Origin of the sequence: Janthinobacterium sp. (assembly GCF_031995485.1) — a bacterium.
In the GTDB taxonomy this organism is placed as follows: domain Bacteria; phylum Pseudomonadota; class Gammaproteobacteria; order Burkholderiales; family Burkholderiaceae_D; genus Janthinobacterium.
In genome coordinates this window covers 131,725-183,167 of the sequence record NZ_DAMAGB010000006.1, presented here as the reverse complement: position 1 = coordinate 183,167, position 51,443 = coordinate 131,725, and the positions used below count along the sequence as shown (strand labels likewise).

The following is a 51,443-nucleotide window of genomic DNA, read 5'->3' as shown; positions in this document are numbered from 1 at the left end:
TGCTGATCGAAACCATTTTGGCCGCGTTCGAGATGGACGAAATCCTGTACGAACTGAAAGAGCACAGCTCGGGCCTGAACGCGGGCCGTTGGGATTACATCTTCTCGTGCATCAAGAAGTTCAAGCTCGACAAGGACTTCTGCCTGGCCGACCGCGCCAAGGTCACCATGACGGCGCCATTCATGCGCGCCTACGCCTTGCTGCTGCTGAAAACCTGCCACAAGCGCGGCGCGCCGGCGATCGGCGGCATGGCGGCTTTGATCCCGATCAAGAACGATCCGGAAAAGAACGATGTCGCCATGGGTGGCGTGCGCAATGACAAGGCGCGCGACGCCACCGACGGCTACGACGGTGGTTGGGTCGCCCATCCGGGCCTGGTCGAGCTGGCCATGGGCGAATTCACCAAGGTGCTTGGCGACAAGCCGAACCAGATCGGCAAGCAGCGCCCCGACATCGATGTCAAGGCAGCCGACCTGCTGAACTTCCAGCCGGAAGCGCCGATCACGGAAGCGGGCTTGCGCTACAACATCAACGTCGGCATCCACTACCTGGGCAGCTGGCTGGCCGGCAACGGCTGCGTGCCGATCCACAACCTGATGGAAGACGCGGCCACGGCCGAGATCAGCCGCTCGCAAGTGTGGCAATGGATCCGCTCCAGCAAGGGCGTGCTGGAAGACGGCCGCAAGGTCACGGCCGGGATGGTGCGCGCCATGATTCCGGAAGAGCTGGCCAAGGTGCAGCGCGATGCGCCCGGCGGCGATGGGCCGACCTATGTGCGCGCCGGCCAAATCTTCGAGGAGATGTCGACGTCGGAATCGTTCGCCGAATTCCTGACCTTGCCTCTGTACGAAGAAATCTGATTTTCATCAGTCGCAGCGTAAAAAAATCCCGGCATGCCGGGATTTTTTTCGTTATGGGGTAACTTAAAAATTGTTTTTCCACATGCGCAGTGCCGCAAACGCTTCCACCGGCGAGGCATCGGAACTGAGCTTGCCGGCCACTTTCAGGCTGGCGAGGATGGCCGGCTCGCGGTAGCGCAAAAACGGGTTGGTGGCTTTTTCCAGGGCTATCGTCGATGGCACGGTCGGCAAACCCTGCTGGCGCTTTTCCGTGTCGTGCGCCACCCGTTCCCGCAGCGCTTCGTTGCCCGGCTCGACCGCGCTGGCAAAGCGCAGATTGGACAGGGTATACTCGTGTGCGCAGTAGACCAGCGTGGCGTCGGGCAGGGCGGCCAGCTTGCCCAGCGACTCGGCCATCTGACCCGGCGTGCCTTCGAACAGGCGGCCACAGCCGCCAGCAAACAGGGTATCGCCGGAAAACAGCCATGGCGCGCCGTTGATGTCGCCGCCATCGCGCACATAGGCGATATGGCCCTTGGTGTGGCCCGGCACGTCGATCACGGACAGCGCCAGGCCCAGGGCGGCAACCTCGGCGACATCGTTTTCGCCCAAAGGTTCGGTAACGGCCGTGATGGCGTCGTTGCGGGGGCCGAAGACGGGAATGGCGAAATGCTGTAACAATTGAGCCACGCCACCGGTGTGGTCGGTGTGGTGATGCGTCAGTAGAATGGCGGACAGGGTCAGCCCATGCGCGCGCAAGGCCGCCAGAATGACATCGGCGTCGCCCGGGTCGACCACGGCAGCGTTGGCGCCATCATGGATCAGCCACAGGTAATTGTCGTTAAAGGCGGGCACGGCAAGTACCGATAAAGCGTGTTCAGGGGAGTTGGTCATGTGTAAGAGAGAAAACTGAATGGACAGTGCGGCATCCGAAAAATCCATTATAGCGCTTGACGGCTGGCTGCAGACACCAGCCGGTCTGTACGTGCGTCAATGGGAGCAGCAATGCCTGGACAGCCTGACGGTCGACATCTTCGGTTTTAACGCCGTCCAGCTCGGCTTGCCGCAGTTCGACGCGCTGGCCGCCAGCCGCATGCCGAACAAGTGGCAGGTCGATGCACGCTTGCCGGCCAGACAGCCGCAGGGCAGCGCGCTCAAGCTGGTATCCGCATTTGACGAGCTGCCGTTCGACTCGCACAGCCTGGATCTGGTGGTATTGCCGCATGTGCTCGAATTTGCCGCCGAGCCGCACCAGGTGCTGCGCGAAGTCGAACGCGTGCTGATCCCGGAAGGCCAGCTGATCATCTGCGGCTTCAATCCGGCCAGCCTGTGGGGTGCGCGCCAGGGCCTGGCCCGCATCACGGGCCGCCATTATCTGCCGCGTGCAGGGGAGCTGATCTCGATGCCGCGCATGAAAGACTGGCTCAAACTGATGAATATGGGCGTGAGCCGCAGCCATTTTGGCTGCTACGCGCCCGCCTGCAAGACCGACAAATGGCTGCGCCGCCACGCCTACATGGACAAGGCGGGGGCGCGCTGGTGGCCATATCTGGGCGCAGTGTATATAGTGCAGGCCATCAAGCGCGTCAAAGGGATGCGCCTGATCGGTCCGGCGTGGACCAAAAAACCGGCGACGGCGCCCGCAGGCGCACCGGTCACCAATAAAAGGCGGGAACAGCACGATGGACAAGGTTGAAACGAAGGTCGAGATTTATGCCGATGGCGCATGCAAGGGCAATCCTGGCACGGGCGGCTGGGGCGCGCTGATGGTGGCCGATGGCGCAAAGAAGGAAATTTACGGCGGCGAACGCAATACCACCAATAACCGCATGGAACTCCAGGCCGTGATCGAAGCCTTGACCGCGCTCAAGCGTCCATGCCAGGTAGTGCTGTACACCGACAGCCAGTATGTGCAAAAGGGCATCAGCGAATGGATTCACGGCTGGAAGGCGCGCGGCTGGAAGACGGCCGCCAAGGCGCCTGTCAAAAACGTCGACCTGTGGCAGGCGCTCGACGCGGCGCAGGCCGTGCATCAAGTCGAGTGGCGCTGGGTGCGCGGCCACAACGGCCATCCCGGCAATGAGCGGGCTGATCAGCTTGCAAATCTGGGTGTGGAAACCGTGCGCGCATAAGCCGACAGCATGGCCTGCCAGCCGGCCGGCCCTGACCGAAGGACGCAGGTTTGCTATACTGCGTCCTTCGCTTTTTTGCTTCTATGTGAGTGCCCCATGCGTCAAATTGTTCTCGACACTGAAACCACCGGCCTGAATCCGCGCACGGGCGACCGCATCCTGGAAATCGGTGCGGTCGAGTTGAACAACCGCATGCTGACCGGGAATAATTTTCACCACTACATCAATCCCGAGCGCGATTCGGAAGAGGGCGCGCTGGCGGTCCACGGCCTGACGACCGAGTTCCTCAGCGACAAGCCGAAGTTCGCGGAAATTGCCGACGAGTTCCGTGCGTATATCGCCGGCGCCGAACTGATCATCCATAACGCCCCGTTCGATATCGGCTTCCTGAACGCCGAATTCAAGCGACTGAACCTGCCGCCCGTACACGAACAGGTGCATGGCGTGATCGACACCCTGGTCCAAGCCAAGGAAATGCACCCCGGCAAGCGCAACTCGCTCGACGCCCTGTGCGACCGCTACGGCGTGTCGAACGCGCACCGCAAGCTGCACGGCGCGCTGCTCGACTCCGAGTTGCTGGCCGACGTCTACCTGGCCATGACGCGCGGCCAGAACAGCCTCAGCATGGAAGAAGAGGTGGAAGTGGCGACCGATGGCGCCGTGCTGGAAATCGTGCCGTTGGCCGAAGTTATCTTCCAGCCCGCCAGCGCCGATGAAGTCGCGGCCCACGAAGCCACCATTGCCGGCCTGGACAAAGCCGTCAAAGGGCAGTGTATCTGGACCGCCGTCAGCGCCCCGGCCGCTGCCTGAGCGAAAAAACAGCGGCCGGCGCAAATTTCTCGCCCCGGCCCTTGCAGATCGCGCGCGACGTATGCGATAATTCGCCTCGCTTCGGGAGGTTAGCTCAGGGGTAGAGCACTGCATTCACACTGCAGGGGTCGCAAGTTCGAAACTTGCACTTCCCACCAAGAATATCAAGTGAAATCAATCACTTACACGAAAAGCCGATCTTTAAAAAGGTCGGCTTTTTTGTTGAGTGTAATTTTCCAGTGTAATTTATTTTGTGACGACAAGCAGCGATAGCTTATTTAACGCTTCACGTTGCGCGTCCACCTGCAGGTGCGCATAGCGCTGAGTCGTCTGTATATTCGCGTGACCTAGGATCTTGCTGATCGTGTAAAGATCAACTCCCAGCCCCAACATGATGCTTGCGCATGAATGCCGAAGATCGTGAAAATTCACATGCGGCATGCCCGCCTTCACGCGAGCGCGGCGCCAGGCCGATTGCACTCCATATAACGTCATCTCCAGCGGAAAGTATTTAAGCCACGGTCGAAGCGCCGGGATGATTGGTATGACCCGCATTCGCAGCGTTTTCGTATTGCTTGCCGGGAACGTTATTGTGTCGCGACCGATGTGTGAGCTTTCCATCTGGAATAGTTCGCCACGTCGGGCGCCAGTCAGAAGTGCCGCCCATATTGCTGCTTGAGCAATCGGTGTGCAAAATGAAGCAATTTTTTTCACCTGCTCGACTGTCAAAAAAACTTCGCGCTTGTTGTTCACGGCTACCGATTCGATCCGAAGGCCGTAGTTTTCCGGTATTAGCCTTTGGCGCCAAGCCAAGTGAAGGCCTTTTTTTGCACACGCCAGCGATCTATTGATTGTCGCTGGCGCGTAGGCGGGCACCAACTTTCCGGTTTTCTTGTGCGGTATTAGCTTACTCATGTCCTTAATGACGTGGTCGGCAAATTCTTGTGCCTGGCTAGCCTTGTAGCGCTCCGCCCACGCGCCCAGCCGCTTTGCATGGTGTTTTGCCGTATCTGCACTGCGAAGGCCCTGAGAGTGCTCAATAAACAATGCGAGAATGGCCGTCATCGGCAGATCGCCCGGAATGTGAACTTTCTTCTGCTTAGGCGTGCGCGCAACCGCCGCACGGAGTTCTGCTTCAATCAGCTTGGCATCACTCGCAGTTGAACCTTCCGGCAACTCTCTGTGAATTCTTTTGCCATCAACCATGATTCCGACGTGGAGTTTACCCTTGCTGTCTTTCCAGACTGACATACTTGATTTCCTTTTAACCAGCTCTTGCATTCTTCAAGGTCGTAGCGCTTAGAGCGCGCGCCGACCGGTGTATATGGCAGCCCGGCCTGCTCCAGCCGCCGGATCGTTGATTCGCTTACGCCAAGTGCGGCGCAGATCTGCTGTCTGTTCAATTCCCCGGCTGCGCTGGCGGGCTTCTTGCCTGCGGCCTTATCCAGCGCCGACACCAATTCGGCGATGTGGCGCATTTCGACTTCGCTCATGTTCATGTTGCGCCCCCGGCTGGCATGTCGGTGGCGTGGCCGCTGCCGCCGCATGCGGGGCAATCGAGCTTGCTGTAGTCCGGCTCGGCGCCGTCATTCATGAAGACCAGGCCACCCCGCGTCGCCGCGATCGACTGGTCAGTGACGCGCGCGGCCGCGATAGCCTGCCGTGTTTCGGGAGAGAGTGGGGCACCGCGGCGCGCGAGCTGGGCCTCAAGCTCCTTAGCGCGAACCTCGGCCTTTTCGGCGCGCTGGCGCCATGCGTGGACGCAAGTGCACTCGCCCATCCATTCGCCATCAGCACGGTGCACTTCGCCCGTGCCGTCGCAGGCGCTGCACAGCGAACCCATTTCGGCGCAGCTATCCACGTTCCCCGCAGCTACTGGCGCGCCTGCCGGCCCCCACGGTGCTGGCGATATCTTCCAGCCACCGCGCGCGACGTAATTGCCGCTGCGAGCCGCAATCCAAGACGACCACTGCAGCATGCTGTCGCGGCTGCCGATGGGCGCAGCGTTGATGTCGGCTGCATGTCCGGTGTACCAGTCTTCGAAATTGGCCCGGGCCTGTTGGATTGTTTCGACTTCCGCAGCCGCTGGCGGTACGATAGCGGCAGCATTGCAACTTTCCACAATGAAACCCGCCAGCGCTTCAGGCTCCGGGCAATTGCGCACGTCGAAGCCGCCACAGTTACCCGCCAAAAACACCAGCGAACCATCGGCACTCATAGGCGTAAATTTGTTGGCGGCGTTCACGACGCCCCTCTTGGAAGCGATAGCGGCGATTGTGCTCGTGCGCAATTCGTCGGCGGTGATCAGCACCATGTTGGGCTGATCGCTAGGAGAGTCGCGGTCGAGTTCCGCCACGTCGAGCACGATCTTGTTGGCGATCGCTGCCGCGTCCCTGGCATCGCCCTGCGCTGCTGGGGTGGCGAGTGTGGCGCTTGGGTATTTCTCGTCTTGGCTGTTGGATGCGATTTTTACAAAAAGATGGGCATTCCACGATCCCGATATCTGCTTAAAGCGATACCGGGCGCGCGTGCCGCCGATTACCTGCTCATTTACTTGATCCACATCGTCGTACACAATCAGGTACGGCACTTGATCGCAATCAGCCAGTGCTGCATCGCGCCCTTCATCCGGTGGGGCCTCACGCTGCACCGAGGCGGATGCAATTCCATGTAATTCGGGGGAATTAGATTGCACCGGAGCGGCTGCGAGGGCGGCGCGACCAGCCTTCCATGCCTTCAGCGCGACGTCGCACATCGAACTTGTCGAGCGAATGCCGAACGATTCTCGGATCAGCCCCTCGGCGCTTGCCCAATCTACAAACTGCGTCCACTCATCCGCCACCGCTCGGAGCGCAGCGGCGGCCGGCGTGTGTTGTTCGGTATTTATCATGTCGGTTGCTCCAATATGGTTATTGCGGATGGCGCGACCGGTTCGGCCTCGCCCTCGATGTACACGGTCATTTCGGCATCGCCCTTGTGCCAGCAGAAGCCGCTGATGAACCGGTTCGTGCCGTTGTAGCCGATCGGCCTAGCCAGCTGCTTTGCGCGGTGAATGCGCAAGTCGTGCTGGTCGGCCAGCTCGCGCGGCGATTCGGTCGGCGCCGGCGCGCGGCCGCTCATGATGCTGCCAGCGCGCGAGATGCGAACCAGGCCACCGGTCCGTCCTCGGTGTCGTAGATGGCCAGCAGGAACCAGTCAGGGCCGGGCGAGGTCGGCGCCCAGTCGGCGACAGCGGCGATGTCGCCATCCATGACACGGTCATTGAGCTCGTCCGAAGCGTCATCTTCCATGTCGACGCGCTGCGCCGTGAGCTGCTGCTGCGCAAGCCACGAGCTATATTTGACGCCGTCACCCTCATCAAAGTCCGGCAATTCAGGGTGGCTCCAGAAACCATATTCATCGCGTGCCACCGGCGCCGGTTCAATTATCTTTTTCATATTCGCCTTTCAGGTTGTCGCGGCCAGGACGCCCGCCAGGGTCGCCGCCACGTAAATCAAGATTAGGGCCGCCGCCACGCGTGCGGCGGATCGGTTTCGGGTTCCGTTGCTCATCGCGTAGCCCGGACGTTGCCAGTGCGGACCCACCGAGCGATGCCTAACTCGCATGCACTGGTCAGCGCCAGGCCGTTTGCCATCCCGCTATGGGTGGCCGGGCCGTTGCAACCGCAGTAGCAGGTGCGCCGGCGGCCGGGGCGCTTGGGCTTCTTCTCGCTGTAGCGGACGTGGTCGTCGGCAGAGCCGATCTTGCCCCAGCCGGCGGTGCCGCCACGCATTGCGGCTGAAAGCGCGCTTTTGCTCATGTCGCTCAAGTCGGTCATGAAGCCACCCGCACAGCACGGCCACCGCGCCACCGCCAGCCTGGTGCAATCTGGCTGTAGCGCCACATGCTCATGCGCTCGCCGGTGGTGATGCGCGGCCAGGGCTTGCCGCCGCATTCCCATTCCGGCCCCTCCCAGTAGTCGGCGGGCAAGCGGGCGTGGTCGTAGTGACTTATCCAGGCTCCGCGCGCATCTTGACCTTCGCACTCATCAAAACTCATGTAGTGATGTTCTGGGATGCCGCTGATGCGCTGCCACATTCCATATTCGGCAGGACGGTGCTGGCACAACCACTGGGCACGCTTCCACGAAAATGGCTCCTCGATAACGCCCGACTCGCTCGATGGTGTGTATTTCGTGGTGTCGCCATGGCTGCGGAGCAGCTGGACGGCGCGCTTTGCCTGCTTCTTGTAGATGCGCGGGTTCATGGTGCAACTCGCTTGAAGGTAATCGCCCAGCACCACTGGTTTGCATCCCAACTGCCAGCGCCGTTTATCTTCTCCCACAGGTCGTAGTAGGCGGTGTAAGCATCTGGCCGTGCGAATGCGCCGGGGTAGCCTTCCCAGCCGGGCGACCCACGCATGAAGGAGTCGGCGAACTTGCGTACGCCCTCCGCTATTGCGTCAGCCTCGCTGCAGTCGTTCAGCCGCTCGACGCGCACCGATACGATCTCCAGCAGGATGCGGCTGCCCGCGCGCGGCATGAAGATGGCCGGGCGCTTGTACCAGCCGGGCAGGGCGCCGCCACGGTCAGTAGCCGGCGGCAGGTCCGGGTTGTCAGCGGCAAACTGGTAGGTGCGGTCGCACTCGGTCGTCATGTCGATGAAGTGCCATTCGTCCCGGGTCTTCTTGACGCTGAACCGGGTTTCCCAGCGGCCGTAGGCGAAGAAGGTTTCGCGCACCCAGAGGTGGCTACCTGGTCGCCCGTACGGGAACTTGCGACCCGCGATCTCATCCGACGCGCCAAAGATTTCAGGGCCTGGCGCGTCGTAGCCGCCGTTGTCGATGATGATCGGGTTATAGTCGCCTACCGCCGGATTCCAATATGGGCCGGGGTCCAGCTTCACCACGCGCCGCGTCTGCGTCTTGTTGCCGTCGAGCAGCGCGCGCACCATCGGGGCACTGAACAAAATAGGGCGCTCTTTCATGCTGTCTCCTTAATGGAATTCGTTGATCTTCACGTCTGGCGCTTCGGTCTGGACTTCATGCAGCGCACTTTCAAGCCAGCCGCGCACGAACTCATCCCCTGCCGCAGTGCGGAGCAATTTGTACGAGATCAGCAAGAGGGCGCTCAGATACGAACTTCTCTCCTCTGGCTTGAGGTGCGGAAGGATTGCCACGGCCTTGAGCGCTTCTTGCACCATTGCGCTATCGGTACTGTTTTCTTGATTGCTCATGCTGCCGCTCCCGCCACGGTCGAGACCGTATAGATGCCCTGCGTGCCCTTGACCACGCCGGCGGTTTCCATTGCCTCGATCAGTCGGGCCGCTCGGTTGTAGCCGATGCGCAGATGGCGCTGCACCAGGGCGATGGACGCACGCTGGCCGGTGCGAACGATTTTCACGGCCTGCTCGTACAGCGGATCGCTCGCGCTGCCGTCGCCGGCCGGCACGGCGCCCAGCGCTTCGCCGTTCAGCTGCAGCACCGGGCGCTGCTGGCGCACTGATTCGTCGCTTGCCGCCGGCGCGCTTGGTTCCATGAACTCGACAGCGCCGGCCAGGAAAATCTGCCCGGATGACGAGCCGGTCGGCATCGTGTTCGCCAAGTAGATGGCGGCCTTGATGACGTCTTCGCCGGTTTCGGCCATGCGCTCACGAATGCGGATGATTACCGAGTAGATGGTTTCCTGATACGCCTCTTTCAAAAGGTCGCGGAACGAAGCGCGAACCTTGTAAAGATCAGCCGTCAGGCCAACGGCGCGCTCGATCTTCTGCTGGCCGTCCACAACCGGGCCCGGCGCCGGCGCAACCGCATCAGCCTCGCCGCCCAGGGCCTCGACCAGATCGGTCAGCATCCTCGCCAACTCGCCGGTCATCAGCGCCATATCGCTGTCGAAGCGCTCGTCGTCGTTCCGTGCGGCGCTTTCCTTGATGATCTCCAGCGGCTTGATCGACTTGATGGCCAGGCTCTCGTCCAGCACGAAGCTGATCTTGTCGTTCCAGGTCATGGCCAGGCGCGTGCACTGCTTGCCGGCGGCGATGTGGCGGCGGATATCGTCCGCTTCCAGGGTGTGGCGCTTGTATGCCACCTGGGCCTTGCTTTCGCCCGTGGCGCGCATGATCGCGTCCTGGTCGACCGTGAAGCCGGCCGGCGCCTCGTCGTGCTGCAACCAGCCCGTCATCATCGCTACGGGTGAGCGCATGACGCGCAGGCTTTCCAGCGGCAGCTTGTCGACGGATTTGAGCAGCTGCTTGACCACCTCGTCGGCCTTGCTTGGACTGGCCGCGTCCACTACCAGCCAGCCATTGATCGGGTCGATCCACACGGCCGTGGTGCTGAGAATGGCGAACGCCCGTGGCAGCAGTTCGTCGGTGACGCGCTCCTTCAATTCCTTCATGGCCTTCTTGCCGGGCGCGAAGCCTTGGGCTTCTTCCATTTCCAGCGCGCGGGCGGCGGCCACCTGGTTGATCACGGTCGATGGCAGCAACTTCTTCTCGGTTTTCAGCTGCAGCAGGAACTGGCCGCCGACGGCGTGCACGAGCGGTGTGCCGGCGGCGCGCGGCGGGGCCCAGCCTTGGTTGACCATATCCATGCTGGTGGCATCGGTGAATTTCTGCGGCGCCAGCGCATCGGCGAGGGCGTCGGCTGTCATAGCCCAGTTTTGCGGCAGGCGATATGCCTGGATATTCTTGAAAAACATGGCATTTCCTTATTCTGAGAACACGACGCCGCGCGCGGCACCGAAGGCATACAAAAATTCAATGAACTGCGCGGCTTCCTTCACGTAGAAGTCGCTGGTCTGCACTCCCAACTGCACGATGCGGCGCCCGTCGAAGCTGGGCGTCACGCGCCCGTCGTGGTGCAGCGGTGTGCCAGCCAGGCGCATTTCGTCGGCAAACTCGTCCACCAGCAGCCGCTTCATGTCGTCCGCATCCCATTTGCGCCCGATGTGCTCCACCTGCTTGGCGATCTCGCCGATCATCGCGTGGTACTTTTCTTCCTGGGCGCGCTTCTTCTTCGGCTCGGAAAACACCACCATCCAGCCGGGCGGCGCGGTCTTGGCAAATTCAACTGCCCGGCGCCGCGCTTCGTCGTGCACGAGGAAGTAAGTCTGTTTCGTCATGGCGGTGCTCCTGCGGCGCGGCGCGCCATCATGCTTTTTCCGCTTTCAAAGCCGTCACGCGCTCCAGGTCATAGCAGCCGCGAACGCCATCCAGCCAAATGACTGCGGTGTGGCCGCTGAGCACCTGTGCCTCGCTGGTCGTGACCGTCTCGCGGACCTCGCCGCTGTCCAGCTCGACGCTGACGGCCGCGCCGACAAGGTGTATGGCGTTGAACCTGTCGCACGCTGCCTGGAGCTTGGCAGTCGCCTGTGCCTGGCGTTCGGCGCGGCTCACGCTGCGTCCTCTACGTCGTCGCACAAGTCGCAAAAAACGCTGCGCTTGCCGTCAGCGCCCAACAGGATCGGGTCGCCGTTGTCCTTGAACGTCGTCCGGCTGTAGCGCTGGCCATGTGGCAGCGGCTCGCCGTAGCAGCGCGCGTTGATTTCCAGCGCGGCGGTGTGGTCGATCTCCAGGCGCCCCGCCGGCGCCAGGTCGGCCACATCGATCACGATGCCGCGACAATACGGCTCGCCGCCTTCCACGATTTCGAAGGTCGCGTGCGGCACGTCGGTGCGGAATGTCCAGCTGTAGTCTGGTTCGGCGCCGAACAACGCCTCTACCCATTTAGCCGCCGGCTCGGGTGCCAGCATGGCAATGCCCGCCGCCAACTCGTCGCGCCGCGCGCCGCGAAACACCATCAGATCGCCGCTTGCGCCGAAGATCACGAGCAAACCGGCTGCCTTCGCTTGCTGCTCTTCTTCCTTGAACATTTCGCTCATATATTCGCGGCCCGTCAGCAGGCCGGCCAGCAGTTCTTTGCTCAGCTTGACCGGCGGTGCTTCGGCCAGGCCGGCCGGTTTGACGGCCGGCTGCGGCGCGGTGTGGTTGAACGCAGCCTGATCGATCTTCGAATAGGGAAACTGGCTGGCGTACTTCTTGATGCGCTGGATGAAGAACGAGCCCTGCGAATCGGCGCCCAGGAATTCAGCGAACAGATCGGCGCTGAAATTCTGGTAGTGGTAAATGTCGCTCTGGCCGGTCGACTTCTTCGGGTGGAACTGGATGGCCAGCAGGTTCAGTTCTGGCGCATGGCCGATGGCTGCAAACTGGCTGGACTCGACCTGGTGCATAACGATTTTGGGAAGGGTGCTCATGGCGATCTCCTGGTGGGACAGTGGTTTAAATGGCGTGCTTGATTTGTACCGCGCTGATGTGGCGGCAAATGGCTGCGCACATGCTCTTGAAGTCGGCTTCGTGGTACAACTTGGCGGCCTTGTCGGTGGCCGCCGGCGCGAATCCGAGGGATTCCATGAATGAGGCGGTGACCGTGAAGCCGAGGCGGTCGCTGATCTGGCCCAGGCGCAGGGTAGGCGGCGTGTGCGCGCGCTCAAAGTTTGCAGCGCCCTCTTGCTCGAACAGGTCTTGCGCGGCTGGCGAGAGGTCGGAGCCGTCCGGTGAAGCCTTGGCGTCGGCCAATTCGTCGGCCGGCGCCATGGACGTCGGCTGGTCGGCGAGGTCGGCCAGGCGGCCTTGCTCGACAAGGGCGGCAGCGCGCGCAGCGGCAGTGTCGGCGGCCTGCTGGTCGAGTTGGCGTTTCGTGTCGGCAGCAACGCGGTCGCGTTCGGCCTGCGCAGCCGCTTCGACCAGGCGCGCCGCCTCTGCATCGGCCTTGGCCTTCGCGTCGGCCTGCATGTCCAGCAGTTCCTGACGTTGACGGGCAATTTCCGCCTGCTCCAGGCGATTGCGCTCAGCTTGCGCATCAGCCTGCTTTTTCAGTTCGGCGGCCTGAGCCTCGCGCTGACGCAGTGCTGCCGCTTCCTGCTCCGCGACCAGTGCAGCGCGGCGCTGGTCTTCAGCCTGGCGTTCGGCAGTAACTCGGTCGGCTTCTTCTTGGGCAATTCGCTTGGCCTCGGCTGCTGCTTCACGCAGTTGTGCCAATTCGGCGCGTTCGGCGGCGATGCGTGCGGCTTCGGCTTCGGTTTCGGTCGCGGCGACGTGCAGCGCCGCCAACTTGATCAGCACCTCGGCGCGAGCCACCTTGGCAGCGTCGAGCATGGCCCCGAACGCCTCGTCCGGCTCGTCGACCTCCAGTGCCGCCGACATCTTGGCAATCACCTCGGCAGACTGGCCGACGGCTTGCAGCGGCAGTTCGCGGATCGCCGCAATACGCAGGCGGATTTGCTCGGCGCGCGCAGCTTCTGCGGCCTTCAATTCCTCCTTGCGCTTCTTCTCGGCCTCGATGGCGCCATCGAACTTTGCTTCGTAGGGTGCGACTTCGACTTTCAATTCGGCGTATTTCGTGTCCAGCAGCTTGCCGATTATGAGGATCGGAGCCTTGCGTTCGACGCGCGCCTTCTCGCCCGCGATTCGCACGTCATCGCGGAATGCAGCGCGGTACTTGATGCAGATATCCATGCCGGCGGTCGTGCTGGCATCAGGGGTAATTGCGTCGGCTTCAGCCTTCAAAATTGCGAGCTTGTCGATGAAGGGCTTGAAGACCTCGGCGACGTACTTGGCCGGGTCCAGGGTGATCAACTGGCTTGCGGCTGGTGCGGGGGCGTCAGCCTGGATTGCGACAGCGCCGACTGCTTCGTTTTCTGCTGGGTGGTTGTTCATGCTGCTTCCTTGTGTTTAAAAAGAATTTCACGGTCGGAGACGCGGCAGGCAAACGCCGCCAAGTCCAGCACCATCGCGTCAATAAAGCTGTCGTCGCGCATCACGCGCTTGATGTACAGGTCGCTGCCTGCGTTGGCCAGGTCTGGCACGTACATGATGAAATCGCACCACTTGCGTGCCGTGATCCACATACCGCCCTGCATCTGGTGCATGTATTCCGTCAGATCGCCGGTCTCCAGGATCTCGACGATCTTGACGCTGTCGACTGGCGCCTTGATCTCGATCAGGCCGTCATCACCTACGAAGCCATCGGTCGAATAGCCGAACAAGCCATCGTCCGTCAGCACCAAGCCTGCTTCGGTGACCATGCACTCGGTGCGTGCCTCGTAAGCCATGCGAGCCAGGCGCTCCATCTCGTGGCCGCGATCAAGCACCCAGGCTTTGACGGGTGCGCCGTATGGTTTTCCGCTGATGCGTTCGATGGCCAGGTCTGCTGCATACTTGTCCGACGCGACGGAAGGGTCACCAGCCTTGCGCTTGCCAGAGGTGCGTGACAGGGTGGAGACTGCATCTACGAAGCAAGATGCTGTTACGACACCGGCGCGGGCCTGGTGCCATTCAGGCGTGCCTTGGGCGCAGGAGATGAACTTCATGCCGCGCCTCCGGCCTTTTCAGCGCGCGCCATCAGGCCGTCGTAGTGTGAGGCGAGCATGTTTTGCGTGGATTTCGACAGGCTGGCCCAGCTCGCGGCGAAAATCTCCGCGCCGTCGTCGGCAATGACCTCCATGTCGGCGAGAATTTCGGCGGCAGCTGTGGAAAGCGGTTGTGGCGCTGGCTTGTCTGCCTTCGTGGCAGGCTGGGCCGCAGTGAGTGCCGTGCCACGCGCCGTTACCGCCGCCTTGAATGCATTCGATGCAGCAGCATCCTTGGCTTCATTGATCGCTTTCACGCCCGCCTTCCACACCACGGCCAGATCGTCGGCGGTAGGGGCAGCATTGGCTTTCGCTACCCACTCAGTCGCCAGGGCGCTTACGGCCGGCTCGCCTGGCTCGTTCGTCCGTAGCTCTTCCGGCATATCCTCGATATCCTGGGTGAAGATGTCGCTCGCGGCGGTCACATTGAGTGTCATGGCGATCATGGCGCGCTTGCAGGCCATTTTCAGGACTGTATTCGACAAGTCGGCCGCTTCGGTGCGCACCTGCGTTGCCTTGCCGCCGTTCTTGTAGAACTTCAGGCGGCGCATTGTTTCCGGGACCAGGCTGAATTCTTCAGCGCAAACGGCAGCGCGCCACTTATATTTCTCTTCGGCCGACGAGCATTCGCCCACGCCTTCGCCCAGCATGATGTCGGACACTTGGTGCTGGCCGATGCAGGTAACCCGGAAGCGGGCCACCAAGTCGGTGCTGAGATCGAGGATGCGATACACCGGCGCGATGCGGAACGTCACGCACAGGACTTCGGCGCCCGGCTTGTACAGGGTCGGTTTCGGCGTGCCTGGGATGGTGCCGTAGTGGGTGTTGAGCTTCATGATCCCGCGCATCACCTCTTGGACCAAGTTGACGCGCTCGCGAATCTCGGCCAGCGAGTAGCGGTGCACTTCGGCGGCAACCAGGCCGGCGCTCTCGCGGCGCGGCATTTCGATTACTTCGTTCATGACGTTTTCCTTGTGAGTTTTGTAATTTTTGCCTTCAACAGCGCCAGGCGGACGGCGTGACCGATGGCGTGGCCTGCGCGCCAGTTGCGAAAGGCCTGGCCTACTGCACGCATTGCGCCTCCCGGTGGGCGCGGCCCGCGCGCTGCAGCTGCGCGGCCGAGGCGTCGAGGTCGATCATTGATTCGATCTGCGCCATGATCAGTTCCTTGCGCACTTCGTCCAGGCCAGCCAGCTCGCGGCGCACGCCGGCCAGGCGCATCTTGTTCATGTGGTGCTGGTGCTGCGCCTGGTAGAAGCGGTGGGCGGCCAGCAGGCGGCGGAAGAGGGTGGCGAGTTTCATGACGTCACCTGCTGCGCTACCCGTCGGCGGTAACATTGGCGGGTAACCTGCCTGCACATGACCAAGTCAAACCAGCCGATATGACACTCCTCCGCGTTTTCAATCCGCAGTGCCCCTGCCAGCCAGCCATAAGCTTCGCTTCTGGTCATTTCGCCGCTTTGCCAGATCGGGTTGAAGGCTGCTTTGGCATCCTTGCGCGCCTTGCGCAATTCGGCGTTTGCGAGCGTCCCCAGCGGAATGCTTGTGAACGGATGCAGGCCGACATAGCTATCGCAGTCGTCGTCAGTGCAGCGGTAAGCCCAGGGCCATTCGCCATACGAGCGGCCGTAGATCTCGCTGTTGTTCACCAGTTCGACGGCGCTGGCGCAGTGCGGGCAGTTGGTCGGTGCCGGTAATGGGTTCTTCACGCGCGCCGTGGCGCTGCGCGATGGATTTTGCGGCGTGACCGGTCCGGTGCGCGGCTTCACCATGCCGGCGCCGACCAGCGCCTGCTGCATTGAGCGGCTCATGGCCGCACCATCGCAGTCACGCCCAGGGCGCCATCGTCATATGCCGCGTCTTGCAAGGCGCCCAGGTCGCCAATGGCGGGATAGCTGCGCACGCCGTCGGCGGTGCGGATGGTGATGATGTAGCTCACGATGCGCTCCCTTCACGGCCAGTCAGCAGCACGCGGATACCGTTGCGCTTGACGGAGGCGTCCGCGCCGTAGCAGGAGCCGGCCGGGATATGGTCAGTCGCATCCAGGCAGCCGCTGTTCAGTGCCGATTCGACGCCAGCATCCTGATGGGAAAAGGCGAGGGCGGCAGACACGGCCAGACGGGACTGGCGGCCGGCGGTGACGTTGCGGGCGGCGATCATGCTGCGCGTCCGGCAAAAGCAGCGGCAATACCAGCGTCTTCTCCGACCACATAGCGGCCGGTCGTCAGGCCGCAGAATGGGCAGTGACTGGCGACGCATGGCATTTCCTTGCCCTTAGCGCTGGTGAAGCCTTTGCCCGTGCCACGGATGCGGAACGGGATATTGATCACGCTGCGCATGCCGTTGTCATCGGTCATGGCGATACCGGTGGCCTGGCACTCCACCGTGATTTCGTCGCCAGCCTTGGCCACGATGAACGGGGCGCTGGCCAGCTTGGTTTCGATTCTTTTCACGCAGTCGCAGTTCATGGTTCCGCTCTCCTGTTTATGATCTGGCGCCCCTGCCGAGAATCGAACTCGGCCAGTTCCGGCCCTTGCTGTCCGGCCCTGAGCCACTCCGGGGCTTTCAAGCCTGCGTACGCCAGGAAGCGCGGCCGGTGCGGGTGGTAACTCCGGCGCTTGGTACATCGCGTGCCCGCTGACGCAATTCGTGGTGCTGGCGGCCCGGTCAATCCGTCGGGCGTGTGATCCTGCGGCTGGTCGGCCGCCAACAAAGCAAGGGGCTGGTTACAAACCCAGTTGCTTCAAGGCCGGTCTTCGCTTTTGCTGCGCGACGATCGAGGCGAAGTTCACGCCCGTCCCTTGCTTTGTTGGCGCCGGTCTTCCCCGGCTTCCAGATCCTGACGAAGATCAATCGGGGCATGCTGATCCCGCAGGGCAGTTAATCGGGCTGCCAGTCCTGTCCCGCCTTGCCTACGGCTGCGGGCGACCGCTCAAATCTGTAATCTCTCGCCGCGATGTGTGCGAGCCGGGCCGCCTGGCCAAGCGTGGGCTTGTGGTTGTTCGGGCCGCCAGTACCCATCCGGCTCACGTGCGCCGCGATGCGCTTGGACGCTTCGGCATCGGCGATGATCGTTTCGTCCAGCGCGGCGATGAAAAGCCTCCCCGTTTCTTCGGCGCTGATCGTCTTCGCTGCACGGATCAGTTCGGCCATCCTGGTGCCGTACATCAAGGTGCATGCCAGCGAGTTGGCGGTGTAGGAAATGGTCAACTCGTCGCCTTTGATGATGCTGGCGTTGGTCGCTTCGATCCGCCTGGCGAGATCGTGGTTCAGGTCGCGGGCACTCATGGCGATCAGCCGCGCGCTGGGATGACGATTTCCGGGATCACTTCGCCGTGGGCGATGAGGACCGCTTCGAGTGCTGCGAGCTCTGCTGGGGACATGTCGTACTCCTGTGTTTGCTTTCGATGGAGTTACTTTACCAAAAAGATAAACATGCAGCAAGAGGAATTTACCAAAAAGATTAATTATTTATTTTTGGCGCTACTCTTGGCAATTGGATGGGCGAAAAAAAGCCCCGGTGAAGGGGCGAGTACGAGGATTAGAAGGGCAGTTCGGGCGGCGGTGGCGGCCGGTAGGCCTGCCACTCGATTTCGTCAGGGTTGATCTGGCCAGCCAGCGGCCCGATGTCGAACGTAGAGTAGCTGCGCGAGAATCCGCCGACGCGCGGCGCCAGGAGCAAAATGGGAAGGGTGGGGAAGAAGAGCTGCGCTCGCTCCAGTGCGGCCGGGCCCGTGTTTGGCCAAGTATGTTCTGGCTCGACTCGGATCACGGCCAGCTGGATTTGCTTGATCTTGATGATAGCGGCGCATAGTTGCATATACGCACTATGCAATTAAGGCGACACAATAGCAACAGCCGATGCCAAAGCACAAGCCCGCGCCCTGCAGGCAAGTTTTTAGCACTTCGGTCATTATTCGCGCAGCTGATTATTCGAAGGTGGAAGTGGTAGCTGCGGGAGCGGATTAGTTTCGGTAAGGCCAAGCATAATTCGTTTAAAAATATCTTTTTTGCTGACTGCGTCTTGATATTTAGTCGTCTTCACATGAATTGTGGCTGGTTTAGCGATAGCCAATTGTTGAACCGAGGAAGTTAAATCCAGCGGGAAGCGAATACTAACTCGCCCCTGCTCTGTGCGAACATCTAGCCGACCAGTGTCTTTAATTCCAGAAACGACTCCAGTTATGTACTCATCGTATGATTCAGGCGCGCTCACTGACGCTATTAAGGCCCGCAGCCGAGTCATTTCATCCGTGCTTCCAGACCAATGTTTCACTTCATCTTTGGAAGACCAAGTGAACTCAGCTGAAAGGCCAGCAGTAGATATTGCCTTTAACGCGTCGCCAAAATACTTAGCAGATTTCGATCCTACCGCATCAACTGCATCATAAAAATTATCGTTGTCAGTATTTAGAAGTCTAAAAGTTTGATTGAGGGTGGACTCCAGCAAGCTCTCTCCGGATAAGTCTGTAGAGGCATTCCCAGTTAGGAATACATGAGTCGAGCCTGGCGCTAAGCCTGCCAATCGTAAGTTTAAGATATCGCCTATTTCGGTATCAATTTTATGATGAACAATACCGTGCCGCAGGCGAAAAGCTGCGGCTTTCCATGCCTTTAACAATGGTTCAGTAATTCTTAAAAACGATTCAAGTGGAATGGAGCCATTTGCTTGAGGCCCGATAAAACGTAAATCAACTAACTCACCAACATCTTCAGCATAAGCTGTTTGCAATGAATGTTTCGCTTTTTGAGCAGCCTGAATCTGGTTTTTAGCCGCTAAATTAAGCCAAAAGTTCGACGGGTCTGCATTCGCTCGGCTAGATGTTGCATCCGCAAAGTCTTGGAGCGTTTGAGCGTGCGTGCGTAGAAATTCAGTGCTCATATTGATATCTCCACAAATCCTTTGGCGGTAACTCGATCATGCTGGAATCCCAAGAGGCCTTTCCAATAAGCCTCTCGATGAAATAGCTCGTGGCTCGCTGGGGTTTCCATGTAAAAATCGAGACTATATTGCGCATCTAGAATATTTGCGTCGAGCAACTGAAAAATTTGAGTTTGCAGTGGCGCCGTTAACGGGGTGCTACAACTGGGATTCCATAGCACACAGTCAATGTCGCCTGGGCCTGGCTTCTGAGTCAAAAATGATCCATCTAACCAGAGTATAGCGCTAACGTTTAAAGCGCGTAGCTCGCCAATCCACTGCCGTAAAAATGCAAACAATTGCTGCCGCTTCGCGTCCGTAGGAAACGGAGTCACCGCGATCGCTTCAAGCTCAGTCAGGCTTACTTTATGGATGCCAGGCTGTAAAAGGAATGGAAAATCGGGTTTGGTTGCCAATGTTAGCTTTCTTGCTTTGAGTTTAGACTATGTAGCCTGATCTTAATTATACGTTAACTTTCCACAAAGAAATCTAACCAATTGTCTCACCGATTCATCATCGACACCCCAGTTTTTGGTGACGCGATTCCCATCAATTTGCCCTTGCGGTAAAACATAATCTCCCGCGCAGCACCTCCCAAGCACGCATCCATATCAGCATAGGTCGTGATCATCTGCAAGCGCTTTGCCTCGGTCTGCCTTTCGATGGCATACGTCCAGTGCACGGTTAGATGGTCGCCTTTCATGTGCCAGCCGGCGAGTTTGCGGATTGCGAACTGCACGTCCTTGGCTGCCTCCTTGTTGCAGGACGCTGGATCTCGTTGCGCGACGGGCGTTGGTAGCTCTCGTGGTGCCGGGCCGGAGAAATGTGGATTCTTCGTGCTGCTGACCAGCTTGCAGATGTCGACTGGCACGGCCTGGCTGACCGTATAGACGCGCCCAGTTGATGTATCGGTACATTGCCAGGTCTCAGCGTGCGCCATCGGCGTGATTGCTATCGCGAGTAGCGCGAGTGAACGGACCATCAGGTGCCTCATAGCCGGTCCTTGAAATTGCGTGCCTCAAAGTACACCACTCGGCCGATAACATCACAGTCACCAGGGCGACATGGCTCCTGTGGGAAATCTGGATTTTCGGAAGTCAAATACCACTCTCGGCGCTCGTACTTCAGGCGCTTTACTACCGACTCGCCTTTGAAATTTAACGCAAATACGCTGCCGTTCTCCCGGCTCCTGTCTGTGACATTCGCCACAACGACGTCGCCTTCGAACATCAGCGGCCTCATGCTGTCGCCCCTAATTTTTATGGCCAGCAAGGCGCCAGGCGCCAAGTCGCGTTCTTCGAGCCAAGTGCGCGGTAGGTGGAAATGTCCCCCGTCCTCAAACACATGGTCTGCCCCAAAGCCGGTGATTCCAGCGCGCAAATGATCTGGCGCCATGCGGATAGCAACCGTGGAAGGTGCCATGTCCTCGTCATCCGTCACCGGCTGCGCGCCAGGCGCATCGACGGGCTCATCACCCGCAACCACATCATGCCTCACATCAAGCCAGCCAGCTGGCTTCTCGAATGCTTGCTCGATGCGTTTGGCGATCGAATTTCCGATGTTTTTGATCGGTGTCTTACCAATTATTTGGCTCACCTGCGACGGGACCATGTTCAGGGCGCGCCCAAATTCCACTTGGCCGCCTGCGAGGTCGGCAAGGCTGCGGGCGTTTTCTCGTCTGATTTCTTCTCTGGTCATCGCGTGATGGTCTGCTAATTTAACAAAAAGATAAACAACCAAAAAGATAAACAAATCCAACGCAAAAGTTTATCTTTATGGTAAAGTCGCGGAATGGATATGAAAAATTACCTCAAGCAAGCCGCGCCTTGCGACCGCAAGACTCTGGCCGACACCGCAGGGACTTCAGTTGCTTACCTCTATCTGATCGGCGGCGGGCATCGTCGCGCGGGTCCTGAGCTTTGCAAAAGGCTGGTCGCAGCTGAACCGAAACTCAGCCTTTGTGAGCTCCGGCCCGATATCTGGACTCCCCACCAAGGAGAATCGCCGCGCCGCGCCACCGATCCGGTGCCACCGCCTGGCCACGCTGGCCGCCAGCCATCCACGACGAACTGCATTCTCGACACCGTGCCAGACCGCGCTGCTGTCGGCATCGACGCGAGGGCGATTCCATGATCCGCCTGATCCCTGTTTCCCCGCCGCGCCCGGCTGAGACCGTCTTGCTCGTTCCGCTAATCGAACGCCTGCCACCGCCTGGCGTGCTGTTCGAAGACTGGCTGAAGCAATTGAAAGAAGACCGTCCGCCATAAAGCGGCGCGCCATCACCCTGTAATTTCGCTGTACCCAAACCCTGTAACACCGACCACCAGGAGAAACCATGAAGCTGAAACAAAAACGCACCGCGCTCGTCAAGGGCTATGTCACGGAAGAGAACAAGGATGCCCTGCAAGCCGCCTGCGCGGCGAAGGGCAAATCGATCAGCGACGTGCTGAACGAATGCACCATCGTGATCATCCGTGACCACCACGACACCCGGCCGAAACGGAATGATACGCCGCCGTTTTCCGGCGGCGCTAGACCCAAATCACGGGAAAACCGGGCCCACTTTTGCCCGGCACCGCGCCCAAGCTACGGCGTGGTACCGCGCATGCGGATCCGGGTTTAACGGTATGGAGGCGGCTATTGAATAAACAACCCGAGGTCACGGCCGAGGAAAAGGAGCTCGTCTTCCAGCGTTCGATGATTTACCGCCAGGCAGAGAAAGACCTGCAGGTCGCACGGGACGGGGAGGGCGAGAGCGCGGCGAAGGCCGCACACAAGGAAGCGCGCCAGAAATGGCGCGATGCCACCGACAGGGTGGCGCGGAAATTTGAAGTGCCGCGCCGCGAGCCGCCGTAACTGGGCTTGCACCCGACAGCTACAGCATCACACGGCCGCCTGGCGGCCGATTTATCCACCATCAATCAGGAGCATGACATGTCGCAAACACCAATCCCACCCGCAAGCCAGCTGCTCAACGACATTGCCGGCAACGGCAAGCTGCTCGACGCCGTGATGGCAAAGCTGGGCCTGAAGAACGACGCCGCGCTGGCGCGCACGCTGGAGGTGGCGCCGCCGGTGATCTCGAAGATTCGCCACGGCCGCTTGGCGGTCGGCGCCACGATCCTGATCCGCATGCACGAAGTCACCGACATCGCGATCCGCGAGCTCAAGGCCATCGCGTTGCCGGCCGCGCCAGAGGTGGCGGTTTGACCTGGAAGACCATGCAGCCGGAAGGCGGCGCGCCGGCGCAGGCTGAGCAGGGCGCCCAGCAGCCCGACCAGGTCGAGCGCGAATTGCCGGTCGATCCCGGCCATGTCCGGACGCGGGAGCACTACGAAGCAATGCTGGAAGAGCTGCGCGCCGGGCAATAAAAAAGCCCGCTGGCAGGCGGGCTTCCTTGAAACATCAAAATTCGCGAAAGAATTTATGACACCGATTGTACAACACAAAGGCATCACCATCGCCGATACGATCATCGCGGTGGACAGCGTGGGGCGTTTTTGCCTCAACGATCTGCACAAGGCCGCTGGCGCCGAAAGCCGTCACCAGCCCGCTTTCTTCTTCCGCCGTCCAGAAACTCAGGACCTTGAGGCGGAATTAAACTCTGCGCCGGCGCAGAGTTTCACGACCGTTACCACGCCGGGCCGCAACGGCGGCACCTACGTCTGCAAGGAACTGGTCTACGCCTACGCGATGTGGATCAGCGCTAAGTTCCACCTGCAGGTGATCCGGACCTTCGACTCGCTGGCCACCGCCCAGGCGCCCGCCGCCGCGCCAGCACGCAGCGCCATCTCGCCCGCCAAGGAATTTCGCGCCATCTTCGGTATCGCGCGCCTGATCGGCTTGGACAAGAATGCCGCGGCGATCAGTGCGAACCAGGGCACCGCGGCGCTGACCGGCGTCAACATGCTGCAGCTGATGGACCGCACGCACCTGGCCACGCCAGATCAAGAGATCTGCTTCACGCCGACGGAGCTGGGCCGCCGCTTCGTCAAGAGCGCCAAGGACTTCAACCAGCTGCTGGCCCAGGCCGGCCTGCAGGATATGGTGGCCGGACATTGGGTACCGACGGAAAAGGGCCGCGCGCACGCTGTCGTGCTCGATACCGGCAAAGCGCACGGCAGTGGCGCGCCCATCCAACAGGTGAAATGGCGCGACTCGGTGCTGGGCGAGGTGGCCTTGTGAATAGCCAAGCTGACAATCGCCCGCGCCAAGCTCTTGGCATAAGCGCCATCCGCGCATCGGTCCTCGCCGACCGCGCTGCCGACATCCTGGCCACGGTCCGCCGCTGCGGCGCCGCCACCGTCATCGATATCGCTGACGATCTGACCCTGAACCGTGAAACGGTGCGCAGGGCCCTGACTGACCTGGTCGAGGCTGGCCGGCTTGTGCTGATCGAGCCAGCAGGTGCGCACGTTCGCGCCCTCTACGGCATGCCCGATCTGGACGATCAGGCTGAGTTCGATCTGTACCGTACTCGCAGCAGCAACTGGCCGCGCGGCCAGCATGGCCGTGATCCGCTGGTTGCGGCCATGTTCGGCGCGCCAGTGACCATGATCACCAGCAGCCCGCCATGCGCCCATTTCGCCGAGGTGCACCCATGAAGCGCGATGCATTTACGCTTTCCCTCGACTTAGGCACAGAGTTGATTATCGACAACTTTGCGGGCGGTGGCGGAACGTCGACCGGCCTGGAGCAGGCATTCGGCCGCCCGGTCGATATCGCCATCAACCACGACCCCGAGGCTCTGGCCATGCACGCGGCGAACCACCCGCACACCACGCACCTGTGCGAGAGCGTGTGGGACGTCGACCCGATTAAGGTCACGAACAACCGGCCAGTGGGCCTGGTGTGGCTCAGCCCGGATTGCAAGCATTTCTCGAAGGCCAAAGGCGGTAAGCCGGTCGAGAAGAAGATTCGCGGCCTGGCCTGGGTAACGCTGCGCTGGGCAGCCAAATGCAAACCGCGCGTGATCATGCTGGAGAACGTCGAGGAATTCAAAACGTGGGGCCCGCTGCTGATCGCGGCCGACGGCAGCGCCAAGCCGGATCCGGCCAAGCGCGGCAAGACCTTTGACAGCTTCATTCGCCAGCTGCGTGCGCACGGCTACACCGTCGACTACCGCGAAATGCGCGGCTGCGACCATGACACGCCGACCATCCGCAAGCGCTTCTTCTTGGTGGCGCGCCGCGACGGCATCGCCATCAAGTGGCCAGAGCCAACCCATGGCGCGCCGGACAGCATCGGCGTGCGCGCCGGCAAGCTGCTGCCGTACCGCACGGCGGCCGAGTGCATCGATTTCAGTCTGCCATGCCCGAGCATCTTCGAACGCGACCGACCGCTGGCGCCGGCCACGCTGCGCCGCATCGCCAAGGGGATCATGCGGTATGTGGTCGACGCGGCGGATCCGTTCATCGTCGGCGCCGGCGGCCCGGCGCGCGCTGGCGAGCCACGCCCGGCGGGCAAACCGTTCGGCACGCTGCTGGCCCGTAACGACAGCTATTTCTGTGCACCGACCATCGTCCCGGTCACGCACCAGGGCGGCGATCGCACGGAATCGATCGGCGAGCCGTTCCGCACCATTACCGGCGCGCACCGCGGCGAGAAAGCCCTGGGTGTGGCCACGCTGGTACAGGTGGGATATGGTGAGCGTGAGGGCCAGGCCCCGCGAGCGCTGGATATCGAGAAGCCGCTGGGTACCGTGGTAGGCGCTGCCGCGAAGCACGCGCTGGTAGAAGCCGAGCTTGCCCCGTTCGTCATGACCAACACCACTGGCCATCCCGGCGCCGGCGCCGACATGCCGGTGCCGACGATCACCGCTGCCGGCAACCAGGCGCTGGTATCGGCACTGCTGACTGGTGTTGGCGGCCGTGCTGGCCAGAGCCGCCCGCGCGGCGTGGACGAGCCGACTGCCACAGCCACGTCGAAGGCTGATGCGGCGCTGGTCACGGCCGTGCTGGTCGACGCCGCCCACGGCGAGGTATCGCCAAGTGGCGTGAAGCGCTGGGGCGCCGGCGCGCACGATGTCGAGGCACCGCTCGGTACCGTGACGGCCAGCGGCAACAAGGCCGTGGCCACCGCGTTCCTGGCCAAGCATTACACAGGAGTCGTGGGTTCCGACCTGGCCGACCCTATCGGCACGGTCACCGCATGCGACCACCACAGCCTGGTGACGGCATTCTTGACGGAGCACGCCAACGCGAGCAACCAGCGCGTGATGCCGGCCGACGCGCCACTGCGGACAATCTGCGCCCAGGTCAAGGGCGGACATTTCAGCATTGTGTCGGCGCATATCCAGCGCGACATGGGTGCCAGCGTCGGCCATGCCGCTGATGCGCCGCTTGGCACTGTCACGGCCGGCGGTGGCGGCAAGTCGGCGCTGGTCACCAGTAACATGATCAAGTTGCGCGGCACCAGCACGGCGGCCGGTACCGACGAGCCACTGGGCACGGTCAGCGCCGGCGGCCAGCACCACGCCGAGGTGCGCTCGTTTCTGCTGGCCTATTACGGCACCGACCAGTCGCAAGGCTTGGCCGATCCGCTGGCCACGGTCACAAGCCGCGACCGATTTGGCCTGGTGACGATCCAAGGTCAGGATTATCAAATCGTGGATATCGGCCTGCGCATGCTGCAGCCGCGCGAGCTGTTCCGCGCCCAGGGATTTCCTGACGATTACATCATCGGCGACGACCCGGCCCAAGGCCTGAAACTGACGAAGTCAGCGCAGGTACGCATGTGCGGCAATTCAGTCTGTCCGCCCATGGCCAAGGCGCTGATCCTCACCAACTTCGCGCATGAGCGCGAGATTGCGAGGGTAGCGTGAGTACATTAATCCTCAAGCCAAGACATTTTGACGGGCGAAATTACAAAAGTGCTGCCGTTGTTGTCTTGCTTAAAGGCAAAGCCGTGTTTAAACCCGTCTGGAGTGGGCACCCAGAAAACACCTGGCGAATGGCGGAAATCGCCTTCCCAGCCAACCTGTTTTGCCATTTTCTTCGCATTTTCCCAACTCTCGAGAAACTCATTAATTCCGATTCTTGGCACCTCATGCCTAACCTCAGTGACAACTGCGCGAGCATCAAGCTCCCCGATTTTTGCCGCGGCGTCTTCAACGGTTTGCAAGTCTTCCCAGCCAAAATCAATTGGCGCGACGTGGTAGGCAAACATTTTAGGCCCTTTAGTTTGTTAATGGAAAGATATCTTAGCATGATCACAAACCCTGCCCAAATTACCCGCCATCACCTGGCAAACCAAGCCGCGCCTGCCTATTCGCTGATCCGCAAGGTTTGCGCCTGCGGCAAGGCCAGCACCGCCAAGCAGCTGGCCCAGCACGGCAAATGCGCCGCTTGCGCGCTGGCCGCCGTCCGCGACGCAATCATGCCTGGCGACTTCGCCAAGCTGCAGCACATGCTGGGCGCCGTGAAGCAATACCCGAAATCCAAATGGGGTTGGCGCAATTACTATTGCGCGAACATTTCCGGCGCTGCGCGAGAAGCCATGCAGCGCCTGGTTGATGCAGGCTTGGCCGCGGCGGGCCACGAAAGCGACACGAATGCGTACTTCCACGCTACTCGCCTGGGCTGCCGAGCTGCGGGCCTCAATGGCGCTGGCATCAAGCGGGCGATGGAGGACTGAATAGCATGAAAATTACCAAGCAATTACACCGTAATTTCGACGACCCGCAATTTTTCGACCTCGCATCTGAGGGTTTGATTGCACACGCTAATTTCTTCGCCACAGTGGCGAATGGAGGATGGGTCGATTCTATGGAAGTCTGCCACCCCGCCAGTGTATTGATTTCTGGACCTCTCAGCTTGGGCTACGCATTTTTCGATGTGAATTTGAAAATAAACCATAGAGGTTCTGATTCGAAGAAGTGCTGCAACACTTTTATAACTGCCGAGTTCGTGGACGGGAATAGCCGAAAGGGCGTCAATATAGCTCTGCATAATTTTGCCATCATGTTGCATCAGCAAAATCAAGTAGTAAAAGCCTTCATCGTTAAATGCTTTCAAAATTCTAGAAGTGTGCGACTCCACCGCATCGGTTACGGCGAGAATCGATCCACCCCTTCGGAATGCAGTAAGTCGCTCTACATTCGCCGCCAATCGCAAGGCCGCTTTGGATTGCCGCTCTCCAAGAAAATACGCTCCGATGATAGATCCGATTGCCCCGACAGCTCCCACCCAGTAGGCCCAGATCGTGATGTCCATTCGGGACCAAGGAATGCCGTAGTAACCCGCTACGCCAATTGCCGCGGTGATGGCCATTGCCGCCCATTTTTCGTACCAAGCCATGCCGACTCCAATTTAAGTTGGCGGAATCGTAACACGTCGAGTATTGGCGGTGGAAAATGAAGCGTTCACCCCTGAAGCCAGGCGCCGGCCTGAAGCGCACCGCCTTCGCACCCGGCGAGCGCATCGAGGCGCGCGAAGTGTCAAAGCTCAAGCGCGCCTCACCTATGCCCAGCACCGGCATGCTCTCCGTGCAGTCGCACCTGCGCACGGCACCGAAGCGCAAGGCAGGCTTGAAGGACAAAGGCTCGCGCTCTACACCAATCCGGCGCGCCGCGCGTGGCCAGGACTGCACGCTCCGTCTGGCCGTCTGCAACTTCGACCCTGACACCACCGTGCTCTGCCACAGCAATTTCCTGGCGGACGGGAAGGGCATGGGCCTGAAGGCGCCAGACACGGCCGCCGCATTCGGCTGCAGCGCCTGCCACGACGTGCTCGACGGCAGGCGCCCGCGCCCGGCTGATCTGTCGCTGGCCGGCCTGGAGGCTGCGTTTCGCGCGGCCGTCGGTGCCACACACGAAATCTTACGGTCGATGGGCCTGCTCGATGCAGCGCCGGTCACGACATTCAATTTGGAGAATCCATGAGTGCATTTAACGCTCAAGAACAAGCAGCAGTCACCGGGGCCGCCAAATGCGTCGTCATCGGTGATGCCACACTTTACCTGGGGGATTGCTCTAAACTTCTTCCACTATTGGGCACGGTTGATGCTGTGGTGACCGATCCGCCATACGGAATATTGAATCTGGATGGCGCCGGCTCAACCACAGCAGTTCGAAAGTCGCCGCGCCAGCAAGGGTCAGGGACATTAAAAAACAGAATATTGAACACTTCCGATGTGCAATGGGATGTAGCGCCGACGCAGGAAATGTTCGATCAATTGCGTGGCATGTCGAGCGTACAGATCATCTGGGGCGGTAACTACTTTCCGCTGCCGCCAGCGCGCGCCGTCCTCGCGTGGGATAAAGAACAGCCGTGGCCGAACTTCTCGCAAGTTGAGCTCGCCTGGACTTCGTTGAACAGGCCGGCCGCGCTATTCCGCGTCAGCGCCACGCGCGGTACGCCGAATAAGGAGCATCCAACTCAAAAGCCAGTTTCATTAATGATTTGGTGCTGTGAGTTTCTGCCCAAGAGCGTCACCATACTCGATCCATACATGGGAAGTGGAACGACGGGAGTGGCGGCAATTGAAACTGGCCGTAAATTTATTGGGATCGAGCGCGACCCTGCCTATTTTGAAATTGCCTGCCGACGCATGAAGCAAGCTGCTGCGCAAGGGCGACTGTTTGCGCGTGAGGTGCTGAACAATGACCAAGCTCCGCTGTTTGTGGAGGGCGAATTGTGAAGATCGATCATCCAATGTCAGCACGCCGCGTTGCGGCGATCACTGCGGTGCTGGCCAGTCAGGCGCTCACCGCGCGCGACCTTGCGCCGCTCGTTTTCCTCAGCATCGAGCAGACGTGTCGCTACCTGGTGCAGATGCACCTCGACGGCAACGTGCGCATTGCGCGCTGGGCCGTACAGACAACCGGGCGCGAAACCCGGCTGCCGGCCTACAGGGCCGGCGCTGGCCGTGATGCGCCGCGCCCGGCAGTGCTCACGTCGACCCAGCGCCAGATCAAGCACATGGCGCGCGTCAGGCGCGACGAAGACCGCTATGAGCTGCACAAGGCCCGGAATCGTGCACGCAAGCTGAAAAAGGCACGCGATCCGCTGGTGGCTGCGCTGTTCGGCGCGGCGCGCGCGCGGGAGGCGACTCATGCGTGATTACGGAAAAGTTTACACCGCATTCTGGACCAGCGAAGACGTAATGGCCATGTCCGAGGACGAGCGCACCTTGGCGCTCTACCTGCTGACATGCCCGCATGGCAACATGTTGGGATGCTTCCGTCTTCCCGATGCATATGCTTCCGATGACCTGAAATGGACTGTCGAAAGGGTATCGAAAGGGTTTAGTGGACTTGTTGAGAAGGGTTATATCAGCCGTTGCGAACGGTCGTTTTGGCTGGTTATTACTCGCTACCTCAAGTGGAACCAGTTTGAAAACCCGAATGTAGGAAAAGCTGCTGGGAAATTATTTGCAACAATTTCGCCACCTGCGGGGTTGAAAGCGTTGCTGGTTGCGGCTTTGCGCGATTTTTCGGATACCTTTCCTACTGCCATTCTCGACAAATTCGCGGCAGAAAATGGGCTTGAAAGAAAGCCTTTCGAAACCCTTTCAAGCTCAGTGCCGAAACAGGAACCAGAGCCAGAGCCTGAACCAGAGCCTGAACCGAAGCCACAACCAGGAGCCAACCCCCTTGTCGAGCAAAAGCCGCTCGACGCCGTTGTGACAATCTTCGCCTACTGGCAAAAAGTCATGGACTCGCCCAAGTCGGCTCTGGACGACAAGCGCAAGCGGATCATCGCCAAGGCGCTCAAAAGCTATTCGCCGGCCGACATCTGCAAGGCCATCCGTGGTTGCTCGAAGACGCCGCACAACATGGGCCAGAACGACGCCAAAACGAAGTACAACGGCCTGGGCCTGATCCTGCGTGATGCCGACCACATCGACCGGTTCATCCGCAACGATGCCGGCCAGGCCCGCGCCTGCGCCGGTAGCGAGACGATCGAGCAGACGAATGAGCGGATCATGCGCGAGCTGCTGGGCGCCGCAGCGCCGGCCGGCGACGTCATCGACATGGTGCCCGCATGAACGCCGCCGACACGCCGCGCTTCATGCAGCTGCTGGCCGAAACGCTGGCCGCCTACGGCAAGCCACTGCCCGAGGCTGCGATGGCGCGCGCCTGGATGGCCAACCTGGAGCGTTACCCGCTGCGCACTGTGCAGGCGGCCATGCAAGCCTACCAGGACGAGAATGGCGAATTTGCGCCAGTACCGGCCGGCATCGCCAAGCGCTGCAAGCTCATGGACGGCCGGCCAGGTGCCGAGGAAGCCTGGGCGATCGCGCTGACCAGCCAGGACGAGATGGCCAGCGTGGTCTGGACGACCGAGATCGCCGAGGCGTTCCGCATCTGCCGGCCCGTGCTTGACTCCAGCGGCGCTATCAGCGCGCGCAAGCCTTTCCTGGAAGCGTACGAGCGCATCGTGGCGGCGGCGCGCCTGGTCCGCCGACCGGCCGAATGGGTGGCCTCCGTGGGCTGGGACAAGACCCGGCACGTCGAGGTGCTCGACAGCGCGGTGAGGGCAGGGCTGCTGCCGGCGCCGGCCGTGGCCGGTCTGCTGGCAGGCAAAAAGGATGCGACGCCGGACGAAGCGGCGCGTGCGCAGCTGGCCAAGATCAAGCAGATGCAGGTGGAGGCCGCTGCCGCGAAGGAGGCGGCTCGCCTGGCGGCCGTTGAGCAGCAGCGCCTGGCCGACATCGAATTCAAACGCAAAACGAACGATCGCGTGCGCCAAATCGATCCGCGCGCCGAAATGTGGGCTGTTGATCCTCGGCAAATACTGCGCCACGCCCATCTTCCGGGCCGCCACGCGACGAACGATAGTGGCCCACTACCCGAGGTCATCCGTAATCAAAAAAACGCCTCCAAAGGCTTCTAATGAAAAATCAAGAAAACAAAATCGCAGCAAACAAACGCCTGGCCGAGTTGCTTGGCTGGTCCCGCATCGCCGAAGTGGGCGGCGCCTTGGTCGGCATGCCGCCCGCCGGCGCGGCCGAAAGCCGTGGCCAGGCGCTGGTGCCCGACTGGATCGGCGACTGGACGGCGGCCGGCCCGCTGCTCGCGCAGCTCGAGATACGCCTGACACCAGCGTCGACCTGCGTCGATGCCAGCGGCTTCTTGGCGCGGTATCGGTGTTATCCGGACAGGGATGCCGCGGCGCGCGCAGCGATCGTGATGGCGGCCACGCATCGCCTGGAGCGTACGCGATGATGGCCCGTGGCTTGCAGGCGCTGGGCCGCCTCAAGGTCGGCGCCATGAACCAGACCGAGGCGGCCTACGCCAGAACCCTGGAGCTGCGCAAGGCGGCAGGAGAGGTGACCTGGTACAAGTTCGAAGGTCTGAAATTCCGCCTGGCCGATAACACGTTTTACACGCCAGATTTCGCCGTGCTGTTAGCGGGCGGCGTGCTGGAGGCGCACGAAGTGAAAGGCCATTGGCAGGACGACGCGCGCGCGAAGATCAAGATCGCGGCCGACATGTACCCGCTGCGCTTTATCGCCGTGCAGGCGCTGCCGAAGAAGTTGGGCGGCGGCTGGAAAACGGAGGAATTCTGATGGGTGCGCGATACAGCGGCGTTAGCGACATGTTCGACTTGATCGCCGCGAAGCAGCGAATCGATACCGATACGGTAGACCAACTGGCCATGGCCGTTTTGCTTGCCCTCGACGCTGCGAAGCGCGGGGCGGCACCGCCAGGCATGGCCAATACACTCACCGAGCATCTGTTGACGAGCATAGCGGTCTGGTCGCAGTTGGGCAACAAGCAGCAATACACCATCGGCGTGAAGGCTTGGGATGCACTGCGCAAGGCCTGCGCACGACCGACGAAGCTGCTTGATTTGACTACCGGCGAGTATGCTTCAATCCGGTTGGCGATCGGCCATTATGTTCGGGCGCTTCCAAAGCTGGAGATTGGCGTTTTGGTCGCCGCCCAAGCCAAAGCGTTTGCGCAATTATGGAACTGATATCACGGCTTGTTGCAGCCCAGAGAAAGTCGTGTGGAGGGACTATTTCAAACCGGAAATGGGTGTTAACATGGAGCGATAACTTGAAAGGCTTCCATGGGATTCCCTGATCGCTACATCGCTTCAATCGGATCGACCAACCTGCTGGACGATGCGCTGCACCACCAGACCGAGCCGCTGGCTGCCGCTGCCTTGGCCGGCGATATCGGCGCGCTGCTGTGTCGCGTGAAGTACGCGGGCGGCACGCTCAACCGGCAGTTCGAAGGCAATGCCGGCAACCTGGCGCAGCTGCTGCGCATCTGGACTGCCGAGGTGATCCGCCGCGGCCGCTCCCGCCGCTGGGTGCCCGAGAATACCGCGTGGGATGCGCAGTCAGCACAGGCGCTGTACCGCCGCGTGGCCGAGAAGTCGCTGGCGCACTGGCTCGATAGCACGTGCAAAGGCTGCAGCGGTACCGGCGTCAAGGTTCTGCTGGGCAATGGCATTTGCACCAACTGCAAGGGCACCGGCACGGCAGTCATCCACGGCACGGCCGGTTTGGAGCTGGAGCGCGTCAAGGACATGGTGAGCGAGTTGAGCGCCATTTCCGATAGCCACTCGGGCCGGGCAGGCGGCCTGTTGCGCGGGAGCCACGCATGAGCTCGAACGACGATCGGGCGGACAAGAGGCGCGCCGAGGAAGCGCGTACGCTTGGCGCCGCGCTTGAGGGGATGCGCAACAACTGGCCGATGCATCTCGACCTGTTCGCTCACCGCGCCAAAGAAGTGCGCGCCAAGTATCTGGCGTTGATCGGCGAAGGCTTCACCGAAGAACAAGCGCTGAAACTGTGCGTAGCAATGTAAAAAGATGAGTGCCTGTGTTTACAAACAGTATTTTGCTGTATAATGCAGGCTCTTATTCAAGAAAATTCTTCCGGAAATCGTAATGTGCGCCTGGCGCCACCGATAGCTGGAACATGCGACAGTACCCGGACCCAGCGCCGTATCTGCACGCCTTGAATTTGCCGCTCACCATGCATTATGGCCATGGGAGCAAAAAAATAAGCCATCTCACGGGTGGCTTTTCCATTTCTACGCCTGCTTGTTGCGCCGGCGCGCTACGTAACCCAGCAAGCCGAGGCCAGCCAGCATCATGCCGTAGGTTTCAGGCTCTGGAACAGGGTTCACGCCGCCAAATCCATCAAGGTAGGCGTATCCAGTGTGGCCGGCCGGGAAGCAGTCTGCGGCAGCTACCGACAGCGTGAAGTCGTGGCCGGACAGACTGGCGTCGATGGCCAGCTGTTCGACCTGCCACAGCGGCGTGTAGTAATAATTCCCGAACGTAGCAAAGCGGCTGTCAACGCCGCCGCCACCGTCACCGGCATCATACGTGCGATTGACCAGCTCGATCCCTGTCGTGTCGTCGCGCAGGGAGATGAACAGCGCTGCGGATTCATTCTGTGCATGGCCGCCATTTTCCAGGACGGCTTTCCAGGTAAAGAAAATGTTGGAGCCGGTGTAGTTGCTGACAGACTGACTTATCACAGATGCGTAGCCGCCCGAGAAGGTATCTTCGACGCGATACGAATATTTGCCGGCGTACACCGTTGAGCCAAGCTTGGCGCCGATGATCTGATCGACTGTGCCGGCCGCGATGGTATTTGAGTGCGTTGTAGGGCCGTCGTAGAGACTGCCGCCAGGCAGAAGCTTGGTGGGATTGATCGACGTATTGAGCGTATTGCCGCGATAGCCCTGGCCGCTCGTCCAGTCATTCGCGTTACCATTCTCGAAGCCACCGTTTTTGAAATTGTCTGCATGTGCAGCAGCAGTGGCGAGCGACAGCGCCAGTGTGGCCCAATAAAATTTTCGGTTCATGTTTTTCCCTGTGAAATATGTTTGATCGAGCAAATGCCCGGGCCAAACAGAGCAGGAAACGTGCCATTTTTATAAGTCTTTGAAATTCAATGATTTTTGCCTAAGCCTTCTGTTCCGCGAATGGCAAGTGTAAAAAAACTCGACAGCCAAGCTCGTGATATCCGCGCCAGGTTGTCCGCTTTTGAAGTCGCCATGTACGAAACCATGCCTCCATCGCGGTACCTGGCCTTCGACTATCTCGATCGCCGCACGCCAGCGCCAGAGCCGCCGCTTACGCTGGAGGAAGTGCGCCGCGAGCTGGGCTGGGCATTGATCGCTGCTGAGCGCCAGACGCATGCCGAGGCCGACGAACGAAACTGAACCAGCCGGATGGGCGCGCATGCCGCCGTAGCATTGATGCTACGGGCTCATTTATTGAAGGAAGTCTTCCGTTCCAATCTGACCACCGAATAAGCTTAGCGACATCAGCCAGTCAGTGACCTGGTAGGCGGAAATCAGAAGATAAGAGGGAACTGCAAAGGTTATTTTTCTAAACGGCGAAAAAGAGTGGCCGTCGTTATCGTCTGTGATGACAACCAGTTGCTCGCACAACACAACAGCTTGAGTGCCGATAAGCAGCAGCAGAGCGTCGAGCTGACCATCGCTCGCAGCAACATATATTCTGATCCGCCTACACGCAGTTTTGCCCTTCGCTCGCATCATTAGACGTGCTGCAAAAAAGTTAATCGCTAATTAATTATTACACGTTTTTCGCTGCCGGCCCTTGATCTATGGCTGATCGAGTCATCAGGCATAGATACAAAAGCCGGTGCCCGCTGCAGCTTCTGCTTGCCCGGCACGCCGGGTTTCACCGCCGGACGCATGACTGCGCTGGCGGCTTTTCTATTTGAGGAATCGCATGTTCAACTTCGATTTCGGCGGCATGATCATCGCCTTGATTCTGGCGGGCGCGCTGATCGGCGGCGCCATCGTCGCGATCATACTGTTGGTCTGGCCATGGTTGTGGACGCTGGCCAAGCCCGCACTGCACGTCTGGACTGCCTGACACTTGCGACTGCCAGCGCGCTCCAGTGGCAGGGCTTACAAAACGGGCGCAGCTCACCGACGTAGCAAAGATCCAGAGGACTCCAGCCGCGATGCACTGCGGCGCCTGCTGGGGGCGGGCGGTGACATCGAAGCAAATGATCTATCGTGGCTTCCGGCGCACCTGCGCGTTGTGGCCCAATACCCGCAATGCAGTTTTTTTACTAACGCCCATATTAAGTAGGTATTGCTCTGCAGCTGACAGGCCGACCTCCATCACCATCTCCACAGCGGTATCAATTATTCGCTCGCTTTCGATGTCTGGGCGAGAGGACAGGCGGACGGTGGGAGCACGGTTTGATGAGGTAGACATTGCCAAGCATTTCTTTGCGGAAAATTAAGATCGTGCCGCGAAGAAATAATCAAATGTTGATATTTATCAAACTTCGTCTAATTAATTTATGAATAAGCTCCAGCATCCATCAAACAACGGGGTGCTCGGCGCGCCTGCGGGTTGGGACCAAGGCGAGCTGCCATGCAACGCGCTGCCGATCACGCACACGCACGTCGGCGACCTGCCGGCCGTTCTGTCGTACTGGCGCCCCGATGCTGACGAACTGGCCGCGCTGAACGCCGGCGGCGCCGTCCGACTGTGGGTGGTGGGCGCAACGATGCCGCCGGTGATGCTCGACGTCGATTGTGCTCAATAACATGGTGCGCAGACAACCATCTGCGGCAGGCTCCGGCCGCCCGGTGCCGCCACCCGAATTTACCGACCCGCTGAATAACCGATACCTGCCCGCACCTGAGGTGCTCAAGTGGGCGCGCGCAACCATCCTCACCGAAGGCGGCGCGCTCTATAACGAAGACTACGCCCACCTGGAATATGCCGACGCGCAGTTCCTCTGGGCGCCTGGCAGTTTCCAGAAGCAAGGCCGCACCGTGCTGGGCCAGTGCGAAGAAGTGACGTTCCGCTGTGGGCCGTGGCAGAAAGGCCGCCAGCAACAGCAGATGGCCGACTGGTTCGGCATGGTCCCGGACTTCCTCATCACCCTGGACGCTTCCTACTGTCTGACCTGCAGCGACGCCGAATTCTGCGCCCTGGTGGAGCACGAGCTTTATCACATCGCGCAGGAGATGGATGACTTCGGCGCGCCGGCATTCAACAAATACGGATTGCCGAAGCTGTGTATGCGCGGCCATGACGTCGAAGAGTTCATCGGCGTGGTCCGCCGCTACGGCGCCAGTGAGGACGTGCAGCGCATTATCGACGCAGCAAAGACACCGCCCGAAGTGGCGAGAATCAACATCGCGAGGGCTTGCGGAACCTGTTTGCTGAAGGCTGCGTAGGCTTTACGTTGCTTTACAGGAAACTAAAACATGGCCGCACTCAAGGACGAGGTGAAGCTGTACGTCGTCACAGCGCTGGCCTGTTTCGACTCGCCGACGCAAGTATCTGTTGCAGTAAAGGAAGAATTCGGCCTTGACGTGAGCCGTCAGCAGGTGTCCTGCTACGACCCGAACACGTACGTCGGCCGCAACCTAAGCCAGAAATGGCGCACGATCTTCGAAGAGACGCGCGCCAAGTTCCGCGCCACCGCTGAGGAAATCCCAATCGCCAGCAAGGCATTTCGTCTGCGTGGCCTGGCCCGGCTGGCACAGAAGGCAGAGAACATGCGCAACTTGCCGCTGGTGGCCAGCCTCTACGAGCAGGCCGCCAAGGAAGTGGGCGATATTTATGTGAACAAGGGCAAGGCCGAGCAGACGGAGCAGATACCGACGCCGGTGCAGATCGTTATCGGCGTGAAGGATGCAGCACGGCATGGCGACGATACAACTTGACCTCAACGTTCCCCAGGCTGCATTCCTGAACCTGCCGCATAAGTACAAGGCCTATGTCGCGGGCTTCGGCTCCGGCAAGACGTTCGTAGGCTGTGTCGGCATCTGCATGCATTTCTGGCAGTGGCCAGGTATCAGCCAAGGCTACTTCGCACCGACTTATCCGCAGATCCGCGACATCTTCTATCCCACGATGGAGGAGGTGGCCTATGCGATGGGCCTGCGCATCAAGGTGAAGCAGGGAGATCACGAAGTCGAGGTGTACGAAGGGCGGCTGTATCGCGGCACGGTCATCTGCCGCTCGATGGAGAAGCCGGAAACCATCGTCGGCTTCAAGATTGGCCACGCGCTGATCGATGAGCTGGACGTGATGCCGATGCTCAAGGCGCAAACGGCCTGGCGCAAGATCATCGCGCGGATGCGCTACAACGTGCCGGGCCTGCTCAACGGCATCGACGTGACGACCACGCCAGAGGGCTTTAAGTTTGTCTACCAGCAGTTCGTGAAGGCGGTGCGTGACAAGCCCGAGCTCGCGACGCTGTACGGCTTGATTCAGGCCAGCACGTTCGACAACGAGCTCAACCTGCCAGCCGACTACATCCCATCACTGCTGGCCAGCTACCCGCCAGCGCTGATTGATGCCTACCTGCGCGGCAAGTTCACCAACCTGACCAGCGGCTCGGTCTATCCGGACTTTGACCGCTTCAAGAACCGCACGACGCAGATCATCCTGCCTGGCGAGCCGCTGCAGGTGGGCCTCGACTTCAACGTGCTGAACATGACGGCGTGCATCAATGTGGTCCGCGAGGGTCAGCCGCTGACATTGGCCGAACGTGTGAAAGTACGCGATACGCCCGCAATGGCCAAGATCCTGACGGAGGACTTCAAGAACAAGGGCCATCAGGTGAAGATTTTCCCGGACGCGTCCGGCCAGAACACCAGCAGCAAGAATGCGAGCGAGTCCGACCTGTCCATTTTGCGCCAGGCAGGCTTCCTGCTCGAAGTGAACCACTCAAACCCTGCGGTCAAGGACCGGGTCAATGCCTACAACGGCATGATCCTGAACGCCCAGGGCGAGCGGCGCTGGAAGATCAACACCGACATGTGCCCGACCACCACTGAGGCGCTTGAGCAGCAGGTGTGGGGCGCCGACGGCCAGCCGGACAAGAAGTCCGGCCATGACCACCCGAATGACGCGAACGGCTACTTCCTCGTGAAGCGCTACCCGATCGTGAAGAGCACGACGACCACCGCGCCGCTGCGCATGTAACAACAAGGATTTCCATGACCGACGCCGTACGCAAACAATCAGCCGAAGCCGCGAAGCTGAACGAGGATTGCGCCCTGGTCGCTGCACTGCTGGGCGGCACCAAGGCGATGCGGGCCGCCGGCAAGACGTATTTGCCGCAGTGGCCGGGAGAGGATGATGAAACCTACAAGCTGCGCCTGGCCGTGGCCACGCTGTTTCCTGCCTACGCCCGCACCATTGACGTGCTGTCGGCCAAGCCGTTCAGCAAGCCGGTGACGCTGGGCGAGGACGTGCCGAAGCGCCTGGAGCCTTGGCTGCAAAACGTGGACCTGGCCGGTCGCGACCTACACAGCTTCCTGTCGGAGATCACCCAAGAGGCCATGGGCTACGGCTTTTCCGGTATCTTGGTGGACTTCCCGAAGGTGGGCAACCTGGTCACGAAGGCCGACGAACAGGCCGCTGGCGTGCGCCCGTATTTCGTACAGGTCCATGTGCAGAACATTCTGGGCTGGCTGCCGAAGACCGCCACCAGCCTGGAAGGCCTGACGCAGCTGCGCCTGCTGGAATGCGTGTCCGTGCCGGATGGCGACTTCGACACCAAGGAAATCGAACAGGTGCGCGTGCTGGGGCGCGGCACGTGGCAGACCTGGCGCCAGCGCGAGACTGGCAGCAAGAAGGAGTGGATGCTGCACGAAGAGGGCATCACCAGCCTGAAAATCATCCCCTTTGTTCCGGTCTACGGCAAGCGCCTTGGCTACATGCAGGCCACGCCGCCGCTACTGGAACTGGCACACACCAACATCGAGCACTGGCAGAGCAAGAGCGACCAACAGAACATTTTGCACGTCGCGCGCGTGCCGATCCTGTTTGCTCGCATGCTGGGGGAGGCCGGTATTACCGTCGGCGCTGGAAACGCGGTCAAGACAGACCATCCAGATGGCGACCTGAAATTCGTGGAGCACACCGGCGCTGCGATCGAGGCAGGCCGCCTATCCATCCTCGACCTGGAAGACCGCATGCGCCAGGCCGGCGCCGAGCTGCTGGTGATCAAGCCAGGCAACGTGACCGAGAGCCAGACGCTGGCCGACAACGAGCAGGGCGCGTGCGCGCTGCAGAAGATCGCGGGCAACGTGGAAGACGCTGGCGATCAGGCGCTGCAGCTGATGGCTGAATGGGTGAATGAGCCTGAAGGCGGCCATATCACCATTTTCAAGGACTTCGGCGCCGCCACCTTGGCCGAAGCCAGCGCGGAACTGCTGTTCAAGAGCGTGGCCAACGGCCGTATCTCGGGTGAAACGTACTTCAACGAGCTGCAGCGCCGCGGCATCCTGTCGCCTGACCTGAAATGGGAGGACGAGCAGGAGCGCATCCAGTCCGCTCCGCCTGATCTTTTGGCGGCATAGATGGGCGCGCTCGAAGAGTGGATTGCCGAGATGTTCCTCGTGCATTCCCTAAACCTGCTGCGCTTTTCGTCCGGTACGCAGGAGAAAATCTTGCTGCTGATGGCCGCCATGTCGAAGGAACTCACGGCCAAGCTGAACGAGGGCGAGATATCGACGTATGGCAAGCAGCGCCTGGGCGCGCTGCTGCGCGAGTCGAATGCGGTGATTTCGTCGCACTACATGGGTATGCAGGCGGAAATGACCCGTAACCTGACCGGCATGGTGCGCATCGAGGCCGATTACACGGCCAAGGTGCTGACGCAGGCCTTGAAAATCGAGCTGGGCGCCAAGCTGCCGCCTGCCGACTTTCTCGAAAAGCTGGTAGGGAATACCCTAATCGACGGCGCGGCTTCCGCTAAATGGTGGAAACGTCAGGAAGGCGACACTCAATTTAGATTTGCACAACAGGTGAGAGATGGGGTGGCGCAGGGCGAGACGACGTCGCAGATCGTATCGCGGGTGATTGGCAAGAGCGCCAAAGCAGCTGATGGGCTGACCGACAAGCCGGCTTTGCCTACCACGCCGCCGATGCCTGACTCGAAAGCCTCACCGCCATTGAGTAGGCCGGGCATTGCAGCGGCTGATGCTGGAACTGGGCCGAAACGCAAAGCGCCTGCAGCAGCTGGTGTGCCGGGCTCGCCAAGTGGACCAACAACCGGGCCAGCGGCAAAGCCAGGAGCGCCGGCCGCCGATCTGGCCGCCAAACCGGATGCAAAATTACCAGGCGCCGCACCGGATACTGTCGCGACGGGCGAGCAGGGCATTCTCAAGGCATCAGCAGCCAATGCGCGCGCGCTGGTGCACAGCTCGGTGCAGGCCGTGGCCAACGCCGCGCGGCTTGCCTCGTTCCAGCAGAATGCAGACCTGATCGATTGCCTGGTCTGGCTGTCTACGCTCGATTCGCATACGTGCCTGCTGTGCGCCATGCGCGACCTGCAGGAATACACGCTGGACGGGCAGGAGCCGATCAACCATACGCACGAATGGGCGGGCGGGCCCGGCGCCATCCATTTCAGCTGCCGCTGCGTGCTCAGCACGCGCACGAAGTCCCTCAAGGACTTGGGCATCGATTTGGACGAGCCGGGCGAGAGCACGCGCCCCAGCGACGGCGGGGCAGTCAGCAGCAAGATGACCTTCAAGGACTTCCTGGCCAGCAAAGACAAGGCTTGGCGGGCTGAGTACTTGGGCCCGGGCCGCGCTGAAATGTACGAGGCCGACAAGATCACGCTGAATGACCTGATGAATCTGAAAGGGCGGAAGTTGACCTTGGACGAGTTGCGACTGAAGTACAAGGACAATTAACTTGGAAGTCTGATATTCTCCTATGACGTTACTTGCTGTTTAGTTTTCATAGGTTAGACCGTAGATCATGTTAGTCGAGAAATTAATGAAACCTGAGGAGCTGGATGATGCGCATCGCTTCATGGACGGCATTTCTGTCTATATTCAGCCTCTGTTAAATAAAAGCAGGCAGCAGCGGCCACAAGTTATCGGTACAGCTCTTTTAGTTGAAGACAATGGGGCCTATTACATTGTGTCTGCGGCTCACGTCCTTAAAAATATTAACTCGATTTTCTTTTATCCGGGCGGAGATCAACCCAGAAAGATAACCGGAGCTCTGGAGCTAACTCACCCTTTTGGCGAAATGGGCTCATCCGATCGCCTAGATCTTGGCGTCGCAAGGCTGCTTGGCGGGCCAATGCCGCCATATGAGGATTGGCGAGCGCTGCCTATTGCTGTTCTCAGAAGACAAACGCTTCCGCGACCGACTGAACAGTATTGCTTTGCCGGTTTCCCAAGCTCTAGGGGAAAAGCCAATCCGCTGACAAAGATCATAAAAATCTCGCCCACCGGCTTAATGAGGATGCCGACAGCATTTTCAAAGGCTGAGCAGCTTGGACTTTCTGAGGCCTCGCATTTAATCTTTGACGTAGATCGTAAGGCGGTCACTCGGGGAGGCAGCGCGTGGGAGCTCCCTGTTTTGAACGGGATTTCCGGGTCGCCTATTTGGTGCGCTGATGAAAAGGGCGCCCATATAGTCGGAATAGCAATTGAGTATCACCGAGAAAAAAAACTGCTTGTGGCCACTGACATAGGAGTGGTTCTAGATTTGATCGAGGCTGTCAGAAAGGAAACTGATGAAATTCTTACGGAGAATCCAGACGCATTCGATTAAATAAATTGTGAAGAAGAAAGTCTTGATAGTTGCAAGCCACCTCATGAGGTGGCTTTTTTTATGCCGCCAGCGGACGCGACGCGGTGCACGGCCGGAAGGCCATTGATAGGGCGGATGCCCGGAAAGAACGACCATGCCATTTAAATTCAACGCAGACGGAACCATCGCGATCGACAGCGAGAAGAAGCTTCCGATCTTCATTCACCCGAACGGTGCCGAAGCGCCATTCGATGCGGACACCACGCTGGGTACGATCACCCGCTTGAATGGTGAAGCCAAAACGCACCGCGAGGCGAAAGAGGCTGCCGAGCTGCGCCTGAAGTCGTTCGATGGTATCGAAGACGGTGTGGCCGCGCTGGCTGCCCTGAACACGGTGAAGAGCCTCAGTTCCGGCGAACTGAAGACAGCTGCCCAGGTCAAGGAAATCCAAGACGCGGCCGCCAAGACCGCGCAAGAGCAGGTTGCTGCGCAGGCCAAAGCGAGCGCCACGCAGCTGCAGGAACTGACCGCTCAACTGGAAAAGCGCACCAGTGAACTGAATACCCACATGATCGGCGGCGGTTTCTCCAGTTCGAAGCTGTTCACCGACGACAAGCACCCGCTGCGCCTGGCCATCCCTCCCGAAATGGCCAAGGCTTATTTCGGCAACAATTTCAAAGTCGAAGACGGCAAAACCGTTCCATACGACGCCGCCGGCAACAAGATTTTCTCGCCGACCCGTCCTGGCGAAATCGCCGACTTCGATGAAGGCCTGGCCCAGTTGGTGCAAGCTTGCCCATTCAAGGATCAGATCCTCAAGGGTTCCGGCGCCTCCGGCGGCGGCGCCACTGGCGGCAACAACGGCGGTGCCGGCAATGCCAAGCAAGTTACCCGCGCCCAGTACGAAGCAGCCGATCCGTCGGCGCGCGCTGGCTTGCTGAGCGGCGGCGCGGTGCTGGTCGACTGATTCCGGTTCATTTGTTTGACTGATTGGTCCGCCGTGTGCGGGCCTTTTTTATCTCTGTAACACCGCAATACATTTGCCGGCGCCTGGATGGGCAAGTCGGTGCTTTGGGCTGGATGGCCTGCTGCATGAAATCCCAAACCACTTACCTTTAAGGCAATCCACATGAAAAAAATGTTCGCTTTTGCCGTGGCGCTGGCCGCCATGGCATTGTCCACGGCCGCTTCGGCCGCAACAACCAGCGCCCAAGCGGTACAGGGCTTTGCTGCGCCGGCTATCAGCAAGGCAGTCTTCTGCGCACGCGTGGTGCGCGAGCTGGCGTACGGCTACGTCTGGAATTACGCAGCGAAGACTGGCCTGGTGCTCGGCGCCAACAACCTGACAGGCCTGATCAATACGCTGTACAACGCGATGGACGTCGTGTCCCGCGAGCAGATCGGCATGATCTCCGCTGTATCGAGCGACATGACCTTCGCGCGCGCTGCGGTCGGTCAGACCGTGACCTCGCCAGTTGCGCCGCCTGCGACGGCGACGGATATCGTGCCGGCCGTTACGCCACCGGATGACGGCAACCAGAACATCGGTAACAAGGGCGTCACCTTGACGAAGGCGCGCCGTGTGCCGATCCGCTGGAACGGTGAAGAAAAGCTGGCACTCGACAACAGCGGCAACAGCTACAACATCATCCTGCGCGACCAGTTCGCGCAAGCGATGCGCACGCTGGCCAATGAAGTCGAAAGCGACCTGACGGCACTGCACGTTAAAGCATCGCGTGCGTACGGCACCCCAGGTACCGCGCCGTTTGGTATCGCCAACGAGCTGAATGACACTGCCGGTGCACTGCGCATTCTGGAAGACAATGGCGCCCAAGGCCTCGACTTCCAGCTGGTCCTGGGCAGCGCTGCCATGCAAAACATGCGCAGCAAGCAATCGGGCCTGTTCAAGGTCAATGAAGCGGGCCGCGAAGATATGCTGCGCAACGGCATCACCGATCGCCTGCAGAATCTGGCGCTGCGCCAGTCGTCCCAGATCAAACGTCCGGCGAAGGGCACTGCAGCCGGCGCCACCACCAATGCGGCTGGCTACGCCTTTGGCGCCACCGTCATCACGCTGGCGGCAGCTGGTACCGGCGCGTTTGTTGCAGGCGATGTGGTCAGCATTGCTGGCGATCCGGAAAACAAGTACGTGGTCGCATCGGGTGATGCTGATGCGTCGAACGGCGGCACGATCACTCTGGCTGCACCTGGTCTGATGCAGGCAATCCCTGCTGCAGCCACTGCAATCACCGTTGCCAACGTCGGCTTCCGCAACCTGTTCTTCGCACGCTCGGCGATCGTCCTGGCGACGCGCGTACCAGCGCTGCCAGCGCAGGGCGACTCGGCGGTCGACCGCACCATCATCACCGATCCGATCTCGGGCTTGTCGTTCGAGGTCAGCATGTACATGCAGTACCGCCAGGTGCAGTATGAGATCGCGCTGGTATGGGGCTGCGGCACCGCCAAAGACGAGCACTTCGGCATCCTGCTGGGCTAATCTTCAACCCGGCCCGGCCAGCACTGCGGTGCTGCCGGGCATCACCTGGAAATCACCATGGATACCATCCAAATCGTATCGACGGACCCGCGCACACAAGGTCCGTTCGTCGTTATCAACAAATCCGACTTCGATCCCGACGTGCACGAGTTGTACGGCGATCAAGACCTGGGTGCGCCAACCGAGCGTGTGCCTACCATGGCCGAACTGCTGGCCGCGCGCGACCAGTTGCTGGAGCGCGAGCGAGAACTGGCCGCCGAGAAGGAGCGCGTTGCTGAGCAGGCGCGCGCCAATGAAGCCGAAGCGCAGCGCCTGTATGCCGAGCGGTCCGCCGCCGCTGACGCAGCCAACAAGGCAGCTGCCGACAGGGTTGCCGCTGATAAGGCTGCAGCGAAGGCAGCCGAGAAGGCGGCTGGCGATAAGAAGTAAGTCGCAACCGGCACCGCCCCGCATATCGAGGCATTCCATAAACCGCACTCCCGAAGGCCATCATGCCCACTATCATCGCTGGCAGCACGCCGCAAACCATCACGCTGCCCGAGGGCCGGATCCTGAATGTCAGCGGCGCCACCGGCACGACTGGCACGCTCTACCGCCTCGATCCCGTGCTGGGCGGCACAAATTCTCTGCAGTCGTGGCCGATCGGTGCCGGTGCCATGGCGCCCATCGGCCCTTATGCTGGCCAGCAGCGCTTCCTCGTGTCCTGCTCCGTCGGTATTGTGGACATCGGTACCGGTTCTGGCGCGGTCGGCGCCGTTCAGTCCGTAATGCTCGCAAACGGTTTATCGATCATGGGTGATTCGTATGCCGCGAATAACTATGGTGGGGCATTGAACAATTTCGTTTCTACCCAGACGTCGGGCATTATCGTCACGGCTGACGAGCTGCTGGGTGGCGTATTCGATATCAACCAGATGGTAGCCATTGGCGGTAAATCTGCCCGTGAAATGCTCACGGAGCAGCTGCCGGCAGTGCTCTTGCGGCGCAATCGTTATGTGTACCTGTCAGCTGGCTACAATGACATATACGGCACAGATAACGCCACAGGCCAGGCAGCCGCAGCGTTTGTGATTCAAATTATCCAGGCATTGATCGCTAACGGGCAGATCCCGATCTGGCATACCGTCGGCGCCCGCACGTATTCGGCCAGCAAAATTGCTGGCCATATGGCCTGCAACGCAGCCCTGCGCGATTTTGCCCGGGCAAATGCTTGCGGCGTGTTCCTTGACCTGTTCATGATCACCGTTGATCCCATCACGCCACCAGGCGCGCTGTCGGTGCGCTCAGGCTGGACGCTGGATGGCGTCAACCACTGGAATCTGCTGGCTGCGTATTACGCCTCCAAGGCGCTGGCAGTACGGCTGCGTCCGCTTATTCAGTTGCCGAACCAATTGCCAGCCGGCAGCGAGGACAGCGCCACATCGCCCGCTACCAACACGCTGAAGAATGTCATTTTTGCTGGTTCGAGTGGCACGTTTGGCGCCAACATAACCGGTCCGGTGCCTACAAACTGGGACGTGAGCTGGGCAACGCGCACGGGCACTGGTGTGGCCAATGTCAGCGTGGTCGATATCGTTGATGCGGACACCGGGCTGGTTACTGCACGGGGTCTGACCGTTGCTTTGTCGAGTGGCGCAACAGCCGCTGGTGACGTCCTGTCGATCTCACAGAACGATGGCGTTACGCCTATCGTTGCTGGCCAGCTTATTTCTGCCGCCGCTCGCCTTTCCTTGGCGAGTCCATCGTTCGTCAATGAGGCGACGATCCGCGCGCAGGCCAACGTCAACGAATCGACATGGGCGGGCAACAACGCTGCCAAATCCGGTGCGGGCAGCAATCCAGATTACCCGGAATCGGCGACCTTCACTCGTCGCACGAGGCGCATCGCTGCGCTGGTAACGGGCACCATCACTAAGTTTGACGCGCGGATCAGCTTCAGCGGCCCTGCCACCTCGGGGTCATACACGCTCTCGCAGCCACGCCTACGAAAGGATTGACATGCTTGTCATTGAGACTGGCGCCGGCCTTGCCGATGCCGAATCCTATGCCAGCGTCGCCGCGGCAGATGCCCGCTGCACCAGCCTGGGCCTGACTGCCTGGGCGGCGCTGGCCGAAACTGATAAGGAAATCGCCCTGCGCAAGGCGGTGCTGTTCATGGCCACCTACCGCACGCGCTGGGCCGGTCTCCGCGTTTATCAGCGGCAGGCGCTGGACTGGCCGCGCTACAACGTGGTGGTGGACGGCTTCATCGTGCCCAGCACCACCGTGCCGCTCGACGTGGTCAATGCCTGCATTGACCTGGCCGTGCGCGCCGGCAGCGGCGAGGATCTGCTGCCCGACCTCGACACCGGCTCGAACGCGATCAAGAAGGACAAAACGGGGCCGCTGGAAACGGAGTACTTTCAGAACACCACGGATGCGCGCGAGCGCTTCGTGGCCGTGGACGCGCTCCTGGCACCGTACTTCGGCTCGGCCGGTGGCGGCAATTCGATGAGGGTGACACGAGCATGAGTGTCAGTCCTTCAATACATCGCGAGTTCTTCAACTTGATGTGTGACGACCTGATTTATCAGGGGATGTCGCGCGCCGTCTGGACAAGTTCCGTAGCTCCGGACTGCGTGATCAAAATCGAAGAGCGGTCGGGCTATTTCCAGAATGTTGTCGAGTGGGAAACGTGGCAGCGCGTGAAGGATACGCCGCTGGCGCGCTGGTTCGCCCCCTGCCGCTGGATTAGCCCCAACGGATCGGTATTGATCATGGAGCGCACACGGCCCGCTGGCGACGCGCAGTATCCTGATCGGATGCCGGCATTCCTGTGCGACTTCAAGCGCCGCAACTACGGCATGCTGGCTGACAACCTGGTTTGCCATGACTACGGCACCAACTTGCTGTTCGAGCATGGTATGACGAAGCGAATGATCGTCGCGCGCTGGAGTGATTCGGCATGACTGACTACGCCAAAACAGCCGCGCGCGCCGACCAGTCCCTGCGCCGCAAGGGTGGCATCGTGGTGCTGCGCCAGGTCGTGACCGGCGTGTACGATCCAGGCCTGGGCGCGGCGCCGGTCACCACAACGGACTACGAAGGCACCGGCGTGAAAATCGCTTACGAGGCCGAGAACATCGACGGCACGCTGATCCAAGCGGGCGACCAGAAGTTGCTGCTGTCGCCGCTGCAGCGCCATGGCGTGCCAATGCCGACGCCTACCACGGCCGATCTGGTGCTGTTCGGCGGCGCCAGCTACACAGTGAAGGCCGTCGAAACGACCGCGCCGGTGGACGTGGCCGTGCTGCACACGCTGCAACTCAGGGGGATTTGATGGCCAGTATGTCGTTTTCCATGCAGATCGCCGAGTTCATCGCCAAGACCAAGGCCAATCAGGATCTGGTGGTGCGCGCCATCACCATGAAAATCGACAACAAGCTGGTGCAGCGTTCGCCGGTTGGTGACGCTAAGTACTGGAAGAGCAAGCCGCCACCTGGCTACACTGGCGGCCGGTTCCGCGCCAACTGGCAGCTTTCCATTGGCTCGCCGACGGCCGGCGTGCGCGACCTGATCGACAAGGATGGCAGCGCCACGATTGCCGCGCATGGCAGCGTCATCAGCACAGCGAAGGCCGGCGACGTGATCTACCTCGTGAACAACTTGCCTTATGCGAAGCGCATCGAGGAGGGCTGGTCCCGACAGGCGCCCGTCGGCGTGGTTGCCCTGACGGTCGTGGAATTCCGGACTATTGTGGACAACGCGGTGAACGGTGTGCGCGACGGCACTACCGCCAGCGACTTCGCGCAGGGCTACTCGACATACAAATTATGAGCCAACCAATAATACGCGCCGTGCTGGAATCGGCCCTGGCCAGCCTCGTACCGGCCATCGACACCGCATGGCAGAACGTGCCGTACACGCCAGTCACCGGCCGGCCGTATCAGGCCGCCTACCTGCTGCCGGCAGAACCGGACAACCATTCCATGGGCGACGGCTCGCGCCAAGAGCGCGGCATCTTCCAAGTGAGCCTGTTATATCCACCAGGGCAGGGCACCGCAGTCGCTGGCGCTCGCGCCGAAGCCATCGCGGCGCTGTTCCACCGCGGCGCCAGCTTTACCAAAGACGGCATCACCGTGCAAATCGAGCGTACGCCCGAGATTGCCGACGGCCGGGCCGACGACGACCGCTGGATGGTGCCGGTGAAGATCCGGTACTTCTGCAACCTGTAACCAGCATCACTCCACACAGATCGCCTCGGCGGTCTTTTTTTTCGACCAAAGAAAGGCATCATCATTATGGCAACAGCAAATGGTATCGACAGCTTGCTCGTCATCGGCAAGCAGCCTGCAGAAGGCACGAAGGCGCTGGCCGCCGCCGGCCGGCTCTATCCGCGCGTGACCGCGACGTTTGATACGGACGCCGACAAGTACTCGAGCAATGAGATCGACCCAAGCCAGCAACAGAGCGATACCCGCCTGGGCAACTTCCGCACCTCCGGCGCCATTAAGGGCGAGGCTTCGTGCGGCACCTACGCCGTGCTGCTGGCCGCGCTACTGCGCCGCGACTTCACGCCCGGCGGCGTGACCGCGGCGCAAAACACCATCGCATCGGGCGCCACCGGTCTGACGCGCAGCGCCGGCTCCTTCCTGGCCGACGGCCACCGCGCCGGTACCGTGGTCCGTATCGGCGGCTTCCTGACCACGGGCGCGGCCAACAACGGCAAGAACTTCTTCGTCACTTCGGCCACTGCGCTGAAGCTGACGGGCCAGTTCATGGATGGCAGCGCCATGACCGTGAAGGTCGAAGGCGACCCGGTGACCGTCACCGCCACCGGCAAGCGCAGCTTCACGCCGCTGACCGGCCACACCACAGACTGGTTCACGGCAGAAGTGCAGGATCCTGGTATTGCGGTCAATCGCTGCTTCATCGATCAGCTGGTGAGCAAGGTCGATATCGCTGTGCAGCCAAACGGCATCACGAGCATGGACTTCACCCTGATGGGCAAGCTGGAAGGCCCGACGACACCGGCCACCTACTTCAATGCGCCTGCCGCCACGCCCGGCACCGGCAAGTTCTCCGGCGCCACCGCCATGCTGTCGGTCGCCGGCATCCCGTCGCAAATCTGCACGGGCATGTCGCTGTCGCTGGATGGCCAGGTCAAGATCGATCCGGTGATCGGCTCCAAGTTCGCCACCGCCGCCTCGCGCGGCAAGGTGCTGGGCAGCGGCCAGTTCACGGTGCTGATGCAGGATTCCGCATACATCGACTACTTCAAGCAGGAAGTCGAGCTTCCACTGGCGTACGCCATGGCGGCAAGCACGGCACCGACGGCCGAAGTGATGACGATCGCCATGGGCCGTATCAAGATCACCAGCGCCAAGGTCGATGACGGCGAGAAAAATAAGATCGTGACCTGCGCGTTCGACATCCTGCGCTACCAAGGCAACGACGCGCAGCACGAGTCCACCACTGTGGCATTCCAGGACACCAGCCTGTAACCATTCGGCCCGGCCGCGCGCCGGGCCTTCTTTTTGGCGCAAGCGCCACCCCAGCACCGACCGGTCGCTGTCGCCTTCGTGGGCGCGGCGGCCGGCACGGGCACTTATTCTCCATCCCACGAAAAGGCAATATCCATGAATACTACCGCTTCCCTGAACACCGCTCAAACCCTGGCCGTCGCTGGTTTCGATATCGCCAACCTGTCCGCGCCGGCCGCGCGCGTGACCTTCGACGTGCCGGTCATCTTCGACGCCGACGGTGAGCCGGTGGCCGGCATCCGCATCGTCGGCAAGAACTCCGACGAGTACCGCAAGGAAAACCACGCTTTGCGCGCCGAAGGCTACAAGAAGTCGGCCAAGCGCAAGACCGCCATCGACGCGTCTACGGATGAAGGTGCCGATCAGCTGGTCCACGTTATCGACGACAACCAGAAGCGCCTGGCCGTGGCGGTGGCCGTCGACTGGTACGGCTTCACCAGCAACGGCGCGTCGGTGGCGTTCGACAAGGCGCTGATCGCCACGGCGTTCGATAAATACCCGACCTGGCAAGAGCGCGTCACGGCCGCCCTCGAAAACGACGCCAATTTTTTGAAGGTCTGACGGCCAGCCTGCTGCTGTACGCCAATCACCTGTTTGATCGAGCGTCAGCTGCAGGCGATGGCAACGCCAAGGGCGACCACCTGGATACCGCCCGGCAAAACCCGTTGTACCGCGCGCCCGAGACCCCGCCCGTGCCGCAGTTGCCGCAGGAGCTGGCGTACCTATGGACCTGGTTCACGCAGCTGAACCAGAAGCGGCAGTGCGGCATGGCCGTGAACGCGCTGACCAGCGCCGAGATCCTGGCCTGGCAGGCGCGCCACCAGGTGCGCTTCGATCCGTTTGAAGAATCAATCATCGATCGCCTCGATGCGCTGTTCATTCATCACCAAAACAAGAAGGAACCTTAGATGCCCGATATCGCCCAGCTTGGACTTTCCATCGACACGCGCCAAGTTGTCGAGGGCAGCAAGGCCTTGGACACCCTTGGCGAAGCAGCGGTGCGCGTCGAGCAGAAGACCGCCGGCGCTACGGCAGCCGTCGACAAGCTGGGCGAGGCCAACGCCGCGGCGAAGGCCAAGGTGACGGACAGCGCTGCGGCCGTTGATGCTGTTGGCGAGGCAGGTGTGCGCGCTGCTCAAAAAGTAGCGGGCACCGCCACGTCCGTAGATTCGTTGAGCGCTGCAGCGGTGCGCGTGCGCTCGACATCGGTGGAGGGCGCCAGCGCGCTGGACGGTTTCACTAATGCATCCTCTGGCGTGTGGCGCCGCGGCAGTGATGCTGCCAAAAGCGTCGATAGCCTCGGCGATGCCACCGCCCGTACGGGGCAGCGCGCGTCCGTCAGCAATGGTCAGATGGCCGATACCGCCAGAATTATGCAGGCGCAGGCTGAGCAGGCGCGCGCAACTGCGCAAGCCAATACCGCGCTCGGCGCATCAACCACGCAGCTCACGCTGGGCCAGCAGCAGCTGATCGAGCGCATGCGTGAGCAGGCCGCCACGATTGGTATGAGCCGCACACAGCTGCTGGCCTATCAGGCTGCACAGATGGGCGTGACCAAGGAAACGCAACAAGCCATTGCCACGATCAAGGCATATGAAGACGCCATCAAGGCGGCGGCCAAAGCAAAGGAGGAGGCTGCTCGCTCGTCCAATGTGCTGGCTGATGCCGTCAAAATGCTTGTTACTGCATACGCGGCGCTAAAAGTGTGGGATTACATCAAGGAATCCGCTTTGCTTGCTGCCCGGTTCGAGACGCTTGGCGTCGTGATCGAGGTGGTAGGGCGGAACGCCGGCTATACCAAAACGCAGATGCTCACTGCAACTGAAGCGATTGCTGCCCAGGGCATTACCA

77 protein-coding genes, 1 tRNA gene and 1 pseudogene (2 of these 79 only partly in view) are annotated in these 51,443 nt (G+C 60.7%); 46 read left to right on the top strand and 33 right to left on the bottom strand.

The window, feature by feature from the left end; all coding sequences use genetic code 11:
• A protein-coding gene (gene aceB / locus RTQ46_RS07035; protein ID WP_312435495.1) for a malate synthase A crosses the window boundary here: on the top strand, positions 1-860 show its 3' portion. The gene continues 739 nt to the left of window position 1, outside the view; 860 of the gene's 1,599 nt are visible here — the last part of the coding sequence; its start codon lies off the left edge, out of view; its stop codon occupies positions 858-860.
• 63 nt (positions 861-923) lie between these two features.
• Here the strand turns inward: aceB and gloB are convergent, their stop codons facing one another.
• Positions 924-1,733, bottom strand: a complete 810-nt coding sequence (gene gloB / locus RTQ46_RS07030) for a hydroxyacylglutathione hydrolase (RefSeq protein ID WP_312435494.1) — start codon at positions 1,731-1,733, stop codon at positions 924-926.
• A 19-nt stretch (positions 1,734-1,752) separates the two neighbouring features.
• Here gloB and RTQ46_RS07025 point away from each other — a divergent pair, with 19 nt between their 5' ends.
• From RTQ46_RS07025 to RTQ46_RS07010, 4 genes are all read left to right on the top strand, one after another.
• Positions 1,753-2,535, top strand: a complete 783-nt coding sequence (locus RTQ46_RS07025) for a class I SAM-dependent methyltransferase (protein ID WP_312435493.1) — start codon at positions 1,753-1,755, stop codon at positions 2,533-2,535.
• Positions 2,522-2,971, top strand: coding sequence for a ribonuclease HI (gene rnhA / locus RTQ46_RS07020; RefSeq protein ID WP_312435492.1), 450 nt, complete (start codon positions 2,522-2,524; stop codon positions 2,969-2,971). The genes RTQ46_RS07025 and rnhA overlap by 14 nt, the downstream gene beginning before the upstream one ends.
• Positions 2,972-3,067: 96 nt before the next feature.
• Positions 3,068-3,781, top strand: coding sequence for a DNA polymerase III subunit epsilon (gene dnaQ / locus RTQ46_RS07015; protein WP_312435491.1), 714 nt, complete (start codon positions 3,068-3,070; stop codon positions 3,779-3,781).
• Positions 3,782-3,864: 83 nt separating this feature from the next.
• A tRNA-Val gene (locus RTQ46_RS07010) sits at positions 3,865-3,939 on the top strand.
• 88 nt (positions 3,940-4,027) lie between these two features.
• Here RTQ46_RS07010 and RTQ46_RS07005 read toward each other — a convergent pair.
• The 28 genes and pseudogenes from RTQ46_RS07005 to RTQ46_RS06870 all read right to left on the bottom strand — a co-directional run bounded on the left by RTQ46_RS07005 (position 4,028) and on the right by RTQ46_RS06870 (position 20,847).
• Positions 4,028-5,032: a site-specific integrase gene (locus RTQ46_RS07005; protein WP_312435489.1), complete on the bottom strand. Its 1,005-nt coding sequence runs from the start codon at positions 5,030-5,032 to the stop codon at positions 4,028-4,030.
• Positions 4,921-5,274, bottom strand: a complete 354-nt coding sequence (locus RTQ46_RS07000) for a hypothetical protein (RefSeq protein WP_312435488.1) — start codon at positions 5,272-5,274, stop codon at positions 4,921-4,923. The genes RTQ46_RS07005 and RTQ46_RS07000 overlap by 112 nt, the downstream gene beginning before the upstream one ends.
• A gap of 2 nt (positions 5,275-5,276) precedes the next feature.
• Entirely contained in the window at positions 5,277-6,671 is a 1,395-nt protein-coding gene (locus RTQ46_RS06995) for a hypothetical protein (protein WP_312435486.1), read from the bottom strand.
• The gene (locus RTQ46_RS06990; RefSeq protein ID WP_312435484.1) at positions 6,668-6,901 is read right to left on the bottom strand and encodes a hypothetical protein; all 234 of its coding nucleotides are present in this window, start codon (positions 6,899-6,901) and stop codon (positions 6,668-6,670) included. Before RTQ46_RS06990 ends, RTQ46_RS06995 begins: the two co-directional genes overlap by 4 nt.
• Entirely contained in the window at positions 6,898-7,218 is a 321-nt protein-coding gene (locus RTQ46_RS06985; protein ID WP_312435483.1) for a hypothetical protein, read from the bottom strand. Before RTQ46_RS06985 ends, RTQ46_RS06990 begins: the two co-directional genes overlap by 4 nt.
• Before the next feature lie 110 nt (positions 7,219-7,328).
• Positions 7,329-7,598, bottom strand: a complete 270-nt coding sequence (locus tag RTQ46_RS06980) for a hypothetical protein (protein WP_312435482.1) — start codon at positions 7,596-7,598, stop codon at positions 7,329-7,331.
• Positions 7,595-8,026, bottom strand: a complete 432-nt coding sequence (locus RTQ46_RS06975; protein ID WP_312435480.1) for a hypothetical protein — start codon at positions 8,024-8,026, stop codon at positions 7,595-7,597. Before RTQ46_RS06975 ends, RTQ46_RS06980 begins: the two co-directional genes overlap by 4 nt.
• Positions 8,023-8,745 carry a hypothetical protein gene (locus tag RTQ46_RS06970; RefSeq protein ID WP_312435479.1) on the bottom strand — a complete coding sequence of 241 codons (723 nt, stop codon included), beginning with the start codon at positions 8,743-8,745 and terminating at the stop codon, positions 8,023-8,025. The genes RTQ46_RS06975 and RTQ46_RS06970 overlap by 4 nt, the downstream gene beginning before the upstream one ends.
• A 9-nt stretch (positions 8,746-8,754) precedes the next feature.
• Positions 8,755-8,994: a hypothetical protein gene (locus tag RTQ46_RS06965; RefSeq protein ID WP_312435477.1), complete on the bottom strand. Its 240-nt coding sequence runs from the start codon at positions 8,992-8,994 to the stop codon at positions 8,755-8,757.
• Positions 8,991-9,296, bottom strand: a complete 306-nt coding sequence (locus RTQ46_RS06960; protein WP_312435500.1) for a DNA translocase FtsK — start codon at positions 9,294-9,296, stop codon at positions 8,991-8,993. Before RTQ46_RS06960 ends, RTQ46_RS06965 begins: the two co-directional genes overlap by 4 nt.
• 270 nt (positions 9,297-9,566) lie before the next feature.
• Positions 9,567-10,457: pseudogene (locus RTQ46_RS06955) on the bottom strand (recombination-associated protein RdgC); the annotation flags it as partial.
• A 9-nt stretch (positions 10,458-10,466) separates the two neighbouring features.
• Complete coding sequence (locus tag RTQ46_RS06950) at positions 10,467-10,880, bottom strand: recombination protein NinB (RefSeq protein WP_099376061.1); 414 nt, start codon at positions 10,878-10,880, stop codon at positions 10,467-10,469.
• A gap of 28 nt (positions 10,881-10,908) precedes the next feature.
• Positions 10,909-11,154 carry a hypothetical protein gene (locus RTQ46_RS06945; protein ID WP_312435473.1) on the bottom strand — a complete coding sequence of 82 codons (246 nt, stop codon included), beginning with the start codon at positions 11,152-11,154 and terminating at the stop codon, positions 10,909-10,911.
• The gene (locus tag RTQ46_RS06940; RefSeq protein ID WP_312435472.1) at positions 11,151-12,014 is read right to left on the bottom strand and encodes a KTSC domain-containing protein; all 864 of its coding nucleotides are present in this window, start codon (positions 12,012-12,014) and stop codon (positions 11,151-11,153) included. Before RTQ46_RS06940 ends, RTQ46_RS06945 begins: the two co-directional genes overlap by 4 nt.
• Before the next feature lie 25 nt (positions 12,015-12,039).
• Positions 12,040-13,476 (bottom strand): hypothetical protein, encoded by a 1,437-nt coding sequence (locus tag RTQ46_RS06935; protein ID WP_312435470.1) that lies wholly within the window; start codon positions 13,474-13,476, stop codon positions 12,040-12,042.
• Positions 13,473-14,129: a YqaJ viral recombinase family protein gene (locus RTQ46_RS06930; RefSeq protein ID WP_312435469.1), complete on the bottom strand. Its 657-nt coding sequence runs from the start codon at positions 14,127-14,129 to the stop codon at positions 13,473-13,475. Before RTQ46_RS06930 ends, RTQ46_RS06935 begins: the two co-directional genes overlap by 4 nt.
• Entirely contained in the window at positions 14,126-15,130 is a 1,005-nt protein-coding gene (locus RTQ46_RS06925) for a hypothetical protein (protein WP_312435467.1), read from the bottom strand. Before RTQ46_RS06925 ends, RTQ46_RS06930 begins: the two co-directional genes overlap by 4 nt.
• A gap of 100 nt (positions 15,131-15,230) precedes the next feature.
• On the bottom strand, positions 15,231-15,470 hold the full coding sequence (locus RTQ46_RS06920; RefSeq protein ID WP_312435465.1) for a hypothetical protein: 240 nt from the start codon (positions 15,468-15,470) through the stop codon (positions 15,231-15,233).
• Positions 15,467-15,979: a zinc-finger-containing protein gene (locus RTQ46_RS06915; protein ID WP_312435464.1), complete on the bottom strand. Its 513-nt coding sequence runs from the start codon at positions 15,977-15,979 to the stop codon at positions 15,467-15,469. Before RTQ46_RS06915 ends, RTQ46_RS06920 begins: the two co-directional genes overlap by 4 nt.
• Positions 15,976-16,107: a hypothetical protein gene (locus RTQ46_RS06910; RefSeq protein WP_277346671.1), complete on the bottom strand. Its 132-nt coding sequence runs from the start codon at positions 16,105-16,107 to the stop codon at positions 15,976-15,978. The genes RTQ46_RS06915 and RTQ46_RS06910 overlap by 4 nt, the downstream gene beginning before the upstream one ends.
• Complete coding sequence (locus RTQ46_RS06905; RefSeq protein WP_312435462.1) at positions 16,104-16,328, bottom strand: hypothetical protein; 225 nt, start codon at positions 16,326-16,328, stop codon at positions 16,104-16,106. The genes RTQ46_RS06910 and RTQ46_RS06905 overlap by 4 nt, the downstream gene beginning before the upstream one ends.
• A complete protein-coding gene (locus tag RTQ46_RS06900; protein ID WP_312435460.1) occupies positions 16,325-16,636 on the bottom strand; it encodes a hypothetical protein in 312 nt (103 codons plus the stop codon). The genes RTQ46_RS06905 and RTQ46_RS06900 overlap by 4 nt, the downstream gene beginning before the upstream one ends.
• Before the next feature lie 412 nt (positions 16,637-17,048).
• Entirely contained in the window at positions 17,049-17,456 is a 408-nt protein-coding gene (locus RTQ46_RS06895; RefSeq protein WP_312435459.1) for a hypothetical protein, read from the bottom strand.
• A 253-nt stretch (positions 17,457-17,709) separates the two neighbouring features.
• The gene (locus RTQ46_RS06890) at positions 17,710-17,988 is read right to left on the bottom strand and encodes a hypothetical protein (RefSeq protein ID WP_312435458.1); all 279 of its coding nucleotides are present in this window, start codon (positions 17,986-17,988) and stop codon (positions 17,710-17,712) included.
• A 93-nt stretch (positions 17,989-18,081) separates the two neighbouring features.
• Positions 18,082-19,050: a hypothetical protein gene (locus RTQ46_RS06885; RefSeq protein ID WP_312435457.1), complete on the bottom strand. Its 969-nt coding sequence runs from the start codon at positions 19,048-19,050 to the stop codon at positions 18,082-18,084.
• Positions 19,047-19,505 carry a DUF6932 family protein gene (locus RTQ46_RS06880; RefSeq protein WP_312435456.1) on the bottom strand — a complete coding sequence of 153 codons (459 nt, stop codon included), beginning with the start codon at positions 19,503-19,505 and terminating at the stop codon, positions 19,047-19,049. Before RTQ46_RS06880 ends, RTQ46_RS06885 begins: the two co-directional genes overlap by 4 nt.
• Before the next feature lie 86 nt (positions 19,506-19,591).
• Positions 19,592-20,071, bottom strand: coding sequence for a hypothetical protein (locus tag RTQ46_RS06875; protein ID WP_312435455.1), 480 nt, complete (start codon positions 20,069-20,071; stop codon positions 19,592-19,594).
• 8 nt (positions 20,072-20,079) lie between these two features.
• The gene (locus tag RTQ46_RS06870) at positions 20,080-20,847 is read right to left on the bottom strand and encodes a S24 family peptidase (protein WP_312435454.1); all 768 of its coding nucleotides are present in this window, start codon (positions 20,845-20,847) and stop codon (positions 20,080-20,082) included.
• Positions 20,848-20,886: 39 nt separating this feature from the next.
• Here RTQ46_RS06870 and RTQ46_RS06865 point away from each other — a divergent pair, with 39 nt between their 5' ends.
• From RTQ46_RS06865 to RTQ46_RS06830, 8 genes are all read left to right on the top strand, one after another.
• Positions 20,887-21,222 carry a hypothetical protein gene (locus RTQ46_RS06865; protein ID WP_312435452.1) on the top strand — a complete coding sequence of 112 codons (336 nt, stop codon included), beginning with the start codon at positions 20,887-20,889 and terminating at the stop codon, positions 21,220-21,222.
• A gap of 202 nt (positions 21,223-21,424) precedes the next feature.
• Positions 21,425-21,712, top strand: a complete 288-nt coding sequence (locus RTQ46_RS06860) for a hypothetical protein (protein WP_312435451.1) — start codon at positions 21,425-21,427, stop codon at positions 21,710-21,712.
• A gap of 17 nt (positions 21,713-21,729) precedes the next feature.
• A complete protein-coding gene (locus RTQ46_RS06855) occupies positions 21,730-21,945 on the top strand; it encodes a hypothetical protein (RefSeq protein WP_312435449.1) in 216 nt (71 codons plus the stop codon).
• 78 nt (positions 21,946-22,023) lie between these two features.
• Positions 22,024-22,299: a hypothetical protein gene (locus RTQ46_RS06850; protein WP_312435448.1), complete on the top strand. Its 276-nt coding sequence runs from the start codon at positions 22,024-22,026 to the stop codon at positions 22,297-22,299.
• The gene (locus tag RTQ46_RS06845) at positions 22,296-22,460 is read left to right on the top strand and encodes a hypothetical protein (protein WP_312435446.1); all 165 of its coding nucleotides are present in this window, start codon (positions 22,296-22,298) and stop codon (positions 22,458-22,460) included. The genes RTQ46_RS06850 and RTQ46_RS06845 overlap by 4 nt, the downstream gene beginning before the upstream one ends.
• A 55-nt stretch (positions 22,461-22,515) precedes the next feature.
• A complete protein-coding gene (locus RTQ46_RS06840; protein WP_312435445.1) occupies positions 22,516-23,274 on the top strand; it encodes a KilA-N domain-containing protein in 759 nt (252 codons plus the stop codon).
• Positions 23,271-23,693 (top strand): helix-turn-helix domain-containing protein, encoded by a 423-nt coding sequence (locus RTQ46_RS06835; protein WP_312435444.1) that lies wholly within the window; start codon positions 23,271-23,273, stop codon positions 23,691-23,693. The genes RTQ46_RS06840 and RTQ46_RS06835 overlap by 4 nt, the downstream gene beginning before the upstream one ends.
• Positions 23,690-25,912 (top strand): DNA cytosine methyltransferase, encoded by a 2,223-nt coding sequence (locus RTQ46_RS06830; protein WP_312435442.1) that lies wholly within the window; start codon positions 23,690-23,692, stop codon positions 25,910-25,912. Before RTQ46_RS06835 ends, RTQ46_RS06830 begins: the two co-directional genes overlap by 4 nt.
• Before the next feature lie 5 nt (positions 25,913-25,917).
• Here the strand turns inward: RTQ46_RS06830 and RTQ46_RS06825 are convergent, their stop codons facing one another.
• Entirely contained in the window at positions 25,918-26,256 is a 339-nt protein-coding gene (locus RTQ46_RS06825) for a hypothetical protein (RefSeq protein WP_312435441.1), read from the bottom strand.
• Positions 26,257-26,295: 39 nt separating this feature from the next.
• Here RTQ46_RS06825 and RTQ46_RS06820 point away from each other — a divergent pair, with 39 nt between their 5' ends.
• Complete coding sequence (locus RTQ46_RS06820) at positions 26,296-26,724, top strand: hypothetical protein (protein ID WP_312435440.1); 429 nt, start codon at positions 26,296-26,298, stop codon at positions 26,722-26,724.
• Between the two features lie 23 nt (positions 26,725-26,747).
• Here the strand turns inward: RTQ46_RS06820 and RTQ46_RS06815 are convergent, their stop codons facing one another.
• Positions 26,748-27,386, bottom strand: a complete 639-nt coding sequence (locus RTQ46_RS06815) for a hypothetical protein (protein WP_312435438.1) — start codon at positions 27,384-27,386, stop codon at positions 26,748-26,750.
• 56 nt (positions 27,387-27,442) lie between these two features.
• Here RTQ46_RS06815 and RTQ46_RS06810 point away from each other — a divergent pair, with 56 nt between their 5' ends.
• The 10 genes from RTQ46_RS06810 (at position 27,443) to RTQ46_RS06765 (ending at position 32,854) form a co-directional block, all read left to right on the top strand.
• Positions 27,443-27,970 (top strand): nuclease domain-containing protein, encoded by a 528-nt coding sequence (locus RTQ46_RS06810; protein ID WP_312435437.1) that lies wholly within the window; start codon positions 27,443-27,445, stop codon positions 27,968-27,970.
• Entirely contained in the window at positions 27,967-28,728 is a 762-nt protein-coding gene (locus RTQ46_RS06805; protein WP_312435436.1) for a DNA methyltransferase, read from the top strand. The genes RTQ46_RS06810 and RTQ46_RS06805 overlap by 4 nt, the downstream gene beginning before the upstream one ends.
• Positions 28,725-29,150: a hypothetical protein gene (locus RTQ46_RS06800; RefSeq protein WP_312435434.1), complete on the top strand. Its 426-nt coding sequence runs from the start codon at positions 28,725-28,727 to the stop codon at positions 29,148-29,150. Before RTQ46_RS06805 ends, RTQ46_RS06800 begins: the two co-directional genes overlap by 4 nt.
• The gene (locus RTQ46_RS06795) at positions 29,143-30,078 is read left to right on the top strand and encodes a hypothetical protein (RefSeq protein WP_312435432.1); all 936 of its coding nucleotides are present in this window, start codon (positions 29,143-29,145) and stop codon (positions 30,076-30,078) included. The genes RTQ46_RS06800 and RTQ46_RS06795 overlap by 8 nt, the downstream gene beginning before the upstream one ends.
• Positions 30,075-30,926, top strand: coding sequence for a hypothetical protein (locus RTQ46_RS06790; protein ID WP_312435431.1), 852 nt, complete (start codon positions 30,075-30,077; stop codon positions 30,924-30,926). The genes RTQ46_RS06795 and RTQ46_RS06790 overlap by 4 nt, the downstream gene beginning before the upstream one ends.
• A complete protein-coding gene (locus RTQ46_RS06785; protein ID WP_312435430.1) occupies positions 30,926-31,258 on the top strand; it encodes a hypothetical protein in 333 nt (110 codons plus the stop codon). The genes RTQ46_RS06790 and RTQ46_RS06785 overlap by 1 nt, the downstream gene beginning before the upstream one ends.
• Positions 31,255-31,602: a DUF1064 domain-containing protein gene (locus RTQ46_RS06780; RefSeq protein ID WP_312435428.1), complete on the top strand. Its 348-nt coding sequence runs from the start codon at positions 31,255-31,257 to the stop codon at positions 31,600-31,602. The genes RTQ46_RS06785 and RTQ46_RS06780 overlap by 4 nt, the downstream gene beginning before the upstream one ends.
• Positions 31,603-31,631: 29 nt before the next feature.
• On the top strand, positions 31,632-32,012 hold the full coding sequence (locus tag RTQ46_RS06775) for a hypothetical protein (protein WP_312435427.1): 381 nt from the start codon (positions 31,632-31,634) through the stop codon (positions 32,010-32,012).
• Positions 32,013-32,108: 96 nt separating this feature from the next.
• Complete coding sequence (locus RTQ46_RS06770) at positions 32,109-32,651, top strand: hypothetical protein (protein ID WP_312435426.1); 543 nt, start codon at positions 32,109-32,111, stop codon at positions 32,649-32,651.
• Positions 32,648-32,854 carry a hypothetical protein gene (locus RTQ46_RS06765; protein ID WP_312435425.1) on the top strand — a complete coding sequence of 69 codons (207 nt, stop codon included), beginning with the start codon at positions 32,648-32,650 and terminating at the stop codon, positions 32,852-32,854. The genes RTQ46_RS06770 and RTQ46_RS06765 overlap by 4 nt, the downstream gene beginning before the upstream one ends.
• A gap of 228 nt (positions 32,855-33,082) precedes the next feature.
• Here the strand turns inward: RTQ46_RS06765 and RTQ46_RS06760 are convergent, their stop codons facing one another.
• Entirely contained in the window at positions 33,083-33,865 is a 783-nt protein-coding gene (locus tag RTQ46_RS06760) for an FxDxF family PEP-CTERM protein (protein WP_312435423.1), read from the bottom strand.
• 204 nt (positions 33,866-34,069) lie between these two features.
• On the opposite strand from RTQ46_RS06760, the gene RTQ46_RS06755 reads away from it, so the two are divergent.
• Complete coding sequence (locus tag RTQ46_RS06755) at positions 34,070-34,225, top strand: hypothetical protein (RefSeq protein WP_312435422.1); 156 nt, start codon at positions 34,070-34,072, stop codon at positions 34,223-34,225.
• A gap of 51 nt (positions 34,226-34,276) precedes the next feature.
• Here RTQ46_RS06755 and RTQ46_RS06750 read toward each other — a convergent pair whose 3' ends face one another.
• Positions 34,277-34,567, bottom strand: coding sequence for a hypothetical protein (locus RTQ46_RS06750; protein WP_312435421.1), 291 nt, complete (start codon positions 34,565-34,567; stop codon positions 34,277-34,279).
• A 196-nt stretch (positions 34,568-34,763) separates the two neighbouring features.
• Between RTQ46_RS06750 and RTQ46_RS06745 the strand changes: the two genes are divergently transcribed.
• The 21 genes from RTQ46_RS06745 to RTQ46_RS06645 form a co-directional block, all read left to right on the top strand.
• On the top strand, positions 34,764-34,910 hold the full coding sequence (locus RTQ46_RS06745; RefSeq protein WP_312435419.1) for a hypothetical protein: 147 nt from the start codon (positions 34,764-34,766) through the stop codon (positions 34,908-34,910).
• Positions 34,911-35,349: 439 nt separating this feature from the next.
• On the top strand, positions 35,350-35,598 hold the full coding sequence (locus RTQ46_RS06740; RefSeq protein ID WP_312435418.1) for a hypothetical protein: 249 nt from the start codon (positions 35,350-35,352) through the stop codon (positions 35,596-35,598).
• 1 nt (position 35,599) lies between these two features.
• Positions 35,600-36,238 carry a putative metallopeptidase gene (locus RTQ46_RS06735; RefSeq protein ID WP_312435416.1) on the top strand — a complete coding sequence of 213 codons (639 nt, stop codon included), beginning with the start codon at positions 35,600-35,602 and terminating at the stop codon, positions 36,236-36,238.
• Between the two features lie 30 nt (positions 36,239-36,268).
• Entirely contained in the window at positions 36,269-36,730 is a 462-nt protein-coding gene (locus RTQ46_RS06730; protein ID WP_312435415.1) for a DUF2280 domain-containing protein, read from the top strand.
• Positions 36,699-37,997, top strand: coding sequence for a terminase large subunit domain-containing protein (locus RTQ46_RS06725; protein ID WP_312435413.1), 1,299 nt, complete (start codon positions 36,699-36,701; stop codon positions 37,995-37,997). Before RTQ46_RS06730 ends, RTQ46_RS06725 begins: the two co-directional genes overlap by 32 nt.
• A 14-nt stretch (positions 37,998-38,011) precedes the next feature.
• Positions 38,012-39,379, top strand: coding sequence for a DUF4055 domain-containing protein (locus RTQ46_RS06720; protein WP_312435412.1), 1,368 nt, complete (start codon positions 38,012-38,014; stop codon positions 39,377-39,379).
• Entirely contained in the window at positions 39,380-40,720 is a 1,341-nt protein-coding gene (locus RTQ46_RS06715; protein ID WP_312435411.1) for a hypothetical protein, read from the top strand. It begins immediately after the preceding gene.
• Between the two features lie 67 nt (positions 40,721-40,787).
• A complete protein-coding gene (locus RTQ46_RS06710) occupies positions 40,788-41,594 on the top strand; it encodes a hypothetical protein (RefSeq protein ID WP_312435409.1) in 807 nt (268 codons plus the stop codon).
• A 133-nt stretch (positions 41,595-41,727) separates the two neighbouring features.
• Entirely contained in the window at positions 41,728-42,540 is an 813-nt protein-coding gene (locus RTQ46_RS06705; protein ID WP_312435408.1) for a DUF6651 domain-containing protein, read from the top strand.
• Positions 42,541-42,702: 162 nt separating this feature from the next.
• Positions 42,703-44,070, top strand: a complete 1,368-nt coding sequence (locus tag RTQ46_RS06700; protein WP_312435406.1) for a P22 phage major capsid protein family protein — start codon at positions 42,703-42,705, stop codon at positions 44,068-44,070.
• A 57-nt stretch (positions 44,071-44,127) separates the two neighbouring features.
• Positions 44,128-44,499 carry a hypothetical protein gene (locus RTQ46_RS06695; RefSeq protein WP_312435405.1) on the top strand — a complete coding sequence of 124 codons (372 nt, stop codon included), beginning with the start codon at positions 44,128-44,130 and terminating at the stop codon, positions 44,497-44,499.
• Between the two features lie 62 nt (positions 44,500-44,561).
• Entirely contained in the window at positions 44,562-46,067 is a 1,506-nt protein-coding gene (locus RTQ46_RS06690) for an SGNH/GDSL hydrolase family protein (RefSeq protein WP_312435404.1), read from the top strand.
• A gap of 1 nt (position 46,068) precedes the next feature.
• On the top strand, positions 46,069-46,581 hold the full coding sequence (locus RTQ46_RS06685) for a DnaT-like ssDNA-binding protein (protein ID WP_312435402.1): 513 nt from the start codon (positions 46,069-46,071) through the stop codon (positions 46,579-46,581).
• Positions 46,578-47,018, top strand: coding sequence for a hypothetical protein (locus RTQ46_RS06680; RefSeq protein ID WP_312435400.1), 441 nt, complete (start codon positions 46,578-46,580; stop codon positions 47,016-47,018). Before RTQ46_RS06685 ends, RTQ46_RS06680 begins: the two co-directional genes overlap by 4 nt.
• Positions 47,015-47,389 (top strand): hypothetical protein, encoded by a 375-nt coding sequence (locus RTQ46_RS06675; protein ID WP_312435399.1) that lies wholly within the window; start codon positions 47,015-47,017, stop codon positions 47,387-47,389. The genes RTQ46_RS06680 and RTQ46_RS06675 overlap by 4 nt, the downstream gene beginning before the upstream one ends.
• The gene (locus RTQ46_RS06670) at positions 47,389-47,886 is read left to right on the top strand and encodes a hypothetical protein (protein WP_312435397.1); all 498 of its coding nucleotides are present in this window, start codon (positions 47,389-47,391) and stop codon (positions 47,884-47,886) included. The genes RTQ46_RS06675 and RTQ46_RS06670 overlap by 1 nt, the downstream gene beginning before the upstream one ends.
• Positions 47,883-48,284, top strand: a complete 402-nt coding sequence (locus RTQ46_RS06665) for a phage tail terminator-like protein (protein ID WP_312435396.1) — start codon at positions 47,883-47,885, stop codon at positions 48,282-48,284. The genes RTQ46_RS06670 and RTQ46_RS06665 overlap by 4 nt, the downstream gene beginning before the upstream one ends.
• Positions 48,285-48,350: 66 nt before the next feature.
• On the top strand, positions 48,351-49,553 hold the full coding sequence (locus RTQ46_RS06660) for a phage tail tube protein (protein WP_312435395.1): 1,203 nt from the start codon (positions 48,351-48,353) through the stop codon (positions 49,551-49,553).
• 135 nt (positions 49,554-49,688) lie between these two features.
• The gene (locus RTQ46_RS06655; RefSeq protein WP_312435394.1) at positions 49,689-50,153 is read left to right on the top strand and encodes a hypothetical protein; all 465 of its coding nucleotides are present in this window, start codon (positions 49,689-49,691) and stop codon (positions 50,151-50,153) included.
• A 104-nt stretch (positions 50,154-50,257) separates the two neighbouring features.
• Positions 50,258-50,500, top strand: a complete 243-nt coding sequence (locus tag RTQ46_RS06650; protein ID WP_312435392.1) for a hypothetical protein — start codon at positions 50,258-50,260, stop codon at positions 50,498-50,500.
• Positions 50,501-51,443 carry the start of a hypothetical protein gene (locus tag RTQ46_RS06645; RefSeq protein ID WP_312435391.1) on the top strand. 4,631 nt of this gene lie beyond the right edge of the window, so only the first 943 of its 5,574 coding nucleotides appear in the window; its start codon is at positions 50,501-50,503; its stop codon lies beyond the right edge, outside the window. It begins immediately after the preceding gene.

Bases quoted from the DNA above. Each gene is read 5' to 3' on its own strand.
- RTQ46_RS06665 (WP_312435396.1), top strand. From the start codon at position 47,883: ATGAGCCAACCAATAATACGCGCCGTGCTGGAATCGGCCCTGGCCAGC.
- RTQ46_RS07005 (WP_312435489.1), bottom strand. From the start codon at position 5,032: ATGTCAGTCTGGAAAGACAGCAAGGGTAAACTCCACGTCGGAATCATG.
- RTQ46_RS06965 (WP_312435477.1), bottom strand. From the start codon at position 8,994: ATGAGCAATCAAGAAAACAGTACCGATAGCGCAATGGTGCAAGAAGCG.
- gloB (WP_312435494.1), bottom strand. From the start codon at position 1,733: ATGACCAACTCCCCTGAACACGCTTTATCGGTACTTGCCGTGCCCGCC.
- RTQ46_RS06670 (WP_312435397.1), top strand. From the start codon at position 47,389: ATGGCCAGTATGTCGTTTTCCATGCAGATCGCCGAGTTCATCGCCAAG.
- RTQ46_RS06795 (WP_312435432.1), top strand. From the start codon at position 29,143: ATGCGTGATTACGGAAAAGTTTACACCGCATTCTGGACCAGCGAAGAC.
- RTQ46_RS06990 (WP_312435484.1), bottom strand. From the start codon at position 6,901: ATGAGCGGCCGCGCGCCGGCGCCGACCGAATCGCCGCGCGAGCTGGCC.
- RTQ46_RS06675 (WP_312435399.1), top strand. From the start codon at position 47,015: ATGACTGACTACGCCAAAACAGCCGCGCGCGCCGACCAGTCCCTGCGC.
- RTQ46_RS06905 (WP_312435462.1), bottom strand. From the start codon at position 16,328: ATGATCGCCGCCCGCAACGTCACCGCCGGCCGCCAGTCCCGTCTGGCC.
- RTQ46_RS06765 (WP_312435425.1), top strand. From the start codon at position 32,648: ATGAGCTCGAACGACGATCGGGCGGACAAGAGGCGCGCCGAGGAAGCG.
- RTQ46_RS06745 (WP_312435419.1), top strand. From the start codon at position 34,764: ATGTTCAACTTCGATTTCGGCGGCATGATCATCGCCTTGATTCTGGCG.
- RTQ46_RS06700 (WP_312435406.1), top strand. From the start codon at position 42,703: ATGAAAAAAATGTTCGCTTTTGCCGTGGCGCTGGCCGCCATGGCATTG.
- RTQ46_RS06730 (WP_312435415.1), top strand. From the start codon at position 36,269: ATGGCCGCACTCAAGGACGAGGTGAAGCTGTACGTCGTCACAGCGCTG.
- RTQ46_RS06900 (WP_312435460.1), bottom strand. From the start codon at position 16,636: ATGAACTGCGACTGCGTGAAAAGAATCGAAACCAAGCTGGCCAGCGCC.
- RTQ46_RS06940 (WP_312435472.1), bottom strand. From the start codon at position 12,014: ATGAGCACCCTTCCCAAAATCGTTATGCACCAGGTCGAGTCCAGCCAG.
- RTQ46_RS06975 (WP_312435480.1), bottom strand. From the start codon at position 8,026: ATGAACCCGCGCATCTACAAGAAGCAGGCAAAGCGCGCCGTCCAGCTG.
- RTQ46_RS06770 (WP_312435426.1), top strand. From the start codon at position 32,109: ATGGGATTCCCTGATCGCTACATCGCTTCAATCGGATCGACCAACCTG.
- RTQ46_RS06960 (WP_312435500.1), bottom strand. From the start codon at position 9,296: ATGGAACCAAGCGCGCCGGCGGCAAGCGACGAATCAGTGCGCCAGCAG.
- RTQ46_RS06785 (WP_312435430.1), top strand. From the start codon at position 30,926: ATGAAAAATCAAGAAAACAAAATCGCAGCAAACAAACGCCTGGCCGAG.
- RTQ46_RS06925 (WP_312435467.1), bottom strand. From the start codon at position 15,130: ATGAACGAAGTAATCGAAATGCCGCGCCGCGAGAGCGCCGGCCTGGTT.
- RTQ46_RS06895 (WP_312435459.1), bottom strand. From the start codon at position 17,456: ATGAGTGCCCGCGACCTGAACCACGATCTCGCCAGGCGGATCGAAGCG.
- RTQ46_RS06725 (WP_312435413.1), top strand. From the start codon at position 36,699: ATGCAGCACGGCATGGCGACGATACAACTTGACCTCAACGTTCCCCAG.
- RTQ46_RS06825 (WP_312435441.1), bottom strand. From the start codon at position 26,256: ATGTTTGCCTACCACGTCGCGCCAATTGATTTTGGCTGGGAAGACTTG.
- RTQ46_RS06735 (WP_312435416.1), top strand. From the start codon at position 35,600: ATGGTGCGCAGACAACCATCTGCGGCAGGCTCCGGCCGCCCGGTGCCG.
- RTQ46_RS06715 (WP_312435411.1), top strand. From the start codon at position 39,380: ATGGGCGCGCTCGAAGAGTGGATTGCCGAGATGTTCCTCGTGCATTCC.
- RTQ46_RS06755 (WP_312435422.1), top strand. From the start codon at position 34,070: ATGCCTCCATCGCGGTACCTGGCCTTCGACTATCTCGATCGCCGCACG.
- RTQ46_RS06740 (WP_312435418.1), top strand. From the start codon at position 35,350: ATGAATAAGCTCCAGCATCCATCAAACAACGGGGTGCTCGGCGCGCCT.
- RTQ46_RS06950 (WP_099376061.1), bottom strand. From the start codon at position 10,880: ATGACGAAACAGACTTACTTCCTCGTGCACGACGAAGCGCGGCGCCGG.
- RTQ46_RS06980 (WP_312435482.1), bottom strand. From the start codon at position 7,598: ATGACCGACTTGAGCGACATGAGCAAAAGCGCGCTTTCAGCCGCAATG.
- RTQ46_RS06985 (WP_312435483.1), bottom strand. From the start codon at position 7,218: ATGAAAAAGATAATTGAACCGGCGCCGGTGGCACGCGATGAATATGGT.
- RTQ46_RS06660 (WP_312435395.1), top strand. From the start codon at position 48,351: ATGGCAACAGCAAATGGTATCGACAGCTTGCTCGTCATCGGCAAGCAG.
- RTQ46_RS06995 (WP_312435486.1), bottom strand. From the start codon at position 6,671: ATGATAAATACCGAACAACACACGCCGGCCGCCGCTGCGCTCCGAGCG.
- RTQ46_RS06885 (WP_312435457.1), bottom strand. From the start codon at position 19,050: ATGAGCACTGAATTTCTACGCACGCACGCTCAAACGCTCCAAGACTTT.
- RTQ46_RS06655 (WP_312435394.1), top strand. From the start codon at position 49,689: ATGAATACTACCGCTTCCCTGAACACCGCTCAAACCCTGGCCGTCGCT.
- RTQ46_RS06780 (WP_312435428.1), top strand. From the start codon at position 31,255: ATGATGGCCCGTGGCTTGCAGGCGCTGGGCCGCCTCAAGGTCGGCGCC.
- RTQ46_RS06805 (WP_312435436.1), top strand. From the start codon at position 27,967: ATGAGTGCATTTAACGCTCAAGAACAAGCAGCAGTCACCGGGGCCGCC.
- RTQ46_RS06890 (WP_312435458.1), bottom strand. From the start codon at position 17,988: ATGCAACTATGCGCCGCTATCATCAAGATCAAGCAAATCCAGCTGGCC.
- RTQ46_RS06830 (WP_312435442.1), top strand. From the start codon at position 23,690: ATGAAGCGCGATGCATTTACGCTTTCCCTCGACTTAGGCACAGAGTTG.
- RTQ46_RS06820 (WP_312435440.1), top strand. From the start codon at position 26,296: ATGATCACAAACCCTGCCCAAATTACCCGCCATCACCTGGCAAACCAA.
- RTQ46_RS06720 (WP_312435412.1), top strand. From the start codon at position 38,012: ATGACCGACGCCGTACGCAAACAATCAGCCGAAGCCGCGAAGCTGAAC.
- RTQ46_RS06850 (WP_312435448.1), top strand. From the start codon at position 22,024: ATGTCGCAAACACCAATCCCACCCGCAAGCCAGCTGCTCAACGACATT.
- RTQ46_RS06680 (WP_312435400.1), top strand. From the start codon at position 46,578: ATGAGTGTCAGTCCTTCAATACATCGCGAGTTCTTCAACTTGATGTGT.
- RTQ46_RS06760 (WP_312435423.1), bottom strand. From the start codon at position 33,865: ATGAACCGAAAATTTTATTGGGCCACACTGGCGCTGTCGCTCGCCACT.
- RTQ46_RS06690 (WP_312435404.1), top strand. From the start codon at position 44,562: ATGCCCACTATCATCGCTGGCAGCACGCCGCAAACCATCACGCTGCCC.
- RTQ46_RS06840 (WP_312435445.1), top strand. From the start codon at position 22,516: ATGACACCGATTGTACAACACAAAGGCATCACCATCGCCGATACGATC.
- RTQ46_RS06935 (WP_312435470.1), bottom strand. From the start codon at position 13,476: ATGAACAACCACCCAGCAGAAAACGAAGCAGTCGGCGCTGTCGCAATC.
- dnaQ (WP_312435491.1), top strand. From the start codon at position 3,068: ATGCGTCAAATTGTTCTCGACACTGAAACCACCGGCCTGAATCCGCGC.
- RTQ46_RS06710 (WP_312435409.1), top strand. From the start codon at position 40,788: ATGTTAGTCGAGAAATTAATGAAACCTGAGGAGCTGGATGATGCGCAT.
- RTQ46_RS07000 (WP_312435488.1), bottom strand. From the start codon at position 5,274: ATGAGCGAAGTCGAAATGCGCCACATCGCCGAATTGGTGTCGGCGCTG.
- RTQ46_RS06930 (WP_312435469.1), bottom strand. From the start codon at position 14,129: ATGAAGTTCATCTCCTGCGCCCAAGGCACGCCTGAATGGCACCAGGCC.
- RTQ46_RS06920 (WP_312435465.1), bottom strand. From the start codon at position 15,470: ATGAAACTCGCCACCCTCTTCCGCCGCCTGCTGGCCGCCCACCGCTTC.
- RTQ46_RS06915 (WP_312435464.1), bottom strand. From the start codon at position 15,979: ATGAGCCGCTCAATGCAGCAGGCGCTGGTCGGCGCCGGCATGGTGAAG.
- RTQ46_RS06695 (WP_312435405.1), top strand. From the start codon at position 44,128: ATGGATACCATCCAAATCGTATCGACGGACCCGCGCACACAAGGTCCG.
- RTQ46_RS06860 (WP_312435451.1), top strand. From the start codon at position 21,425: ATGAAGCTGAAACAAAAACGCACCGCGCTCGTCAAGGGCTATGTCACG.
- RTQ46_RS06750 (WP_312435421.1), bottom strand. From the start codon at position 34,567: ATGATGCGAGCGAAGGGCAAAACTGCGTGTAGGCGGATCAGAATATAT.
- RTQ46_RS06685 (WP_312435402.1), top strand. From the start codon at position 46,069: ATGCTTGTCATTGAGACTGGCGCCGGCCTTGCCGATGCCGAATCCTAT.
- RTQ46_RS06775 (WP_312435427.1), top strand. From the start codon at position 31,632: ATGTTCGACTTGATCGCCGCGAAGCAGCGAATCGATACCGATACGGTA.
- rnhA (WP_312435492.1), top strand. From the start codon at position 2,522: ATGGACAAGGTTGAAACGAAGGTCGAGATTTATGCCGATGGCGCATGC.
- RTQ46_RS06705 (WP_312435408.1), top strand. From the start codon at position 41,728: ATGCCATTTAAATTCAACGCAGACGGAACCATCGCGATCGACAGCGAG.
- RTQ46_RS06810 (WP_312435437.1), top strand. From the start codon at position 27,443: ATGAAGCGTTCACCCCTGAAGCCAGGCGCCGGCCTGAAGCGCACCGCC.
- RTQ46_RS06865 (WP_312435452.1), top strand. From the start codon at position 20,887: ATGAAAAATTACCTCAAGCAAGCCGCGCCTTGCGACCGCAAGACTCTG.
- RTQ46_RS07025 (WP_312435493.1), top strand. From the start codon at position 1,753: ATGGACAGTGCGGCATCCGAAAAATCCATTATAGCGCTTGACGGCTGG.
- RTQ46_RS06790 (WP_312435431.1), top strand. From the start codon at position 30,075: ATGAACGCCGCCGACACGCCGCGCTTCATGCAGCTGCTGGCCGAAACG.
- RTQ46_RS06875 (WP_312435455.1), bottom strand. From the start codon at position 20,071: ATGGTCCGTTCACTCGCGCTACTCGCGATAGCAATCACGCCGATGGCG.
- RTQ46_RS06970 (WP_312435479.1), bottom strand. From the start codon at position 8,745: ATGAAAGAGCGCCCTATTTTGTTCAGTGCCCCGATGGTGCGCGCGCTG.
- RTQ46_RS06815 (WP_312435438.1), bottom strand. From the start codon at position 27,386: ATGGCTTGGTACGAAAAATGGGCGGCAATGGCCATCACCGCGGCAATT.